Source organism: Burkholderia cepacia complex sp. TUM26381, assembly GCF_057439935.1.
In genome coordinates, this window is the sequence record NZ_CM172008.1 from 1,139,481 (window position 1) to 1,197,151 (window position 57,671).

46 protein-coding genes, 2 rRNA genes and 1 pseudogene (2 of these 49 cut by a window edge) are annotated in these 57,671 nt (G+C 64.8%); 23 read left to right on the forward strand and 26 right to left on the reverse strand.

Translation table 11 applies throughout. From position 1 onward, the window contains the following. The 9 genes in view from ACWMMN_RS36970 to ACWMMN_RS37010 are tightly spaced (at most 47 nt apart) and all read left to right on the forward strand, a layout consistent with a single transcriptional unit that may run on beyond the window. Positions 1–953, forward strand: the 3' portion of a protein-coding gene (locus ACWMMN_RS36970) for an ABC transporter substrate-binding protein (RefSeq protein WP_059241011.1). Its footprint begins 145 nt before the window's first position; 953 of the gene's 1,098 nt are visible here — the last part of the coding sequence; the start codon falls outside the window, past its left edge; it ends in the stop codon at positions 951–953. A 4-nt stretch (positions 954–957) separates the two neighbouring features. Next, entirely contained in the window at positions 958–1,884 is a 927-nt protein-coding gene (locus tag ACWMMN_RS36975; protein WP_059241012.1) for an ABC transporter permease, read from the forward strand. Next, the gene (locus tag ACWMMN_RS36980; RefSeq protein WP_059241013.1) at positions 1,881–2,723 is read left to right on the forward strand and encodes an ABC transporter permease; all 843 of its coding nucleotides are present in this window, start codon (positions 1,881–1,883) and stop codon (positions 2,721–2,723) included. The genes ACWMMN_RS36975 and ACWMMN_RS36980 overlap by 4 nt, the downstream gene beginning before the upstream one ends. 40 nt (positions 2,724–2,763) lie before the next feature. Continuing rightward, positions 2,764–3,837, forward strand: a complete 1,074-nt coding sequence (locus ACWMMN_RS36985; RefSeq protein ID WP_174993643.1) for an ABC transporter ATP-binding protein — start codon at positions 2,764–2,766, stop codon at positions 3,835–3,837. Positions 3,838–3,877: 40 nt separating this feature from the next. Beyond that, positions 3,878–4,696, forward strand: coding sequence for a transporter substrate-binding domain-containing protein (locus ACWMMN_RS36990; RefSeq protein ID WP_256087574.1), 819 nt, complete (start codon positions 3,878–3,880; stop codon positions 4,694–4,696). 43 nt (positions 4,697–4,739) lie between these two features. Continuing rightward, on the forward strand, positions 4,740–5,504 hold the full coding sequence (locus tag ACWMMN_RS36995) for an amino acid ABC transporter permease (RefSeq protein WP_486424269.1): 765 nt from the start codon (positions 4,740–4,742) through the stop codon (positions 5,502–5,504). Beyond that, positions 5,501–6,157, forward strand: a complete 657-nt coding sequence (locus ACWMMN_RS37000; protein WP_256087576.1) for an amino acid ABC transporter permease — start codon at positions 5,501–5,503, stop codon at positions 6,155–6,157. Before ACWMMN_RS36995 ends, ACWMMN_RS37000 begins: the two co-directional genes overlap by 4 nt. A gap of 41 nt (positions 6,158–6,198) precedes the next feature. Then, positions 6,199–6,924 (forward strand): amino acid ABC transporter ATP-binding protein, encoded by a 726-nt coding sequence (locus tag ACWMMN_RS37005; protein WP_174993640.1) that lies wholly within the window; start codon positions 6,199–6,201, stop codon positions 6,922–6,924. A 47-nt stretch (positions 6,925–6,971) separates the two neighbouring features. Next, entirely contained in the window at positions 6,972–7,844 is an 873-nt protein-coding gene (locus ACWMMN_RS37010) for a LysR substrate-binding domain-containing protein (protein WP_059241019.1), read from the forward strand. Positions 7,845–8,207: 363 nt separating this feature from the next. Here the strand turns inward: ACWMMN_RS37010 and ACWMMN_RS37015 are convergent, their stop codons facing one another. Next, positions 8,208–10,136, reverse strand: coding sequence for a collagenase (locus ACWMMN_RS37015; RefSeq protein ID WP_486424270.1), 1,929 nt, complete (start codon positions 10,134–10,136; stop codon positions 8,208–8,210). Between the two features lie 250 nt (positions 10,137–10,386). Between ACWMMN_RS37015 and ACWMMN_RS37020 the strand changes: the two are divergent. After that, positions 10,387–11,517: pseudogene (locus ACWMMN_RS37020) on the forward strand (IS3 family transposase). A 156-nt stretch (positions 11,518–11,673) separates the two neighbouring features. Here ACWMMN_RS37020 and ACWMMN_RS37025 read toward each other — a convergent pair. The 5 genes from ACWMMN_RS37025 to ACWMMN_RS37045 form a co-directional block, all read right to left on the reverse strand. Continuing rightward, positions 11,674–11,967 (reverse strand): toxin-antitoxin system YwqK family antitoxin, encoded by a 294-nt coding sequence (locus ACWMMN_RS37025; protein WP_081052145.1) that lies wholly within the window; start codon positions 11,965–11,967, stop codon positions 11,674–11,676. 937 nt (positions 11,968–12,904) lie between these two features. Then, positions 12,905–13,165, reverse strand: coding sequence for a PAAR domain-containing protein (locus ACWMMN_RS37030; protein WP_174993638.1), 261 nt, complete (start codon positions 13,163–13,165; stop codon positions 12,905–12,907). Positions 13,166–13,174: 9 nt separating this feature from the next. After that, positions 13,175–14,815, reverse strand: a complete 1,641-nt coding sequence (locus ACWMMN_RS37035) for a type VI lipase adapter Tla3 domain-containing protein (RefSeq protein ID WP_486424271.1) — start codon at positions 14,813–14,815, stop codon at positions 13,175–13,177. 6 nt (positions 14,816–14,821) lie between these two features. Next, the gene (locus tag ACWMMN_RS37040) at positions 14,822–17,215 is read right to left on the reverse strand and encodes a T6SS effector phospholipase Tle3 domain-containing protein (RefSeq protein WP_486424272.1); all 2,394 of its coding nucleotides are present in this window, start codon (positions 17,213–17,215) and stop codon (positions 14,822–14,824) included. A gap of 3 nt (positions 17,216–17,218) precedes the next feature. Beyond that, positions 17,219–20,008, reverse strand: coding sequence for a type VI secretion system Vgr family protein (locus tag ACWMMN_RS37045; protein WP_486424273.1), 2,790 nt, complete (start codon positions 20,006–20,008; stop codon positions 17,219–17,221). 92 nt (positions 20,009–20,100) lie between these two features. On the opposite strand from ACWMMN_RS37045, the gene ACWMMN_RS37050 reads away from it, so the two are divergent. Continuing rightward, positions 20,101–20,478 carry a hypothetical protein gene (locus ACWMMN_RS37050; RefSeq protein WP_486424274.1) on the forward strand — a complete coding sequence of 126 codons (378 nt, stop codon included), beginning with the start codon at positions 20,101–20,103 and terminating at the stop codon, positions 20,476–20,478. Between the two features lie 739 nt (positions 20,479–21,217). Here the strand turns inward: ACWMMN_RS37050 and ACWMMN_RS37055 are convergent. The 3 genes from ACWMMN_RS37055 to ACWMMN_RS37065 all read right to left on the reverse strand — a co-directional run bounded on the left by ACWMMN_RS37055 (position 21,218) and on the right by ACWMMN_RS37065 (position 22,711). Further along, positions 21,218–21,490, reverse strand: a complete 273-nt coding sequence (locus tag ACWMMN_RS37055; protein WP_342706047.1) for a hypothetical protein — start codon at positions 21,488–21,490, stop codon at positions 21,218–21,220. A 259-nt stretch (positions 21,491–21,749) separates the two neighbouring features. Then, positions 21,750–21,998: a hypothetical protein gene (locus ACWMMN_RS37060; protein ID WP_233464290.1), complete on the reverse strand. Its 249-nt coding sequence runs from the start codon at positions 21,996–21,998 to the stop codon at positions 21,750–21,752. A gap of 338 nt (positions 21,999–22,336) precedes the next feature. Further along, positions 22,337–22,711 carry a hypothetical protein gene (locus ACWMMN_RS37065; RefSeq protein WP_486424275.1) on the reverse strand — a complete coding sequence of 125 codons (375 nt, stop codon included), beginning with the start codon at positions 22,709–22,711 and terminating at the stop codon, positions 22,337–22,339. A gap of 701 nt (positions 22,712–23,412) precedes the next feature. Between ACWMMN_RS37065 and msrB the strand changes: the two genes are divergently transcribed. The 4 genes from msrB to ACWMMN_RS37085 all read left to right on the forward strand — a co-directional run bounded on the left by msrB (position 23,413) and on the right by ACWMMN_RS37085 (position 27,979). Next, positions 23,413–23,943 carry a peptide-methionine (R)-S-oxide reductase MsrB gene (gene msrB / locus ACWMMN_RS37070; protein ID WP_486424276.1) on the forward strand — a complete coding sequence of 177 codons (531 nt, stop codon included), beginning with the start codon at positions 23,413–23,415 and terminating at the stop codon, positions 23,941–23,943. A gap of 35 nt (positions 23,944–23,978) precedes the next feature. Next, on the forward strand, positions 23,979–25,838 hold the full coding sequence (locus tag ACWMMN_RS37075) for a cytochrome c biogenesis protein DipZ (RefSeq protein ID WP_486424277.1): 1,860 nt from the start codon (positions 23,979–23,981) through the stop codon (positions 25,836–25,838). Between the two features lie 57 nt (positions 25,839–25,895). Beyond that, positions 25,896–26,639 (forward strand): peptide-methionine (S)-S-oxide reductase MsrA, encoded by a 744-nt coding sequence (msrA, locus tag ACWMMN_RS37080; protein WP_059241031.1) that lies wholly within the window; start codon positions 25,896–25,898, stop codon positions 26,637–26,639. A gap of 224 nt (positions 26,640–26,863) precedes the next feature. Then, entirely contained in the window at positions 26,864–27,979 is a 1,116-nt protein-coding gene (locus ACWMMN_RS37085; RefSeq protein WP_059241032.1) for an aromatic ring-hydroxylating oxygenase subunit alpha, read from the forward strand. 28 nt (positions 27,980–28,007) lie between these two features. Here the strand turns inward: ACWMMN_RS37085 and ACWMMN_RS37090 are convergent, their stop codons facing one another. The 8 genes from ACWMMN_RS37090 to ACWMMN_RS37125 form a co-directional block, all read right to left on the reverse strand. Beyond that, entirely contained in the window at positions 28,008–28,397 is a 390-nt protein-coding gene (locus tag ACWMMN_RS37090) for a cytidine deaminase (protein WP_486424278.1), read from the reverse strand. Between the two features lie 25 nt (positions 28,398–28,422). Further along, positions 28,423–29,739, reverse strand: a complete 1,317-nt coding sequence (gene deoA / locus ACWMMN_RS37095; RefSeq protein WP_486424279.1) for a thymidine phosphorylase — start codon at positions 29,737–29,739, stop codon at positions 28,423–28,425. Between the two features lie 39 nt (positions 29,740–29,778). Next, positions 29,779–31,053, reverse strand: coding sequence for a NupC/NupG family nucleoside CNT transporter (locus ACWMMN_RS37100; protein WP_059241035.1), 1,275 nt, complete (start codon positions 31,051–31,053; stop codon positions 29,779–29,781). A gap of 255 nt (positions 31,054–31,308) precedes the next feature. Beyond that, positions 31,309–32,766 (reverse strand): dihydropyrimidinase, encoded by a 1,458-nt coding sequence (hydA, locus tag ACWMMN_RS37105; RefSeq protein WP_340626270.1) that lies wholly within the window; start codon positions 32,764–32,766, stop codon positions 31,309–31,311. A 63-nt stretch (positions 32,767–32,829) separates the two neighbouring features. Then, positions 32,830–34,338, reverse strand: coding sequence for an NCS1 family nucleobase:cation symporter-1 (locus ACWMMN_RS37110; RefSeq protein WP_486424280.1), 1,509 nt, complete (start codon positions 34,336–34,338; stop codon positions 32,830–32,832). Positions 34,339–34,440: 102 nt separating this feature from the next. Then, positions 34,441–35,754, reverse strand: coding sequence for an NAD-dependent dihydropyrimidine dehydrogenase subunit PreA (preA, locus tag ACWMMN_RS37115; RefSeq protein WP_256087590.1), 1,314 nt, complete (start codon positions 35,752–35,754; stop codon positions 34,441–34,443). 55 nt (positions 35,755–35,809) lie between these two features. Then, complete coding sequence (locus tag ACWMMN_RS37120) at positions 35,810–37,147, reverse strand: NAD(P)-dependent oxidoreductase (protein WP_486424281.1); 1,338 nt, start codon at positions 37,145–37,147, stop codon at positions 35,810–35,812. Between the two features lie 127 nt (positions 37,148–37,274). Next, positions 37,275–38,555, reverse strand: coding sequence for a Zn-dependent hydrolase (locus tag ACWMMN_RS37125; RefSeq protein ID WP_059241039.1), 1,281 nt, complete (start codon positions 38,553–38,555; stop codon positions 37,275–37,277). Between the two features lie 321 nt (positions 38,556–38,876). Between ACWMMN_RS37125 and ACWMMN_RS37130 the strand changes: the two genes are divergently transcribed. After that, positions 38,877–39,575 carry a TetR/AcrR family transcriptional regulator gene (locus ACWMMN_RS37130; protein ID WP_174993626.1) on the forward strand — a complete coding sequence of 233 codons (699 nt, stop codon included), beginning with the start codon at positions 38,877–38,879 and terminating at the stop codon, positions 39,573–39,575. 81 nt (positions 39,576–39,656) lie between these two features. Here the strand turns inward: ACWMMN_RS37130 and ACWMMN_RS37135 are convergent, their stop codons facing one another. Genes ACWMMN_RS37135 through ACWMMN_RS37145 form a run of 3 tightly spaced genes read right to left on the reverse strand, consistent with a single transcriptional unit; the run spans position 39,657 to position 43,314 of the window. Next, complete coding sequence (locus ACWMMN_RS37135; RefSeq protein WP_486424282.1) at positions 39,657–40,847, reverse strand: acetyl-CoA C-acyltransferase; 1,191 nt, start codon at positions 40,845–40,847, stop codon at positions 39,657–39,659. 18 nt (positions 40,848–40,865) lie between these two features. Further along, positions 40,866–41,633 carry a 3-hydroxyacyl-CoA dehydrogenase gene (locus ACWMMN_RS37140; RefSeq protein ID WP_059241042.1) on the reverse strand — a complete coding sequence of 256 codons (768 nt, stop codon included), beginning with the start codon at positions 41,631–41,633 and terminating at the stop codon, positions 40,866–40,868. Between the two features lie 13 nt (positions 41,634–41,646). Then, positions 41,647–43,314 carry an acyl-CoA synthetase gene (locus tag ACWMMN_RS37145; RefSeq protein WP_486424283.1) on the reverse strand — a complete coding sequence of 556 codons (1,668 nt, stop codon included), beginning with the start codon at positions 43,312–43,314 and terminating at the stop codon, positions 41,647–41,649. 144 nt (positions 43,315–43,458) lie between these two features. Here ACWMMN_RS37145 and ACWMMN_RS37150 point away from each other — a divergent pair, with 144 nt between their 5' ends. Further along, positions 43,459–44,463, forward strand: coding sequence for an AraC family transcriptional regulator (locus ACWMMN_RS37150; RefSeq protein ID WP_256087594.1), 1,005 nt, complete (start codon positions 43,459–43,461; stop codon positions 44,461–44,463). Between the two features lie 177 nt (positions 44,464–44,640). Here ACWMMN_RS37150 and ACWMMN_RS37155 read toward each other — a convergent pair whose 3' ends face one another. The 3 genes from ACWMMN_RS37155 to ACWMMN_RS37165 form a co-directional block, all read right to left on the reverse strand. Next, entirely contained in the window at positions 44,641–46,038 is a 1,398-nt protein-coding gene (locus tag ACWMMN_RS37155; RefSeq protein ID WP_342706140.1) for a purine-cytosine permease family protein, read from the reverse strand. A 233-nt stretch (positions 46,039–46,271) separates the two neighbouring features. Beyond that, positions 46,272–47,663: an aspartate aminotransferase family protein gene (locus tag ACWMMN_RS37160; RefSeq protein WP_486424284.1), complete on the reverse strand. Its 1,392-nt coding sequence runs from the start codon at positions 47,661–47,663 to the stop codon at positions 46,272–46,274. A gap of 81 nt (positions 47,664–47,744) precedes the next feature. Next, positions 47,745–49,250 (reverse strand): aldehyde dehydrogenase, encoded by a 1,506-nt coding sequence (locus ACWMMN_RS37165; protein ID WP_486424285.1) that lies wholly within the window; start codon positions 49,248–49,250, stop codon positions 47,745–47,747. Between the two features lie 383 nt (positions 49,251–49,633). On the opposite strand from ACWMMN_RS37165, the gene ACWMMN_RS37170 reads away from it, so the two are divergent. Both ACWMMN_RS37170 and ACWMMN_RS37175 read left to right on the forward strand, forming a co-directional pair. Continuing rightward, positions 49,634–50,233, forward strand: a complete 600-nt coding sequence (locus tag ACWMMN_RS37170) for a hypothetical protein (RefSeq protein ID WP_059241048.1) — start codon at positions 49,634–49,636, stop codon at positions 50,231–50,233. 62 nt (positions 50,234–50,295) lie between these two features. Beyond that, the gene (locus tag ACWMMN_RS37175; RefSeq protein ID WP_059241049.1) at positions 50,296–50,667 is read left to right on the forward strand and encodes a nuclear transport factor 2 family protein; all 372 of its coding nucleotides are present in this window, start codon (positions 50,296–50,298) and stop codon (positions 50,665–50,667) included. A 259-nt stretch (positions 50,668–50,926) separates the two neighbouring features. On the opposite strand, the gene ACWMMN_RS37180 is transcribed toward ACWMMN_RS37175, so the two are convergent. After that, positions 50,927–52,756, reverse strand: coding sequence for a methyl-accepting chemotaxis protein (locus ACWMMN_RS37180; RefSeq protein ID WP_174993617.1), 1,830 nt, complete (start codon positions 52,754–52,756; stop codon positions 50,927–50,929). A 273-nt stretch (positions 52,757–53,029) separates the two neighbouring features. On the opposite strand from ACWMMN_RS37180, the gene ACWMMN_RS37185 reads away from it, so the two are divergent. The 4 genes from ACWMMN_RS37185 (at position 53,030) to ACWMMN_RS37200 (ending at position 55,050) form a co-directional block, all read left to right on the forward strand. Next, positions 53,030–53,611, forward strand: coding sequence for an RNA polymerase sigma factor (locus tag ACWMMN_RS37185; RefSeq protein WP_196486675.1), 582 nt, complete (start codon positions 53,030–53,032; stop codon positions 53,609–53,611). Positions 53,612–53,623: 12 nt separating this feature from the next. Then, entirely contained in the window at positions 53,624–53,932 is a 309-nt protein-coding gene (locus ACWMMN_RS37190; protein ID WP_059241051.1) for a hypothetical protein, read from the forward strand. Between the two features lie 2 nt (positions 53,933–53,934). Next, a complete protein-coding gene (locus ACWMMN_RS37195) occupies positions 53,935–54,231 on the forward strand; it encodes a 4Fe-4S dicluster domain-containing protein (RefSeq protein ID WP_081052077.1) in 297 nt (98 codons plus the stop codon). A 102-nt stretch (positions 54,232–54,333) separates the two neighbouring features. Further along, positions 54,334–55,050, forward strand: coding sequence for an O-methyltransferase (locus tag ACWMMN_RS37200; protein WP_486424286.1), 717 nt, complete (start codon positions 54,334–54,336; stop codon positions 55,048–55,050). A 560-nt stretch (positions 55,051–55,610) separates the two neighbouring features. Here the strand turns inward: ACWMMN_RS37200 and rrf are convergent. Further along, positions 55,611–55,723: ribosomal RNA gene (gene rrf / locus ACWMMN_RS37205) — 5S ribosomal RNA — on the reverse strand. A 154-nt stretch (positions 55,724–55,877) separates the two neighbouring features. Then, positions 55,878–57,671: ribosomal RNA gene (locus ACWMMN_RS37210) — 23S ribosomal RNA — on the reverse strand (it continues 1,088 nt past the right edge of the window).

Sequence of the window (57,671 nt, forward strand, 5' to 3'; positions counted from 1 at the left end):
GGTCGGACGATACCGGCGCGGCCGCGCTGCGCAACATCGCGGAAACCTTCAGCAAGCAGACCGGCGCACGCGTGATCGCCGATCGTGCGGACGGCACGTCGGGCATGGTCGCGAAGGTCAAGGCCGCGGGTGAACGGCCGACCTACGATGTCATCACGCTCGCCGGCGTGGGCGCGGCGGGTCTCGCCGATGCGGGCCTGCTCGCAAAGCCGGACCTGAACCGGCTGCCGAACCTGAAGGACGTCGCGCCGCAATACCGCACCGGCGCGAACGGCTTCGGCATCGGCTACCTGCTGTGGTCGGACGGGCTGATCTACAACACGGCGACCGTGAAGAGCGCGCCGTCGAGCTACGAGGCACTGTGGGATCCGAAGTATGCGGGCCGCCTGTTCCTGCCGCCGCCCGAGTGGGCCGAAGCGGTCGACCTCGCGATCATCGCCGCGAAGCTGGCCGGTGGTTCGCAGCAGAACATCGATCCGGGATTCAGGAAGCTCGCGCAGTTGAAGGATCGCGTGATGACGCTCGGCGAAAACCCGAACCAGGTAGCCGACCTGTTCCGCACCGGCTCGCTCGACATCGGCGGCATCTATTCGCCCGCGTTCTTCCCGGACCAGATCCGCAAGCCCGACTACAAGATGGGCGTGACGTACGGGATGAAGGAAGGCTTCGCGACGCAACTGATGTTCACCGTGATCCCGAAGGCGCACCCGGGCGACCTCGACCTGATCCATGCGTTCATCAACCATTCGCTCGACGCGGGCGTGCAGGGCCGGATGGCGGCCGATGTGCTGAACGGCCCGGTGAACGGCAAGGCCGTGATTCCCGCGGAAAGCCGCGCGTTCGTGCCGTCGCCGCAGCAGATCGCGGAGAAGGCCTTGCTGCACGACGACAAGGCGCTCGCGGCCGTCCAGCCCGCGTGGATCAAGCGCTACACGGGCCTCTTCTCGGCATAACGACATGGCCTCCCTGCCCTCCCCCCGCGATGCAGGGTCGGCCGGCGCCGGAACGGCCGGTGCCGGCCCCGACACCGCCGCCGCGCTGGCCGGCATGCCGCCGTGGCTGCTGCTCGCACCGATCCTCGCGTTCCTCGCGGTGCTTGCCGCCGCGACGCTCACGGTGTTGCGAATGAGCGTCGGCGTATCCGGCGACGAATGGCGGACCTTCACGCTGCAGAACTACGCCGATCTCGCGGATCCGTACTTCACGACGTCGCTGTGGCTCACGCTGCGTCTCGCGTTCCAGAGCATGGTATGCGCGGTGCTGCTCGCGATCCCGGTTGCGCTCGCGATGGCGCGCACCGAATCGCGGCTCGCGCGCCGGCTGCTGCTCGCCGGCGTACTGCTGCCGCTGCTCGTGAACCTGCTGCTGCAAGGGTACGGCTGGCTCGTGATGCTCGGCCCGGCCGGGTTGCTCAACCGCGCGCTGCTCGCCACCGGCATGATCGGGCGGCCGCTGCAATTGCTGTACCGCGAGCACGGCGTGCTGCTCGGCCTGATCCAGACCGCGTTCCCGCTCGCGGTGCTGCCGCTGTCGAGCGCGCTGCGCGCGGTGTCCCGCGCGTACGACGAAGCCGCCGCGACGCTCGGCGCGAGCCGCTGGCAAACGCTGCGGCACGTGACGCTGCCGCTCGCGATGCCCGGCCTCGTCTCGGGTGCGCTGCTCGTGTTCGCGTACAACGCCAGCGCATTCGCGGTGCCGCTGCTGCTCGGTGGCCGGCGCGTGCCGATGCTCGCGGTGCTCGTGCACGACCAGGTCGCACCGTTGCTCAACTGGCCGGCCGCATCGGCATCGGGCATCGTGCTGATGGGCGCGACGCTCGTCGTCATGGCGGTTTCCCAGCGCCTCGTGCGCACCCTGCAACGTTCCGGCGAGGTGAACCGATGAACGCCCTGCTCCTGCGCACGCCCATGCCCGGCCGCCTCGGACGCGTAACGGGGGCACTCGCGACACTCGTGCTGTTCCTCGCCGCGCTGCCGATCCTGACGATGATCACGATGTCGTTCGGCGCGTCGGGCACGCTCGAATTCCCGCCGCGCGAATTCAGCCTGCACTGGTATCGCGCCGCATGGCAGACGTTCGTCTCGTCAGACGCGGGCAGCGCGCAGTCGATGGGCGCCGCGTTGACGACGAGCCTCGTCGTCGCGGTCGCGACGATGCTGATCGCGACCGCCGTGTCGGTACCTGCGGCGTACGCACTGTCGCGCTACCGCTTCCGCGGCAAGACGCTCGTCGAGCAGCTCGTCGCGCTGCCGATCGTCTATCCGCTCGTGATGCTCGGCCTCGCGCTGCTGATCGTGTTCAACGCGCTGCCGGTCGAACTCGGCATCGCGCGGCTCGTCGTCGCCCACGTGATCCTGACGCTGCCGTTCACCGTGAAGAACTGCGCGGCCTCGGTCGCATCGATCGGCCCCGACTTCGAGGAAGCCGCGTGCCTGATGGGCGCGAGCCCGCGCCGCGCGCTCGTCGACGTCGTGCTGCCGCTGATGCGGCCCGGCATTCTCGCCGGGATGCTGTTCGCGTTCATCGTGTCGTTCAACGAATTCACGGTGACGTTCTTCCTGTACAGCATCGACACGATGACCCTGCCCGTCTGGCTCTACAGCCGCACCGTGTCGTCGCTCGACCCGACCGTGTTCTGCTTCGCCGTGTTCACCGTCGCGATCGACTTCGCGCTGATCTGGATGCTCGAAAAACTCGTCGGCGACAAGGGCGTCGCGCTCTGACGCGCGCCCTGCCCCGCTCCCGCCCGCGCAAGGACCCCTCATGACCCAGCTCATCCTCCAGAACGTGACGAAGCGCTTCCATCAGGCGTATGCGGTCGATCACGTCGACCTGTCGGTGCCGGACGGCAAGCTTGTCTGCTTCCTCGGCCCGTCCGGCTGCGGCAAGACCACGCTGATGCGGATCATCGCCGGCCTGGAAACGCCGACCTCCGGCACCCTGACGTTCGCCGGCCACGACCTCACGAACGTGCCCGCCAACCGGCGCGACTTCGGCATGGTGTTTCAGTCGCTCGCGCTGTTTCCGCACATGACCGTCGCGCAGAACATCGCGTACCCGCTGCGGCTGCGCAAGACGGCCAAGGCCGCGCAGGCGCGGCGCGTCGCCGAGTTGCTGGAGTTGATCCAGCTTCCGCACATGGCCGACCGGCTCGTCACGCAACTCTCGGGCGGGCAGCGCCAGCGCGTCGCGATTGCACGCGCGATCGCGTCGTCGCCGCGCCTGCTGCTGCTCGACGAACCGTTGTCGGCGCTCGACGCGAAGCTGCGCGAGGCGATGCAGGTCGAGATCCGACTGCTCCAGCAACGGCTCGGCATCACGACGATCATGGTCACGCACGACCAGCGCGAAGCGATGACGATGGCCGACGAGATCGTCGTGATGGAGAAAGGCCGGATACAGCAGGTGGGCCGGCCGCTCGACATCTACCGCGATCCGGTCAACGAATTCGTCGCCGACTTCATCGGCCTCGGCAACATCCTACCGGTCGCGTGCGACGGAGACGACGCGATCGTGCTGCCGGGCGGACAACGGCTCGCGATCCGGCGCGCGCCCGACGCGCCGCGCGCGGACGACGCCGTGCGCCTGCTGATTCGCCCCGAGGACGTGTGCGTGCGCGCGGCCTCGGTCTCGCCGTCCGCGCCGAACACGCTCGCCGGCACAGTCACGTTCGTGCGCGACGTCGGCGCGTCGATCGAGGCGACGATCGATTGCCGCGGCTTCACGCTGACGGCCGCGACGACGCCGCGCGAAACGCCCGACCTGCACGTCGGCATGCCGGTCGCCGCCGAGCTACCCGCGCATGCATGCAAGCTGATCGCCGCACGCGGCGCCTGATTTCCTGTTCTTTCCCCAGCGCAGCAACAAGGACTCCATCATGAACGCATCGACCCAAGCCCACCGTCTCGTGCGACGCCTGCTCGCCCGCACCGCCCTCGTCTGCACCTGCGCGGCGGGTCTCGCCGCCGTCGCGCCGCTCGCACATGCCGACGCACTCGACACGATCGCGAAATCCGGCGTCGTGCGCATCGGCGTGTTCGAGGACTACCCGCCGTTCGGCTCGATCGGCCCCGACATGAAGCCGCAAGGTTACGACATCGACATGGCGACGCTGATCGGCAAGGCGCTCAACGCGAAGGTCGAGCTCGTGCAGGTCACCGGCGACAACCGGATGGCCTATCTCGCCGACCGCAAGACCGACATGCTGTTGTCGGTCGGACAGACGCCGGAACGCGCGAAGGTGATCGACTTCTCGAACGCCTACGCGCCGTACTACCTCGCGGTATTCGGCCCGAAGTCGCTCGCCGTGAAGGGCACCGCCGATCTCGCCGGCAAATCGGTCGCGGTCGCGCGCGGTACGCTCGAAGACCTGAGCGTCAGCAAGGTCGCGCCGCCGAGCGCGACGATCAAGCGCTTCGACGATCCGAACGGTGCGATCGCGGCGTTCCTGTCGGGACAGGCGCAGCTGCTGGTGGTCGGCAACGACGTCGGCGCAACGATCATCGCGCGTCATCCGTCGATCGATCCGGAACAGAAGTTCTCGCTGTTCAGCTCGCCCGATCACGTCGGCCTGAACAAGAACGAGCCGCGCCTGATGCAGAAGGTCAACGACGCGATCGCCGGCGCGAAGAAGAGCGGCACGCTGAACACGTTGTCGCAGAAGTGGCTGCACGCGGCGCTGCCGGCCGACCTGTGATGCGCGCCGCCCCCGCCCCGTATTCACGACGAAAGGCATCGCGATGATCTACGTGTTCGACTTCAGCGATTTCGGCCTCTACGCCGGCATGCTTGCGCGCGGAATCGGCGTGACGCTCGGCCTCACCGCGACCGCCACCGCGCTCGGCGGCCTGATCGGCACCGCCGGCGCATGGACCGCACTCGCCGGCCCGCGCTGGGCGCGTGCGCTCGTCTCGGCCTACGTCGAGCTGATCCGCAATACGCCGTTTCTGGTCCAGTTGTTCTTCATCTTCTTCGGGCTGCCAGCAATCGGCGTACACATCGACGAAGCGCAGGCGGCCGTGCTGGCCATGACGGTCAACCTGGGCGCGTATGCAGTCGAGATCCTGCGCGCAGGCATCGAATCGGTGCCGCACGGGCAAGTGCAGGCCGCGCGGGCGCTCGGGCTGCACGGCCGGCAGGTATTCGGTCACGTCGTGCTGCCGCAGGCGCTCGCGAATGTGTACCCCGCGCTGCTCGGGCAGGTACTGATCGTGATGCTCGGCTCGGCCGTCGTGTCGCAGATCTCGGTGCCCGACCTGACCTACGCGGCGAACTTCATCCAGTCGCGCAATTTCCGTGCGTTCGAGATCTACATCGTCGTGACCGCGATCTACCTGCTGCTGTCGATCGCGCTGCGCATGCTGCTCAATCGCATCGGTCGCCGGCTGTTCTCGGGTCGCACACAGCGCGGCGCGGCGGCCACGCCCCAGCGCGCTCGCGTGGCCCGCTTCACGTGGCGCGCCCGCTCTCCTGAAACCCGCCTTCCCACGGAGCGTGCACGATGATCGAATTCACCTTCCAGGATATTGCGTGGAACCTGCTGCTCGCCGCACGCTGGACCTTGCTGCTGTCGCTGATCACGTTCGTCGGCGGCAGCATTGGCGGCTTCGCGCTGCTCGCGATGCGCATTTCGCCGGCGCCGGCGCTGCGCCGCTTCGTGATCCTGTACGTCGAGGTATTCCAGGGCACGCCGTTGCTGATGCAACTGTTCCTAGGATTTTTTGGATTGCCGCTCATCGGCATCGACGTGACGCCATGGGTCGCCGCGTCGGTCGTGCTGACGCTGAACGCCAGCGCCTATCTGGCCGACATCTGGCGCGGCTGTGTCGACGCGGTACCGCGCGGCCAATGGAGTGCGGCGGCAAGCCTTGGCATGACGTGGACTCAGCAGCTGCGCTACGTGGTGTGGCCGCAGGCGTGGAAGATCGCGCTGCCGCCGACCGTCGGTTTCCTCGTGCAGGCGGTGAAGAGCACCGCACTCACGTCGATCATCGGGCTGACCGAACTGACCAAGACCGGCAACATCATCACCAACGCGGTATTCAAGCCGTTTCCGATCTATGCGATGGTCGCGCTGCTCTACTTCGCGATGTGCTTCCCGTTGACGTGGTACGCCCGCGTGCTCGAACGCCGCTACCGCGTCGCGAAGGCACGCTGAACCGGCGCCACGCGCGCCTCATTACGATGCAGGTATCCCCCATGATTTCCATCAGCAACGTTTCGAAGTGGTACGGCCAGTTTCAGGTCCTCACCGACTGCACGACCGAGGTCAACAAAGGTGAAGTGGTCGTCGTGTGCGGCCCGTCGGGCTCGGGCAAGTCGACGCTGATCAAGACCGTGAACGGCCTCGAGCCGTTCCAGCAGGGCGAGATCCTCGTGAACGGCCAGTCGGTCGGCAACAGGAAGACGAACCTGTCGAAGCTGCGCTCGAAGGTCGGGATGGTGTTCCAGCATTTCGAGCTGTTCCCGCACCTGTCGATCACCGAGAACCTGACGCTTGCGCAGGTCAAGGTGCTCGGCCGCGGCAAGGACGAGGCGAACGAGAAGGGCATGAAGCTGCTCGATCGCGTCGGCCTGAAGGCGCACGCGCACAAGTTTCCGGGCCAGTTGTCGGGCGGTCAGCAGCAGCGTGTCGCGATCGCGCGCGCGCTGTCGATGGACCCGATCGCGATGCTGTTCGACGAGCCGACGTCCGCGCTCGATCCCGAGATGATCAACGAAGTGCTCGACGTGATGGTCGAACTCGCGCAGGAAGGGATGACGATGATGGTCGTCACGCACGAGATGGGCTTCGCGAAGAAGGTCGCGCATCGCGTGATCTTCATGGACAAGGGCGCGATCGTCGAGGACGACCGCAAGGACGATTTCTTCTCGAATCCGAAATCGGAACGCGCGAAGGACTTCCTCGCGAAGATCCTGCACTGAGCCATGCCGCGGCGCATCCTGCCGTCCGTTCCACGCCAGCCCTTCCGATGAAACGACTTCCTTCCCTCAACGCGCTGCAGATCTTCGACATCGTCGCCCGCAACGGCAGCTTTACGCGCGCCGCCGAGCAGCTGTGCCTGACGCAGGGTGCCGTAAGCCGGCAGATCCTCGCGCTCGAGGGCTTCTACCAGTTCCCGCTGTTCAAGCGCACGCCGAAGGGCCTGACGCTGACGGTGGAAGGCGAACTGCTGCTGCCGACGGTGCGCGAAAGTTTCGCGCGCATCGAAGAGGTGTCGATGCGCCTGTCGCGCCGGCGCACCGAGCTCGCGCTGAAGGTGCCGACTTGCACGATGCAATGGATGCTGCCGCGCATCATGCGGTTCCAGGCCGAGCACCCCGAACTCCAGGTACAGATCACGACGACCTGGGACCATCACGTCGATTTCCGCATGGAACCGTTCGATGCCGCGGTGATCTACGCGGCCGGCGCCGGCCCCGACATGCATGCGATCCCGCTGTTCGACGAGCAGCTGACGCCCGTCTGCGCGCCGGGCCTGCTCGAGCGGCAGCCACTGGCCAGTCTCGACGACCTGGCCGGTCATACGCTGCTGCATCCGACCCGCGATCATCGGGACTGGAAACGGTGGCTCGACCATGCTGGCGCGCCTCACGTCGATTCGACGCGCGGGTTGAGCTTCGAAACGCTGGACCTTGCGACCCAAGCGTCGATCGACGGTTACGGCATCGCGATCGGCGACCGGACGCTGGTGGACGAAAACGTGGCGGCGCACCGGCTCGTGATGCCGTTCGACATCTCGCTCCCGACTGGGATGGGGTATTACTTCGTGTATCCGGGCGGGTCCGGGCAGCCACAGAAGATCCAGCTGTTCGGCGACTGGATCGCAGACGAGCGCGCGTGACGTCCCCTCAGGCAGACAGGTCCGCGAACGCAGCATTCTCGACCGCTTGGATGAACCGGGTCATTCAGTTCAGATCGAGTGCGCAGGTCTGCTCGGCATGAAGTCGACTGGGATGACGATGCGAGTCGGAACCTTGACCCTGCCTCGTTTCCACGTACAGCAACGTGTGCAGCGATCGAGCTGGCCTCGTAGTCGACCTGGCTACCTGCTCTTTATCTGACAAGACTCGACGAACACACCCACGCCAAGACCTACGCTCGCGCTTTCCGGATCGGTGGCGGTCGACCGAGAGTGGCGTTCGCCTCACTTGCGCCGGGCGCCACGGTGACCGGCATCCGATCACGCGGCGCCCGCCCGTGCCTGTCAGCGCTTCGCCGGCACCGGCGGCTCGCCCGCCGTCGTCGCGTTGCGCGCCCAGTCGGCGAACTCGGTGTCGTAGCGATTGCCGATGTACGCGACATAGTTTGCGTAGCCGTCGTAATCGCCCACCCGGAAGCGCGACACGATCGTGTCGACGTCCGCGCGATGGCGCTCGAACATGAAACGCGTCGCCATGTAGCCCCACCGGTACGCGCGCGCAATGTAGTCACTCGACGCGTAACGCGTGCCGAGCACGTCCGAGAACCGGTACGCGCCCGTGCGCACCGCGTCGATCGACTCCGGGTTGTCGTTCTTTCTCGACAGATACTCGGCCACGCCTTCGATCCACCACACGGTCGGCTTCGCGGTGCTCACCGAGAAGTCGCCCGCCATGTCGTAGCGGCCGTCGAGATAGTGCGTGAACTCGTGCTCGAGGTTCCACACCTTGAACTCGGGCCGCAGCCACGACGCCTCGTGCGCGATGAAGCGCGCCTGGTTGCCGGGCGCGGACGGATCGCCCTCGAGATACATGCCGCCGTTGTCGGTGCTGATGCCGTAGATCACCGACGCGTATTTTCGATAGTTCGCGTAGTCATCGAAAATGACGAGTTCGATCGTGTCGTTGCGATCGCCCGCGACCGGCTTGCGCCCGGTCTTCATCATCCGGTGGAAGTAGTCGTCCTGCTGCGCGACCGCCGTGCAGACGGACCGCAGCTGCGGCATCGTCATGTCCTGCGCGAGAATGCGCACGCCCGCGTTGCACGCGTAGCGATTCGAGAGCACCGCGTCGGCCAGCCGCTTCTTGTAGTCGCAGGTTCCGTAGTCCGCGCAGTGGCCCGGATCGCCGTAGTCGACCGCTTCCGCCGCCGCGAGCCAGAGATCGCTGTCCGCGCCCGTCATGCTCGTCGACGCGAGCATGTCCTGGATCATTTTCTTCACGCGCGGCTTCTGCGTCGGATAGCGGAGGAAGCGAAACGTTTCGCGCGCCGCGTCGGCCAGCTGATAGGCGGCGCTCGTGTTCGACAGGCTCGCGCGGTTCGCGGTGACGAAACGGTTGAGCGTCTCCGGGAGCGTCGCGTCGTTGTCGAGCATCGGCTGCGCGCCGCTGCGCTGGTGCGCGTAGAAGAACACCGTGAGCAAACCGGTGAAGCCGCCCGCCGCACTGCGCTGCAGCAGCGGCGCCGCAGCCTGCGGATTCGCCGCGCTCACGGTGTACGACGCGATGCGGTTCTTCAGCGTCGGCAGGTAGTACGCTTCATCCCGCATGTTCGTGATGAGCTTCATCAGCTCGTTCGCGGTGCTCGGCGCACGCGAATTGTCGCGATAGAGCGCATCGCCCTCCAGGCTTTGCTTGATATACGGGCGCAGCGACACCGCGAGATCCGGAATCGGGTTGGCAATGCCCGATACGTCATATTGGTAATAACCGGAGCGCAGGTAAATCAGCAAATTGACCAGGATCAAATTGCTCGCGTCGTATTTATAGATTTCCTGCACGAAACGACTCGCGACGGCGTGAACGTTTTCGGCATTGAAAATCTGCGTGGCCTGCGCTTTGTCGACCGAGAACAAGCCGTAATGGCATTCGTAATCGGGAAGATTCGCGATGTAATCGGCGAGCGCCGCGCCGCGATACTGGGTCATCACCGACATGTCGCGGCAATCGGCGCCCGACGCGCTGCGCTTGCTGCGCGTGGCCGGCTGCTTCAACTGCGACGGCTTGGTCAGCGCCGCGCGATCCTGCTGGCTGAGCGGCAGGTTGTACTGGGCCTGTTCGGGCGACACCGGCAGATTCTGCGGCACGCGAGGCATGCGCGCCTGCTTTGGTTGCGTCGTCGGAGACGGCTCGGTATTGGCCGACGCGGCGCCGGCCAGCCCCACGAATACCGACAACGCGACGATGGCCGACCAGCGATGATTATTTTGATGCACCTCGTTAATTGCCACTTTATCTTCTCTCGGTTGTTTTTGAGAAACCAAGATATAACATTACATATTGTAATGTCAATTTAATTGACGCGACGCAGATAAGCCTAGATTGTATTTATTATTCGCCAATAAAAATCTATTTCCGAAATAATTCAGCCGATCGCCCGGGCGTGACCCTAGCCCACAAAACTGTCCCATTTTGAAAGTGGAAAATTCCGGCATGACGTTGTCATCGAGACCAGGAGGTCATGCCGTGAAGAAGAGCAAGTTCACCGACGAGCAGATCACATACGCGTTGAAGCAGGCCGAGCTGGGCACGCAGGTCGCGAAGGTCTGCCGCAAGATGGGGATCAGCGACGCGACGCTTTACAACTGGCGGACGAAGTACGGCGGGCTTTCACCCTCGGAGCTGCGCCGGCTGAAGCGGCTTGAGGAAGAGAACGCGAAGCTCAAGCGGCTCGTGGCCGATCTGTCGCTGGACAAGGCCATGCTGCAGGACGTGCTGTCAAAAAAACTCTGAAGCCTTCTCGGCGCCGTGAGCTTGTCACGGACTTGATGCAACGTTTCGGCGCAAGCCAGCGGCAGACCTGCGCGTTGTTGCAGCTATCCCGCACGGTCTACCGTTACGAGTCGGTCGCGCGGGATCAGAGCGCGCTGGAGATGCGCATCAAGGAGATCACGGAAGTGCGGGTGCATTATGGTGCGCCCCGCGTGTACGTGATGCTTCGCCGGGAAGGCTGGCGGGACAACCATAAGAGAGTAGAACGCGTGTATCGCGAACTGAGCCTTTCGTTGCGCCACAAGCGACCCCGTCGAAACAAATCCGCTCGGCGCCGACGGCCGAAGCAGTCAGTGAACGCAATCAACGAAATCTGGAGTATGGATTTCGTCGCTGACGCGCTGTTTGACGGTCGACGCTTGCGCACCCTCACGATCGTGGACAACTACACGCGGGAATGCTTGGCGATTGAAGTCGATGGCTCGTTGCGTGGTGAGCACGTCGTCGCCGCGCTGACTCGGCTTGCACATCATCGTCCGCTTCCCCGCTATATCAAGGCAGACAATGGCAGCGAATTCATATCGAAGGCGCTCGACAAATGGGCGTACGAGAATGGAGTGGAGATTGACTTCTCGCGTCCTGGCAAGCCGACCGACAATGCGAAGAACGAATCCTTCAACGGACGCTTCCGGGAGGAATGCCTCAATGCGCATTGGTTCTTGTCGTTGGAGGATGCCAGACACAAAATCGAGGTCTGGCGCGAGTACTCTAACGAGGCGCGCCCTCACTCTGCGCTGCAGTGGATGACGCCGGCGGAATTCGCCCGCCAGTGCACCGATCGGTGCCGATTCGGCCCACCCCGAAGAGTCGGAATTTTCCAACTAAGACCGGGACGGAAATTGGGCTAGCCTCAAGCACGCAAACTACGGCAGCACCTGCATCCGTCACGCCAATGATGCAGCAGTACCTGCGCCTTATCTGACAAAGGTTAGCGTAGAAAGTTACGCTGAGACCTACGCTCGCCGCTGTCGAGATCGGTCGTCACTTTATCTCGCGTTGCCCTTCAGTGTCCCAATACGTCCAGTTCTCTGCTTCGGTTCCGTGATCGTAATCCCCAAGGGCGGCTAGTTGTCCGTTTGGATGGAAATCCTTCCAGACTCCGTGCTCAACGCCGTGTTCGTAGGTTCCTTCAGACGCGAGAGTGCCGTCCTCTCTGTATTCAACGAAGAGGCCGTGTCGAATCCATCGCCGCCCATCAGCGGCCAGGTATCTGCTATAGCGGTATCTAAGCGCACCGCTTGGATACAAAATTTCCGCGATGTTCAATTCCACCATTACGCCCTCCGCTTTGCACCTCTTCGTCAGCCAGCACATCATTCAAGACTGCGCCGTAATCGCGACATCATTATGTTGCCCATGTGAGACGAGCATTGCGCGAGCGACTTTGCCAGCTCCTGTTCATAAGGAATGTCAAGACTCTCGACCCCGTGAACAATGCTCCACAGCACTCCCGCCCCATCACTATCGGGGAATCGTTCAAAAAGGCCGAATAGAACACTGAACGACTTTTCCGACACCCCGACGCTCCAGAGATCTTCCAAAAGACGCTCGAGCGGTAACCAGTCCCCACCAGCCGGACTAAATTGGGCGATTTGAGAAAGAACCTCTTGCTCTGACCGAAACGGGCGAAGCTGACTGTCGACGCACATGATGGGTGGTAGATAGCTCGCAAGGGCTTTCGTGTTGACTTGACTGAGGAATTGTTGCCGATCCAGTCCTGGTTGTCGAACATGCACTGCGAGCCGCCCATCGTGATCGGTGACAATTGGCCGGATGGCGAACTTGGAGCGGTCCCGTTCAGGCCACTGGTAAACTCGGGCAGCCGACCGTAGCATCCGAGCCGCCATCGGCTATACACGCCTCCAGGCCGTAGCCCGGGCGCGGCGCCGCCACCGAACGATTCGCAAACCACAAATCGCATATAAATCATAGCTCTACGGTCGGGCGGGGGAGCGTACGATGCAAATTGACGACTTTGCTTCGGACATAGACGAAGTGACGACATTATTTCGGTGAGGTTGTCGATAAAACTGTCAACTCGGACCCCAAGAGCCACGTGCAACGGACACCTCGGATTGACATCTTTGCTTTGCTCTACGGCATGTGACTGGTCTACGGCTTCACGCTTCCCGTCTTGGCCCACCGGGCGATCCCCAGTTCGCACGCGCTCGTGAGCACGACGCCATTGGCCGTGCCATGATAAGTCACCCGATCAGCCGCCCGTGTTGGTTTGGCTTGCGATTAACTTCGCGCCACAAGCCAACTCGTCGCCATCACACGCGGCTGGCTGGCCGTCGAAACAGCCACGACCCGATACCTTCGCGATGGTCGTCGGACCGTGAATTTCGCAAATCGCAGGATCGTGTAAGCGCGCGATCGCTCGACCCTTGATCCGAGAGTGGGGCGCGCCCGACAGGACGCGCCCCCCATGACTATGGGTATCGCCCTCGAGGACGTAGGGTTTATCGCTCACGACTAGCCCCTAAAAATCCCAGCTGAACGTCTGTGGGTTTGCTTTGCGAGACGCTTCGTCCGGAGGTGTCAGCATCACGATCGTGCCGTGAAGCGGGTCGCGCAGGTTCACCAACGCGCTCGTTTTGCCGTCGCCGTAATCCAACATCAGTGCGAGCGCGAGTTGAACCCAAGTCGAGCTCGTCCCGGTGTCGCCTCCAATTCGACGTTGCATGTCGAATGCATCTTTCGGGTCATCCAGATCGATGTGCTGCGGATTGTCGTGGAGCGACTGCACCAGTAGCGCCAACTGGCTGTTCGACGCGCCAGTGTCGTAGAACATGCGGCCCGGCTGGCCGCCAGTCGGAAGTGTGTCCAGTGCCTGCTGCCAACCCGCACGTAGTTTCTCGATTTTTTCGCCCTTCTTCAGCGATTCGCCGTTGCCGTCGCTGAGATCCACCCGTACCGGCCGATGCAGATAGGCCAGCACCGGCCAGTCGTCGTACTCTTTCAACTGCCAGGTCGTCCATGGAATCGGCACCCACGGATTCGGTTTGAAACCTTCCGGCGCTTTCAGCGGCGTGGTCTTCCAAAATTCCGGCAACTTCGATTGCCAGTAGTCCCAGGGCATTTCTTTATGCGTTGATTCGCCGGCAGCGTCGCTTGCTGCCCAATAGGCTTTCTGTTCGGCCCAAAAGTAATTCCATAGCTTGATTACGTCGTACTGCGTCTTGGTGTTGTCGATCGCTTCCGGTGCGTCAACCGTGTATGGTCGGATCAGTTTGTCGACACGGTCCTTGCGTGTCACCAGCAACGCTACGAAGCTATCGGGGCGTTTCGGTACGAAATTGCCATTTTTACGCTGCTGCTCGACATCTACTTCGCCAGGAGTGCGTAGGTATGCCCGGGTATTCAACCCATCCTCGATCAGCAGCACGACTGCTGGCAGGTCTGGATGCTGATCGAAGAAGTTGAATACACGTGACATTACTTCGTCACCATGTTCGGTATGGATCTCATCGAGACGAATGTAGAGGGTGTTGCCAATGCCGGCACCGTTGTCGGCGCTGCTGATATGCGTTGCCATGCGATCCGCATCAATGTTGTTCTCATCTCTCGGCGGGCCAGCCACGATAACAGGTATTGGCCAGTAATCCGTCCAGTTGCGCAGCGTGTAGCCGAACACATTGTTTTCGCGTTGTCCCTCAGCGGACATCCGCGCCATGGCTTCCCACGGGTACTCTTTCGGATCCTGCAGCAGCAGTTTGCCATTCACACCGGCCTCATCGAGGCGCATCAGCAGCGCGCGCTGGCGGAAGCGATCGACCGTGACGCCGAAGCGGCGGATCTCCAGCGTGAAGCGCGGATCGCGAGCGGCGGCTGCAGCGATTGCATCGTCATGTGCAGCGGTGGCCTGCACTGCTGCTGGATCAAACGAGCGTGGCGTATGTTGGCGCGACCACAGACTGTGGCCGGCATACGCGATGCCGCCGATCAGTGCGATCGGAAGCAGCCAGAGCAGCACGCGTTGAGTCATTGGTATGGTTCCCCAGGATAGAGTGCTGCTCACGGTGAGCAGCTTCAATACGGCGGCCCAGAACAACGCCAGGACCATCATCAGAGCCCCGAACAGGGGACGTTTCGACGCGCGGGTAGAAGATGTGATTGTCATCGCGAATCAGAATTTGTTCCAGAGATCCTTGACGCCTTGTTTGGCATGCTCGAGCGCCCCGTCCAGCCCCTGCTTGGCGGCGTCGGCTTGCTCGCCAATGTATTGCTGGCCGCGCGCCATACCCTGTTGGACCTGGGATTTGACCTGTTCGGCCTGTGCCTTCAGACGCTGGTTGCGCTCGTCGATTCGCTTGCGTTCCTGTTCGGCTTCTTGTTTCTTTTTAAAATCCTGCTGTTGCTGGTAGATCTCGCTTACCACCTGCGGCGGCGGCGTCACCGGTACCAGGTGTGGGGCCGGGAACGTCCCGCTGTCGTAGTACTTACAGTTCGCTTCGACGATCTCGCGGGTCGTGGAATCGAGCTGGTTGTATTGTGATTCTGCAATGTTCTTTAGTTTTTTTAAGGATAGTCGCCAGTCCGCGATACCGCGGAGTAGGTTTGCCCAGTCCGGATCATCAATGGCTCGCCCCTGGCCGATGGCGACATCGAACGCGGTGGCGCAGCGGTGATTGCGGCGGCCACTCATAACGGCGGAGTGATAAGAGTCAGGGGAGCGGAAGGTGTTCATGATGCGCACCTTGGCTTCGTTGGGGGTTTCCTGCCGAACGATCTGCAGTTTGCCAGGCTGGAGGGGAAAGGAGGCGGTGACCTGTAGCACGCGGCATCGATCATCCGGATCGCCCTTGCCGGTATTCAGTCGGGTTTCGACTGCGCCACGATCGGGGATCTGACTGCCGATTCCGAAACCGGGCCAGTCGATGGTTTGAAGCGGGAGCTTCTGCAAGGTGCCGGGCCCGCCATCGGTGCTCAATACGGTCTCGGCTTCGAGCTGGTCTAGGGCCTGCTGACCCGGCTCCACTTCGCTCGCACTACCGTCCAGCGGGGTGCGTTGGGTGCCGTCAATGACATTGGCCTGCATTTCCGGCGGAAACGGCGGAGGCAAGGCTTCACCGTTGATGGTGCGGACCGTGCCGACTGGGATGTCGGCGCGTTTGCCGTGCGTTTCGATAACGCCTGAGGTTCCGTGTGCGCTTTCTCCCTTTTCCCGCAACGTGAAGGGGCCGGGGGCATTGCCGACGCGTACCGGTTGGCCGTTGCGCAAGCGGCGCGTGAACACGCGTTGACGGAAACTATCGGACAGCAGCCGGACGATTTCGGGTTTCGCACCGTCGCGCGAGGCCGTGACGCTGCGCGAATCGGATAGCCCGGACGCGCCCATGCCGTTGATACCGGTCATAGCGACGGTGGAATCTTCGGGGCAGAAGTACAGGTAGACCTTGCCGCGATTGTCGCGTTCGGCGAACGCTAACGTAGCATTGCCGACGACATCCTGGGGGCCGGTCAGGCGCGTGGCATGCTCGGGGCCCCATTTGGGGCCGGTGATGCCGAAATTGTCGCGCACGACCTTACCCTGACCGTCGGTGGCGGAGAGCTTGTCGAGTGTTGGTGTGCTGTGTTTCGCTTGTGCGACCAACTGCGTGAGATTAGCGAGGGTTTTCGTGCGCGCGTAAGTGGTTTGCTGTGCGTCGCCGGTCTGGCCAAAGCGCTCTGCGAATTCCTGTTCGAGGGTGAAAGGCGAGTCGATCAAGATCAGCGTGTCGGCGGGGCGATCGCCGACACTGCAGGCGTTCGGATTGAGGCCATTGATCAAGAAGGCTTGAGCGAGCAATGAGATCAGGGTGCCCTGACTGTGGGCAATGATATTCACGGTCTCGTCAGGGTTGATGATTCGGATCTGTCGGATGAGTGCAGCCAGTCGGACGGCAGCCAGCACCATGTAATGGCGGCTCGGGGCTTCAAGCAATGGATGGGTGGGGTCGCCCGAGGCATAGTTGAGTGTGGCGGTAAGTTTTCCGCCCATGAAGTGCGAGTTGAACATGCCAGGGATGTCGGTCGTGGCGTTGGCGAAAAAACCGCCGCCCTTGGCACGGTGCACATCCAGGCGGTTGCCGAACTTGTCGACATACTGGCCGTTGACGGTCTGCTTATTGGCATCTTTCGGCAGCTCGTCCTTGTTTGCGCGGACGCCCCAATAGAATGGGATAAGTGGGCTACGAGTATCGGCGGTTTCCTGACGACGATAAAGCACATCGTCAAGGTTTTTCATGAGGTCGGCGGCGGTGACGGGTTTTTTGTTCGGATCGTCATGGGCCATGCGGCCTTGCATATACTCGGCCCCCTTGAGATCGGGTCGCCCGAGCCGATCCTTGAGCCCTTCGCAGAGTCCGCCTTCAACGGTGCCGAAATCGGTGCCGAGATCGTTCACGCCGTGAATGAGAATCGTCGTGCACGGAAACCGGTGCTCGACGTCGACCGGCGTATGCGCGTCTTTCGGGAGATTGGATTGCGTAACAGCCTTCTTCTCGCCAACCACGCGCGGGGAATTTTGAGAGCTCGCCATGATTTATCCTTGCGCGTCGAAAACCTGAACATGTGCGATGTGCATCACGTCGCTCTCGGCGAGATTGGTCAACCCTTCGTGATCGGAAACACCCTGAATGACCTGGCCGTTATTCAGCGTGATCTTGTACGGTCGATTCGGGACCGAATGCGGAACCTCGCTCGTATCGGTACCGGGGTATCGCAGCCGGAATTTCTGGCTCGTCGGCGCCTGATTGAAGCCCGGTTGCGCGACGTGATCGGTATCAGGGCCGACGAAATCATGTCCGGCCGTGTGTGCGGTAAATGCACTATTTGAGCCGACCTGGACACCACCTCCGACTTTCACGTAGCTGCCGTCTGCCGCGACCAACCGCAGCGTCTTGCCGCTGATCACGACCTCCCCGTCGACCGCTGTGATCTGCACGCCCTTTTGGGCGACTGCCGACATCACATCCTTCTGTGCCTGCAGTGTCAGCGGCCCCTCGCCGGCAATTGCGCTCACGCCTTCGCCGCGTCCGAACACCTGCACGCCCTGCCCGCCCATGGCGTTTAGCCGCTGCCCGCTCACGAGCTGCATGTGCTGCTGCGCTATTTGATCAACGTTCTCGCCAGCATACGTCACATGGGTTTTCGGCGTTACGTTCACCGATCCACCCGGCGCTCCGAATGCCATCAATGCGGGTGTGCTGGCCGACGAACTGGCGCCGCTATTGGACGCGCCATCGCCTGCCGCCCAATCCTTGAAAGCCGTTGCGACTGCTTGCTGTCCCGCAACGTCGGTGGCCTGTCCGCCGTGCTGGCTGGCATAGTCGCCAAGGGATTTGAAGAGTTGAGCGCACTCGCCGAGGAGTTCGATCAATTCGTCACGATCAAGCTGGTCGCCGCTGGCGCGAGTACGGGCATAGGCGGTGAGCAGGATGCCTCGAGCAGCCCGCACAGCGGCGGCCGCGTCGGTGCGCAGCTCAGCGCCCTCGCCGCGCGCCTGTCCGGTGCCGTTCTCACGCGGATGCGTCAGATCCCCGAGGTTCAACTGAGTATGCGCATGCTCGCTCGCCAACTGTGCGCTGATTTCGTTTGGCGTGTCGTCGAGCCGCAACTGGTTATAGCGCTGCCCCTTGATTTCCTTCGTCTTGATACCCGACACATATCGGTTGCCAGGCAGCGAACCGGTGTGCGTGAACGCCGCCGGCGGATTCGATCCGTTGCCGAGGACAGCGATGATCACCAACCGGTCGGGATCGCCCCCGATCGCGCCGAGCAGGACCTCCATGCCGATGCGTGGAAGAAACGAGGCGCCGAACTGCGTGCCCGCAAGGCTCGAGGCCACCCGGATCGGCGCGCTGTCGCCGGCGTTATCGTTCGTGCCGGCCCCTTGCGCATGGGAATGATCGGCGGGATTCAGACCTTGAATCCGCACGTAGACCCGCCCGAGCTCGTCGGTCACTACCTCATCGCCGTCGCGCGTGACGATGACCCCGGTCAACAAATGGACGGGTGGCAGGTCAATTCTGGGATCGTATGCCGGCGTGATCGGGACGCCGCGGCGCACGCACGTGAAGGTGTTTTCGTAGCGCGTATCCGATTCGGCGGACGAACTGGCCAGCTGGGCCGGCGAAGGTGATACGAGGTTCTTGCTCGCAGCAAAGAGCTGCTGCACGCGTTCGGTCAGCCCCTTCGGCAGGTTGTTCGAGACGTCGTGGCGAATCGACGTGACGACGAACTGGCGCTTGTCGGCCGATTGCATGTCCAGGTCGGGGTCACCCGTCAACGTGATCCACGTGCCGACGGCGAGATCTCGGATCCCGCTCGCGCCGTCGTACTGTTCCGCTTCGAATTGGTGAGCCAGCATGCGTGAGCGAGTAAGGCGATCCTGATCGTTCCACGAGTCGCCCGCATGCGGGACATCGATCGCGACGTCGGTCAGGAGCTTTGCCAGATCGTTGCCGGAATCGCCTTGGTCGACGTCGCCGGCCACGATCGACTCATCGATACGCGCCTTCTTGTAGTCCCATGATGGTCGACTCGCTGCGCCCGGCACCAGGCGCGCGTGCAGCGCGAACAGCGTCACCGTATCGCGCTCTTCGGTGCCTGCGTCGCGCGGGTGAAGACGTACCGTTCCCGCCGGCCCTTCCTGCAACGCATCGGGATTGTCGCAGCAGACCAAGGTGTGCACCGGGGTATCGTCTTCGGAGGTAGAGCCGCCCTTGGCGGACCCTGCCTTGACGAAGATTGAAATCCCTTCGCGACGCAACAACCGCCGCACAAACGCCGCGTCCGACTCGTTCACCTGCCGCGTCAATTCTCGTGCGGGATACCGATCGCGATTCAGGAATGACAGGTCGAATTCGAAGGCGCGCGCGAGCGCCGGACTACGCTGCCGCCATTCGTTGAACATCACCGTGAGGACGTCGACGACACTCTGCTTGCGGAAGACGCGCGAGTTCGTGCGTTTGTCCATCAGAGACAAAGTATCGCAAACGGTCAGCTGGTATACGCACAGCTCGCCGTCGCTTTGCCCGATTTGCACGTTCTGAACGATTGCGTTGATCGTCTGCAGCTGGCCGCGGTCGGTCACCAGTCGCAATGAGACCGGCACGCCGATAAACAGTTTGGGCGGTAGGTCGTGTCGCGTCGATACGCACGTGAGATGCCCGTGGATGCCGGTCATCAGCCCTTCGTGAACGTTTGCGTGCTGAAGCGCAAGCAAGCGCCCCAGCGTCCCTTGCAGCCGCCCGAAATTCAAAGCGACCGGACGTCGGTTCCAGTCGACCGCGCCCGACGCGAAGCTACTAAGTGTGTCGCTGATGCTCACTTCGGCCCTCTCAGTTTTATGTTCATATCCGGCGAGCCACAACGTGGCCCACCGTCAATTTTCTATCAGACGGTCCCGTCTCGCGGCACGAAGTGCCCGCACCCGGTTTCCGGGTTGTACAACGCCAACTGCCCGGCATCGCCGGGAGGTACCGCGATCACATCGACAGCGTCGAGCGCCGCGACCGCCCGCCGGAGCGACGCCTCTTCAACGGCCGGCGACGCCAGCCATCGTCGCGCGATCTGCAACGTCTCTTGCCGGGCAAAGAGGCCTGCGGACTGGTGCAGTCGATCGAGCGTCGACCACGTCGCTGCTTCAATAGCTACCGCCGTTTGGTGCTGACGCCATCGTGCAGCCTGGTCTCGAGCAACCCTGAAGAGATGGCCATCGTGATGCACGACGAGCCGGTTCCCGTGGGCAAGCCACGCGAGATGCACGGTGAGCGGCCGCTGTCGAAACTGCCTGAATAGAGGACGCGCCGCGGCAGGTGACTCGACAGCAAGACGCCTTCGACTGCCTTTGCATCGTGTCGCAGCAGGAACACCATCTCCAATAGCGCGTCGAATGGCGACAGGAAACAGCGAACCGCTGGACCGAAATCCGACCGATCGCCCAACACGGACAAGACATCCTTCGGTGCCGGCGTCGTCAGGACATAAACCGGGTGCTCGGGACCCAGCGTCCTCATGGCGTCAATCGGAAGTTTCCCAGCGCTTCCCAAAACATTCGGAATTCGGCTATTAGACCATATGCCGATTTAGCAAAGTCATTCTAGACGGACTGCGCGAATCAGATCGTCAAGCTTTGTTACGCCCACCAGACGGGCGTCACGCATACGCGAAGCTTACAGTTGCCGTAATATTTGACGAGAAATTTCGATGTCGGCCCATTATGGCGGGCCGATTATTGCCGCGCATATATCTAATGGACAGATTGGATCGACCAATTGAATATATGAATATGGGGGTGGCGTCGAATTGCGTTATGGGAAATAACGTTTTGCGCGAGCCGGATCCAGAGAGTATGGTTCCGGCCGCTTGGCAACTTTAGGCGAACGCGCTCTATTTCTCGCCCGTGGACCGATTGCCGGCACCTGACGGCAGCGTGGCCGGGGTGGCGCTACCCGCGGCGCGTCGAACGGACGTCGCGATCGCGTCTACGCCGGAAAATTTACGCCGGCGGCCCGGCCGCACCGATCGCTTGACCTGGTCAGTTCGACAGCTCGTCCTGTCCTTCGAGATCAGGAAGGCTGCGTGGGTCGGATTCCGTCACCAACTCCCGATGGAGCCTGACGGCCGCAACCGGCGAGTCGACGACGCCATGGAGAGACGCTCCATCCCACAGCTCGACAGTCCACTTATCGCGCACCCGACAGACACCGATCGTCCAGCCGCTGCGGTGCGAATAACCGTAGTCGCTGACCACCGTGCACCCCAACGCGACCATCGTCTCGCGCTGCTCGAGCATCGGCGCGGTGCTCATGCTCGACTCCCGGGTGTATGTGCCAGGCGTGCGTGCCCGCCCGCGAGGTCGGGCACCAACTGCACGGAAGCTTCACGATTACGACCATCGACCGCTCGATTCGGGTTGTCCATCCTGGTCCCCGCCCGTTCGGCGGCCGAATGCCGCCGAGAACACTGTGTATATATCAGGGGGATGGTCATCAAGCAAAATCCTGCCGGTGGTCGGGTCGCCCACGCCAGCTTCCGATGCCACCACCGTGCGCCGGCAGGCAATGGTGCTAGCGCTTGTCGCGAATCCGTTCAAGCCGCTCGAGCGCCTCGGCGAACACGCCGAGCGGGGCCCCGCGCAGCTGATCGTCGTGCCATGCGATCAGCGCGGCGACGAGCTCGTCCGTCTGCGGATCCAGACACCATTCGCCGCTGTCCCCGCCGCGCTCGAGCGCGTCGTTGATGCCGCGTTCGCTGGCCACCAGGATCTCGGTGCGTAGTTCGCGTTTGCGGGCCTCGTCGATAAGGCGAGCGAGCACGACCATCTGGAGCAGAACAGCGAGTCCGCGCGCCGAACCGGGTGCATGCGCAACGCTTCGAACGCCGCGTGATACTCCAGCGAGAGCTTTTCGGCCTGCTGATGGGGCATCGGAAGCAATAGGGTCTTGGCAAGCTTCGCGTGCGCGGAAGACCTGTGTCGTTGTACTGAGGGTGTTCGTCGGGTGGGCATCGTCATTTCTCGCCTAGCCCTCAATGGGCCTTTGGCAACTTCCTGTAGGCGTGGAGGATCCACGCAAGCCGTCTTCCCCTACCCGGCAAATGTGTGATCTGCGCATTGACTGCTCGAGTCGGGATCTTTGTGTGGCGGAGAACGTGCTCACTGTTCCGCCAGATCCTCGAGATCGTCGCATTCATCGAAGAAGTCTCGCTGTCCGGGCAGCGGCGCCGGCGGCCGGCGCGCCGCGCGAGGCCGCGGATGGCCGGTGCGCTTCAGCGTTCGCGCGATCGCCTGCAGCTGCGCCCACATTTGATCCGCGTCAGCGGCCGACAACGTGTCGGCCGTTACCTCGAGTGCCCTGACGAGCGACTCAAGCTGCGCGGGCGCCGCGGTCAACACCGGGCGCGCATCTGCGCGCGCCTGGCTTTCCCGGTAGGCCGCAAGCCAGCGCAAGAGCGCCTTGCGCTCCTCTCGCGTCAACGCGTCGAGCAACCCAGGTAGTACTGGTTCGTCGGCGCGAAACGTGCCGAGCACGTGTTCGCGCCGACGGCCTCTACCCGGCTGCTGTGTGGGGGGTTCTACGCGTAGCACCTTGATCAGGTCACCCTGAGCGCCGTGCTCGGGCGCGTCACAACATTAGTTGCGTGAGCGGGACGCGCGCAGGGGCTTCGCAGGATGTCCCGAAATGAAGGGCAACATGGCCCTTACTATTTTCCCCTTCATTCCGCCGGATCCTACCTCGACATGGACCATTTCGGCGGAGCGCATCGTGCTCCTCTTTCACCGCACAACCGCGCGCGTCCTGACTCGCCCCTGAAGTTTCTACGTAAAAACTGTCAAACTTCCGCGTCCACACGCGCATCACACGTCGGTCACGCCAGCTTGCAAACTCATCCGTCTATCAATGCGCATCAGACGCTCGGTGTGATTCGCGACCGCAGTCAAACAACGCTTGCTTCCCAGCCCGATTTGATCGGCAAGCCAAAGTCCGGATTCGCCACGCAACTCGACGAACACTAAAACGACACTAAAAATCGCAGCGCGAACCGGTGCTCGGTGAACATCGGCGGCTCACCCGCTAGAAGGCCCTTGCCGGTTGGGGTACGGACGGATTTCACCGCCCCCCACGAAACACCCCAGACATCACAATTCATTTAACTTTCCGTGAGGACTTCGACACCGGCCGTTGCCTACGATGGGCGCATGTTTTCAGGACCTGCTTTCAGGAGCCCGCCATGCCTACCCGCAGACATTTGCTGTTCGCCGGCGCCACCGGCCTTGCCGCGCTCGCGGCGCTGTCCTCCGCCGGTCGCCGCACGCTGGTCGGCCGCGCGTTCGCCGCGCCGCCGGCCGGCGCACCGAAGGCCCCCCCTTTCGAGATCACGCTCAGCGACGCCGAATGGCATCGCCGGCTCACGCCCGCCCAGTACACGATCCTGCGCGAAGCCGGCACCGAGCGGCCATACAGCAGCCCGCTGAACGACGAGCACCGGGCCGGCACGTTCGCCTGTGCCGGCTGCGGCCTCTCCCTGTTCTCGTCCGCCACCAAGTTCGACAGCCATACGGGCTGGCCGAGCTTCTGGAAGCCGCTCGACCACGCGGTCGGCACCGACGCCGACACCACGTTCGGCATGGTCCGCACCGAAGTGCACTGCCGCCGCTGCGGCGGCCATCTCGGCCACGTGTTCGACGACGGCCCGCCGCCGACCGGCCTGCGCTACTGCATGAACGGCCTCGCGCTCGCCTTCCACCCGGCCGCCGCCTGATCCGGCCCCACTCCCGACCGACTGGAGAACGCACCATGCTGCTCATCGTCCTTGCCTATCTCGGCGGCGTGCTCACGATCCTGAGCCCGTGCATCCTGCCCGTGCTGCCGTTCGTGTTCGCGCGCGCCGACCAGCCGTTCGTGCGCACCGGCCTGCCGCTGCTCGCCGGCATGGCGCTCACGTTCGCCGTCGTCGCGACGCTTGCCGCCGTCGGCGGCGGCTGGGTCGCGCAAGCCAACCAGGCCGGCCGCTGGATCGCCATCGTGCTGCTCGCCGTGTTCGGGCTGACGCTGCTGATGCCGCGCTTCGCGGAACACCTGACGCGCCCGCTTGTCGCCGCCGGCAACCGGCTCACCGGGTTCGCGCAACGCGACGGCCGCCCGGCCGGCCCTGCGTCGTCGCTGCTGCTCGGCGTCGCGACGGGCCTGCTGTGGGCGCCGTGCGCAGGCCCGATCCTCGGGCTCGTGCTCACCGGCGCCGCGCTGCGCGGCGCGAGCGTCGGCACGACGCTGCTGCTCGTCGCGTATGCGGCCGGTGCGGCGACGTCGCTCGGCGTCGCGCTCGTGATCGGCGGCAAGGTGTTTGCCGCGATGAAGCGCTCGCTCGGCGCCGGCGAATGGATCCGGCGCGGGATCGGCGCGGCGCTCCTGGCGGGCGTCGGCGCGATCGCGCTCGGCCTCGATACGGGTGCGCTTGCCCAACTGTCGACCGTCACGACGGGCGGCCTCGAGACGAAGCTCGTCGATCGCCTCGGCGGACGCTCGAACCGCGCACCAGCCGCGCTGGACGCGACCGGCAACTCAACCGACAACACCGCCGGCAACGTAACCGGCGGCGCAATGATGACCGCGGCGGCCGATGGCGGTGCGATGGCCGGCAGCGCAATGATGCGCGCGGCTGTCACGACACCGGCCGCGCTGCCCGTCGAAGGCACGCTGCCGTCGCTCGACGGCGCCGTGCAATGGCTGAACTCGCCGCCGCTGACGGCCGCCGGCCTGCGCGGCAAGGTCGTGCTCGTCGATTTCTGGACGTACTCGTGCATCAATTGCCTGCGCACGCTGCCGTACACGAACGCGTGGGCGCACAAATACGCGCCGTACGGGCTCGTCGTGATCGGCGTACACGCGCCGGAGTTCGCGTTCGAACGCGACATCGGCAACGTGAAGAAGGCCGTGCACGACCTCGGCATCGACTACCCGGTCGCAATCGACAACGGTTATTCGATCTGGCGCGCATTCAACAACGAATACTGGCCGGCGCACTACTTCATCGACGCGCAAGGGCGCGTTCGTCATCACCACTTCGGCGAAGGCGAATACGCGCAGTCGGAACGCGCGATCCAGTCGCTGCTCGCGGAAGCCGGCCATCCGGAAGCGCTGAACGTGCCGCTCGGGCTGACCGGGGCACCCGCGAAAGGCGCACTCGCGGCGGCCGACAGCGCGGACGTCCGCTCGCCCGAAACCTATGTCGGCTATGCGCGCGCGGAGAGCTTCGCGTCGCCGGGCGGCGCGGTACGCGATGCAGCACACCGCTACGCCGCGCCGGCCCGGCTGGACCTCAACGACTGGGGCCTCGCGGGAACCTGGAGTGTCGGCGCCGAGCGTGCGTCGCTCGCCGCGCCCGACGGCCGGATCGTCTACCGGTTCCATGCACGCGACCTGCACCTCGTGCTAGGCCCGGGCGCAAACGGCCGGCCCGTGCGCTTTCGCGTGACGCTCGACGGCGCGGCGCCCGGTACCGCGCACGGCGCCGACGTCGACGCGCAGGGCTACGGCACGATCACCGGCCAGCGTCTGTACCAGCTCGTCCGGCAGCCGGGTGCGGTCGCCGACCGCACGTTCGCGATCGAGTTTCTCGATCCGGGTGTCGATGCGTACGCATTCACTTTCGGTTGATCGCATGCGCCGCCATCCGGCCGCCGCGCTCTCCGACCCATTCAAAAGGAGCAAACGATGATCCCGATCTCCACCCGCGATGCCGCAGCGCGACGCCGCGCGACTTTGCTGCGCCGCATCGGCGCCGTCGCCGTCGCGGCCGCCGCCGTGTTCGGCTACCAGCGCATCGTCAATTCCGCCGAGCCGATGCGCACGGTGCCCGCGCCGACGCTCGACGAAACGCCCGGCGCGGCGCACGAAGAAACGGCCGTGCTCGCTGGCGGCTGTTTCTGGGGCGTGCAGGGCGTGTTCGAGCACGTGAAGGGCGTGAAGCAGGTCACGGCGGGCTATGCCGGCGGCGCATCCGAAACCGCGCACTACGCACTCGTCGGCTCGGGGCTGACGGGGCACGCGGAATCGGTTCGCATCGTCTACGACCCGACGCAGATCACGTACGGCCGGCTGCTGCAGGTGTTCTTCTCGGTCGCGCACGATCCGACCGAACTCAACCGGCAGGGCCCCGACGAAGGGTCGCAGTACCGGTCCGCGATCTTCCCGACCACCGCACAGCAACGCGCGGTCGCGACCGCGTACATCGCGCAGCTCGGCACCGCGCACGTGTTCCCGGTGCCCGTCGTCACACGGGTCGAGGACTACAAGGGGTTCTATCCGGCCGAGGCCTATCACCAGAACTACCTCGAACTGCATCCCGACGCGCCGTATATCGCGTTCAACGACCTGCCGAAGGTCGCCGGGCTGAAGCAGCGCTTCCCGGCGCTGTACCGTTCCGACGCGGTGCTGTGGCGCGAGGCCCGTTCCTGACCGCCAACCGGCCGCGTGGCGGGAGACCGCCCGCCGCACGGCCGTACGTGACCGGTACGCGCCGCCTGCGAACCCGTTTGCGCCGCATCAACGAACCCCCGGCCGCCATGCCGGGGCAAACCCGCATCGCGTCCGCCGCGGCGGGCAACTTCGCGTAGACTTCTCCAGATCCCCGCCGCTTTTTGCGGCGCCCGGACCACCCGCCCAGCCAGGAGGCGTCACGCATGCTCGCAGTGCCCTTGCCTGACAGCAACACCGTTGGAGAATCGTCCTCCGGCGCGACCGTGCGCGACCTGCGCCGCGTGCCGATTCACCCCGATCACTGGTACCCGCTCGCGTGGTCGCGCGAGCTCAAGCGCGGCAAGACGCTCGGCGTGCATTTTGCCGGCGAGCCGATCGTGCTCGTGCGCACCGAGTCCGGCGCCGTGTACGCACTCGAAGATCGTTGCGCGCACCGCCAGGTTCCGCTGCACGCGGGCGTCGTCAGCGGCGAAACGCTGCGCTGCTGCTATCACGGCTGGACCTACGCGTGCGACAGCGGCCGCTGTGTCGACGTGCCCTACCTCGGCCGCGAACGCTTGCCCAACGGCGTACGTGCGTATCCGTGCCGCGAGGCACATGGGCTGATCTTCGTGTTCCCGGGCGACGCGACGCTCGCCGAAGAACGGCCGTTCCCCGCACTCGAATCGGCGGACGACCGTGCGTACAAGACGCGCCGCTTCGGCCGCGAGGTCAAGTGCCACTACTCGTTCATGCACGAGAACCTGATGGACATGAACCATCAGTTCCTGCACCGCAAGCAGATGGGACAGATGCGCGCGCGCTCGGTCGGCCGCCGCCGCGGCGACGACTGGGTCGAGGTCGACTACACGTTCGCGCGGATGGAAGGCAAGCAGCCGGTCGGCGAAGCGCTCGTGTTCGGCGCGAGCAAGAAGCCCGCTGACCAGTCCGACAAGAGCGTGATGACGGTACGCACCGGCTACCCGTACCAGACGCTGCAGATCCGGTCGAGCGAAGGCACGCTCGTGATGGATCTGTGGATCGTCTACGTTCCGCTCGACGCCGAGCAGCGTACCAACCGCACGTTCGGACTGCTGTCGATCCACAAACCCGGCATCCCGTTCGCACTCGATCTCGCGTGGCCACTGCTCGTGTGGTTCACCGAACGCATCTTCCGCGAGGATCGCTGGATCGTCGAGCGCGAGCAGGAAGCGCACGATCGTCAGGGCGCCGACTGGAACCACGAGGTGTTTCCGGTCATCAACGAGCTGCGCGACCTGCTGCGCCAGTGCGGCGCGCGCACCGTGATCCCGATCCGCGAGACGCGCGAAGGCGCGTGACGCATGCGGCGCGCCGCGATGCGCGCCGTTACAGGCTGAACGCCCCCGGCAGCAACGCGCGGGCCGTCGTGACTTCGACGGCCCCTTTCAGGTTGGCCAGGATCACTTCGATATCGGGCAAGCCGATCTCGATGATCACCTGACGGCATGCGCCGCACGGCGCGATCGGGCCGTCCGTGTCGCCGACGACCGCGAGCCGCGCGAAGTCGCCGGGACGATAGCCGGCGGCGATCGCCGAAAACATCGCCGTGCGTTCCGCGCAATTGCACAGTCCGTAGGACGCGTTCTCGACGTTGCAGCCGTGGAAAACCGTCCCGTCGCGCGCCTGCAGCGCCGCGCCGACCTTGAAACGCGAATACGGCGCATACGCGCGTTCGCGCGCCGCCTTGGCCTGCTCGAGCAGTTCGTCTCGTTCCATCGAAATGGTGCCTCCGGGAGTAGGGTCAGCCGATCTGCCGGTAAAGGGTCGGCGGCGCTTCGCCGGTCTCGCCGAGCACGTAGCTGCGCCGGACCGCGTCCACCGCATGCGCCGCCGACGCGTGATCGTGCGCGTGCACGTAGCCGAGCGGCTCGCCGGCCTCGACGCGCTGCCCGATCTCCGTCAGCGCCGTCAGGCCGACGCTGACGTCGATCGCGTCCTCCGCGCGCGTGCGGCCACCGCCGAGTGCGACGACCGCCAGTCCGAGCCCGCGACAATCGACCCGCTGCACCACGCCGGCCGCAGGCGACGCAACCGGCACGATCACCGCCGCCCGCGCCAGATGCCGGGCGGGCGCGTCGATCAGGTCCGCGGGGCCGCCGAGCGCCACGACCATTCTCGCGAAGCGTTCGGCCGCCGCGCCCGAATCGAGCGCCTGCCGCAGCTTCACGCGCGCGTGGGCGACATCGCGTGCCAGCCCGCCGGTGACGAGCAGCTCCGCCGACAGCGCCATCGTCACGTCATGCAGACGCGCCGGGCGCGACTTGCCCGTCAGGTAGTCGATCGCGCATGCCACCTCGAGCGCGTTGCCCGCGCACGGCGCGAGCGACTGGTTCATGTCGGTGAGGATCGCGGTCGTCTTCATGCCCGCACCGTTGCCGACGTCGACGATGCTGCGCGCCAGTTCCGCCGATTTCTCCGCGGTCGGCATGAACGCGCCGGAGCCGACCTTCACGTCCATCACGAGCCCGTCGAGCCCCGCGGCAAGCTTCTTCGACAGGATCGACGCGGTGATCATCGCGACCGACTCGACGGTCGCCGTCACGTCGCGAATCGCATAGATGCGCTTGTCGGCCGGCGCGAGCCGCTCGGTCTGGCCGATGATCGCGACGCCGACCTCGCGCACCGTGCGGCGAAATGCATCCGTCGCAGGCATCACGTCGTAGCCGGGAATCGCGCTGAGCTTGTCGAGCGTGCCGCCGGTGTGGCCGAGCCCGCGCCCCGAAATCATCGGTACGTAGCCGCCGCACGCAGCCACCATCGGCCCGAGCATCAACGACACGACATCGCCGACGCCGCCCGTCGAATGCTTGTCGATCACCGGCCCGTCGAGATCGAGCGCACGCCAGTCGAGCACGTCGCCGGAATCGCGCTGCGCGAGCGTCAGCGCGACGCGCTCGTCGGTGCTCAGGTCGTTGAAATACACGGCCATCGCGAACGCCGCCACCTGGCCCTCGGTCACGCTGCCGTCGGTCACGCCGCGCACGAACGCGGCGATCCCGTCGCGATCGAGCGGCTGCCCGTCGCGCTTCCTGCGAATGAATTCCTGCGGTAGAAACATCGTTGCCTCTCTTCGAACGGTCGGAGTCTACTGCACGGTTCAATGCAGCGAGAAGAACAGGCCGGCAATCGCCGCGCTCATCAGGTTCGACAGCGTTGCCGCCGTCAGCGCGCGCAAGCCGTGCCGTGCGACTTCCGAGCGGCGCTCGGGCGCGACCGCGCTGAAGCCGCCCGCGAGAATCGCGATCGACGAGAAGTTCGCGAAGCCGCACAGCGCGAACGACACGATCGCGAGCGTCTTCGGGTCGAGCACCTGCAAGCCGGCCGCCGCGACGTGCTCGCCGCCCTTCAGGTACGGCGACAAGTCGCCGTACGCAACGAATTCGTTGAAGATCAGTTTCTCGCCGATGAAGTTGCCGGCCAGCGTCGCATCGTGCCAAGGCACGCCGATGACCCACGCGAGCGGCGCGAACAGGTGGCCGATGAGCCCCACCAGCGTGACCTGCGGAAAGCCTGCGAACGCGGCCGCGCCGCCGACGATCAGGTTCATCAGCGCGATGAGTCCGACGAACGCGATCAGCATCGCGCCGACGTTGATCGCGATCCGCAGGCCGACCGACGCACCGGACGCCGCGGCCTCGATCACGTTGGCGGCCCGCTTGTCGTCGAAATCGAGACCGTCGACCACGATGCGGCTCGGTTCGACGGTCGGAAACAGCAGCTTGCCGAACAGCAGCCCGCCCGGCACTGCCATGAACGATGCGGCGAGCAGGTATTCCATCTTCACGCCGAGGCCGGCGTAGCCGACCAGCACCGAGCCGGCGACCGACGCCATGCCGCTCGCCATCACCGTGAAGATCTCGGCGCTCGTCATGTTCCGCACGAACGGCTTCACGAGCGCGGGCATCTCGCTTTGCCCGAGAAAGATCGTCGCAACGGCCGAACACGCTTCGATGCGGCTCACGCCGAGCACTTTCGCGAGCCCCGCGCCGAGGATCGCGACGATCCACTTCATCACGCCGATGTAGTACAGCACCGAGATCAGCGCGGTGACGAAGATGATCATCGGCAGCACGCGCAGGCCGAACACGAACCCGCCGTCGCCGAACAGCTGGAACATCCGGGCATCGACCAGCCCGCCGAACACGAACGCAATGCCGTGATTGCCCATGTCGAGCACGCGATTGACGCCGTTCGCGGCCCCCGCCAGCGCCGCGCGGCCCGACGGCACGAACAGCACCAGCGCGCCGATCGCGAACTGCGTGAGCAGCGCGGCGATCATGGTCCGGCCGCTTACCGCACGGCGATTGTTCGACAACAGATAGGCAACCAGCAACAGGAACAGCATACCGAGGAGACTGCGCAGAATATCCACCTTGTGCTCCTTTCTCACTATTTGAACTGTCCGGCGGGCGGCCCTGGCCCGCGGCCCCTGTGCGGGGTTGGTGGATGTTACTCGCTGGATATGCACGCCTGCAACGCCGACAAAAACGCTGTCGCCATTGCCGTCGATCGTTTCCCGTTTCGCATCCCGGCTATTTGATCAGTTATTCTATCTATTTTGCACAAAACGTATGCGGGGCGTGCCGTTCGCCGCCCGAACGGACACGCCCCGCATGACCCGCGCCGCTCAGCCCGCGCGTTCGACCGGATGCGGTTCGCGCAGCCGGTTCGCGATCCGCGCGGCCTCGTAGTAGCCGGCCGCAGGCGGGCGCTTCAGGTAGCGGCCCGCGCCGCGCACCGCGCGCAGCTCACCGTCGGCCCACGCGAGCGCGCCGCGCGTGAGCGTGTGCGTCGCGACGCCCTGCACCGTCATCCCCTCGAACACGTTGAAGTCGACCTGCTGGTGATGGGTCTTCACCGAGATCGTCTTCGTCGCGGCCGGATCCCACACGACGAGGTCGGCATCGGCGCCGACCTGCACGGCGCCCTTGCGCGGATACAGGTTGAAGATCTGCGCGGCGTTCGTCGACGTGATCCGCACGAACTCGTTCGGCGTGATGCGGCCGTGATTCACGCCGTGATGCCACAGCACCGACATGCGGTCCTCGACGCCGCCGCAGCCGTTCGGGATCTTCGTGAAATCGTCACGGCCCATCGCCTTCTGCGACGCGCAGAACACGCAGTGGTCGGTCGCCGTCGTATGCAGCTGCCCCGACTGCAGCCCGCGCCACAGCGCCTCGCGGTGCTCGGCCGAGCGAAACGGCGGGCTCATCACGTGCGCGGCCGCACGCGTCCAGTCCGGGTCGCGATAGACGGCCTCGTCGATCACGAGGTGGCCCGGCAGCACCTCGCCGAACACGCGCAGCCCTTCGCTGCGCGCGCGCGTGATCACGTCGACCGCATCCTTTGCCGACACGTGCACGATGTACACGGGCACGCCGAGCACCTGCGCGATGCGGATCGCGCGGTTCGCGGCCTCGCCCTCGACCTCCGGCGGCCGCGACAGCGGATGCGCCTCCGGCCCGGTCATCCCGCGCGCGAGCAGCGCCTTTTGCAACTGGAACACGAGCTCGCCGTTCTCCGCATGCACGGTCGGCAGCGCGCCGAGCTCGAGCGAACGCGTGAAGCTGTTCACGAGCACCTCGTCGTCGGCCATGATCGCGTTCTTGTACGCCATGAAGTGCTTGAAGCTCGACACGCCATGCTCGCGCACGAGCGTGCCCATGTCGCGGTGCACGCTCTCGTCCCACCACGTCACGGCCACGTGGAAGCCGTAATCGGAAGCCGCCTTCTCGGCCCAGCCGCGCCATTCGCGGAACGCGTCCATCAGCGGCTGCTTCGGGCTCGGGATCACGAAATCGATGATGCTCGTCGTGCCGCCCGCCAGCCCGGCGGCCGTGCCCGAGTAGAAATCGTCGCTTGCCCTCGTGCCCATGAACGGCAGTTCCATGTGCGTATGCGGATCGATGCCACCGGGCATCACGTACTGGTCGTGCGCGTCGACGACGGTTGCGCCGGCCGGCGCATCGATCGTCTCCGCAATCTGCAGGATCGTGCCGCCGTCCTCAGGGTCCGCACAGAGCACGTCCGCGCGATAGGAGCGGTCCGCATCGACCACCGTGCCGCCGCGAATCAGGATTGCCATTTCGTTGCCTCCTCGTTGACTGTCGGGTGCCGCATGCCGCGCTTGCATCGCATGCCGTGTGCGTCATGCGCTCGCGATCTGCGCGCGCTGTCCGGCGCGCCACTTCATCCAGGTGCCGTACACGCCGGACGCCAGCACGAGGCCGACGAACCACGCGTACGTATAAAGCGTGTTGAAGAACGCCGGCACGTTCGGGAACGACGCCGGGAATGCCGTGTGCAGGAAGCCGGGCAGGTTCGGCAGCACGCCGACCGCGAGCGCGGCCAGCGCGGCCGGGTTCCAGCCGTGCGCATAGCTGAAGCCGCCGCGCTCGTCGAACAGCGCGCGCGTGTCGAGCCGCGTGCCGCGAATCAGGAAGTAGTCGACCATCAGGATGCCCGCGACGGGCCCGAGCAGCGCCGAATAGCCGACGAGCCAGGTAAAGATATAGCCGTCCGTCGTCGCGAGGATCTTCCACGGCATCATCACGATCGCGATCGTCGCGGTAATCATCCCGCCGGTGCGGTACGAGATGGCCTTCGGCCACAGGCTCGAGAAATCGTAAGCGGGGCCCACGAGATTCGCGGCGAGGTTGCAGCACATCGTGTCGAGCGTGAGGATCACGAGCGCGATGCCCACGCCGATGCCCGTCATCCGGCTCGTCAGGTCGATCGGATCCCAGATCGCGTTGCCGTAGATCACGACGGTGGCCGACGTCACGACGACCGACACCACCGACAGCAGCGCCATCGGCAGCGGCAGCCCGATCGACTGCCCGATCATCTGGTCGCGCTGCGAATGCGCGAAGCGCGTGAAATCGGGGATGTTCAGCGCGAGCGTCGCCCAGAAGCCGACCATCGCGGTCAGGCCCGGCCAGAACGTCTCCCAGAACAAGCCGGCCTTCTTGCCGCCGGCCGCGAACTGCGACGGCGCCGACAGCATCGAGCCGAAGCCGCCCGCCTTCGACGTCGCCCACCAGACGAGCGCCACGCACATCACGACCTTGATCGGCGCGGACCAGCTTTCGAGCCAGCGGATCGAATCGGTGCCGTGCCAGATGAAGTAGATCTGCAGCGCCCAGAACACGAGGAAGCACGCGAGCTGCCCGACCGAGATGCCGACGAGCGGCAGCGCCGCGCCGTGCAACGCATTGCCGGTCAGGATGTTCAGCAGCGTGTAGATCGCGCTGCCGCCGAGCCAGGTCTGGATGCCGTACCAGCCGCATGCGACGATCGCCCGCAGCAGCGCCGGCAGCTTCGCGCCCTGCGTGCCGAACGACGCGCGCACGAGCACCGCGTACGGAATCCCGTGCTTCGCACCCGCATGGCCGATCAGCAGCATCGGCACGAGCACGATCAGGTTGCCGAGCAGCACCGTCGTCACCGCCTGCCACGGCGACATGCCCTCCTGAATCAACCCGGCCGCAAGCATGTACGACGCGATGTTCATCACCATCCCGACCCACAGCGCCGCGAAGTGATACCACTTCCACGTGCGCTGCGCCGGCGTCGTCGGCGCGAGGTCGTCGTTGTACAGGCTGCCGCCCGGCGCCGCGGCGCTGTCGGGATCGGCTGGATTCGCTGCGTGATTCATCGAACGCACTCCACGGAAAACGCCAGTGCCGGCATCATGCGATGCCGGCCCGGGTGGAACGAAAAGCGGCGGTGCGGGAAGTCCCGCGCCGCCGGACGCCGGTCAGGCAGCCTTCTTCGCGTGCTTCTCGGGCGCCGCCGCCGCACCTGCACTCGCATCCGCGCTCGCCGGATTGTTCGGATGCGTGGTCCAGTTCGCGTAGTCGCCCGTATCGACACGCTCCATCGTGATGCATTGCTCGACCGGACACACATGCATGCAAAGATTGCACCCGACGCACTCCGAATCGACCACTTCGAAGTGCCGCACGCCGTCCTTCGTCGCCGTGATGGCCTGGTGCGACGTATCCTCGCACGCGATATGGCACAGCCCGCACTGGATGCAGCGGTCCTGGTCGATGCGCGCCTTGATGTCGTACTTCAGGTTCAGGTATTTCCAGTCGGTCACGTTCGGCACCGCGCGGCCGCGGATGTCGTCGAGCGTCGCATAGCCTTTCTCGTCCATCCAGTTCGACAACCCGTCTGCGAGGTCCGACACGATCCGGAATCCGTAATGCATCGCCGCGGTGCACACCTGCACGCTGCCGGCACCGAGCACCATGAACTCCGCCGCGTCGCGCCATGACGAGATGCCCCCGATGCCCGAAATCGGCAGGTTCGGCGTTTCCGGGTCGCGTGCGATCTCGGCGACCATGTTCAGCGCGATCGGCTTGACCGCCGGGCCGCAATAGCCGCCGTGCGTGCCCTTGCCGTCGACGGTCGGCATCGGCGCCATGTGATCGAGATCGACCGCGACGATCGAGTTGATCGTGTTGATCAGCGACACGCCGTCCGCACCGCCCTTGTATGCGGCGCGCGACCCCATCCGGATATCGCTGATGTTCGGCGTGAGCTTCACGAGGCACGGCAGCTTCGTGCCTTCCTTCACCCAGCGCGTGACCATTTCGACATATTCGGGCACCTGCCCGACGGCCGCGCCCATCCCGCGCTCGCTCATGCCGTGCGGGCAGCCGAAGTTGAGTTCGACCGCATCGGCGCCGGTATCCTCGACAAGCGGCAGGATCCACTTCCAGTCGCGTTCGTTGCACGGCACCATCAGCGATACGATCAGCGCGCGGTCCGGCCAGTCGCGCTTCACCTGCGCGATCTCTCTCAGGTTCACGTCGAGCGGCCGGTCGGTGATCAGCTCGATGTTGTTCAGCCCCGCGATGCGCTGGCCGTTCCATTGCACGGCGCCGTAGCGCGAACTGACGTTGACGACGTGCGGATCGAGCCCGAGCGTCTTCCAGACGACGCCGCCCCAGCCCGCCTCGAAGGCGCGGTTGACGTTGTACGCCTTGTCGGTCGGCGGCGCGGACGCCAGCCAGAACGGATTCGGCGAAGTGATGCCTGCGATGGTGCAACGAAGGTCGGCCATGGTCGGCTCCGTGAGAATGGGGTCGTGTTCGATGTGCTTGCAGTGCGCCGCGCGTTCAGGCCGCCTTTGCGTCGCGCGCGGCGAGCGCCGCGTCGATCGACGCGGCCGCGCGCTTGCCGTCCTGCACGGCCTGCACCGTGAGGTCGATGCCGCCCGTCGCCGCACAGTCGCCGCCGGCCCATACGTCGGGCAGCGCCGTGCGCCCGTCGGCATCCACCGCGATGCGCGAACTGTCCGCCGTCAGCAACGCGGCGGCGACACCGTCCGGCACCAGCGTCTGGCCGATCGCCTTCAGCACCATGTCCGCATCGACGGTGAAGCGCTCGCCCGATGCGGCCTCGAATTCGACACCCGTCACCTGCCCGTTCGCGCCCGCCATGCGCACCGGCTTCGCATGCGTGACGAGCGTGACGCCGCACTTCTGCGCGAACTCGCGCTCGGCCCACGTCGCGCTCATTGCCTCCACGCCGCGCCGGTACACCATCGTCACGCGCTCGGCGCCGAGCTTGCGGCTCTGCACGGACGCATCGATGGCCGTATTGCCGCCGCCGATCACGACCACGCGCCGCCCGACCGGCACGTTCTCCAGCGTGTCGGCCTGCCGCACCTGCTCGATGAAATCGACCGCATTCATCACGCCGCCCAGCTGCTCGCCATCGATCGCGAGCGCCCGCACGCCGCCGAGCCCCATTGCGAGGAATACCGCGTCGTGCTGCTCACGCAGTGCGTCGAGCGTCACGTCTCGCCCGAGCGCAACCCCGGTTTCCAGCGTGATGCCGCCGACCGACAGCAGCCACTCGACTTCGCGCTGTGCGAAATCGTCGACGGTCTTGTACGCGGCGATCCCGTATTCGTTGAGGCCACCGGCCTTCGGGCGCGCGTCGAACAGCGTGACGCGATGCCCGGCAAGCGCGAGCCGGTGCGCACACGCGAGTCCGGCCGGCCCGGCGCCGACCACCGCGACATGACGGCCCGTATCGGGCGCGCGCCGGAACTGCACCGCACCGGTTTCCATCGCCCAGTCGGTCGCATGCCGCTGCAGCGCGCCGATCGCAACCGGCTGCGCATCCTGGTGGTTACGCACGCAGGCGCCTTCGCACAGGATCTCGGTCGGGCACACGCGCGCACACATCCCGCCGAGCGGATTCGCGGACAGGATGTCGGTCGCGGCGCCTTTCAGGTTGCCGTTGCCGATCTTGCGGATGAAGCTCGGGATGTCGATCTGCGTCGGGCACGCCTGCACGCATGGCGCGTCGTAGCAGTAGTGACAACGGCTCGCGGCGGCCGCCGCGGCAGTCGGATCGAGCAGCGGCGCGATATCGGCGAATTCGCACGAGAGTTGCGTGGACGACAGGCGATGCGCGGCGATATCGCCGGTTGGCTTGGTGGTCATACGCGTTCCTTCGACTGAGTGGAGACAAAGCCGTCCCCGCCGGCTGCAAACGCACAGTCGGGGCGGTCATGCTGAGGAATCCTGTGTTCAGGCGATACGCAGCCTCCCGGCTGCTATGACCGATCCATCATGAAGCCGGCTCGCATGCGCGCGACAGCATCGCGTGCAGCAGCACGTTCGCGCCGGCCTCGATCCATGCGGGCGTCGCGTCCTCGATCTCGTTGTGGCTGATGCCGTCGACACACGGCACGAACACCATCGACGTCGGCGCGACCTGCGCCAGATAACACGCATCGTGGCCCGCACCCGACACGATGTCGCGATGCGAATAGCCGAAGCGATCGGCCGCGCCGCGCACGGCTTCGACGCAGGCGGCATCGAACGCGACCGGCTTGTAGTAGAAAATCTGATCGAGTTCGGTCTCGAGCCCGATGTCGGCCGCAATGCGCGCGACGCCGTCGCGCAGCGCGGCGTCCATCTTCGCGAGCACGGCGTCGTCCGGATGACGGAAATCGACCGTGAAGAACACGCGCCCGGGAATCACGTTGCGCGAGTTCGGGTGAACCTGCATCATCCCGACCGTCGCACAGCCGAACGGCGCATGATCGAGGCCGATCCGGTTGACGAGATCGACCACACGCGACGCGCCGAGCAGCGCATCGCGGCGGCGCGGCATCGGCGTCGGCCCCGCGTGCGCTTCCTGCCCGGTGAACGTGATCTCGTACCAGCGCTGCCCCTGCGCGTCGGTCACGACGCCGATCGTCTTGCATTCCGCTTCGAGAATCGGCCCCTGCTCGATATGCAGCTCGAATGCCGCGTGCAGCTTGCGCCCGCCGCACGGCACGTCGCCCGCGTAGCCGATGCGCGCCAGTTCCTCGCCGATCGTCTTGCCGTCCACATCCTTGCGCGACAGCCCGTATTCGAGCGGGAACACGCCCGCGAACACTCCGGACGCGACCATCGCGGGCGCGAAGCGCGAACCTTCCTCGTTGGTCCAGATCACGACCTCGACCGGATGCTCGGTCTCGATCCCGTGATCGTTGAGACTGCGAATCACCTCGAGGCCGCCGAGCACGCCGTAGATGCCGTCGAAGCGGCCGCCGGTCGGCTGCGAATCGGCGTGCGAGCCCGTGACGACCGGCGCCGCGTCGGCCACGCGGCCCGCACGGCGCATGAATACGTTGCCCATCGTATCGACCGTCACGGTGCAGCCGGCGGCCTTCGCCCAGCCGACGATCAGGTCGCGGCCGGCCTTGTCGAGATCGGTCAGCGCGAGGCGGCACACGCCGCCCTTCGGCGTCGCGCCGATCTTCGCGACTTCCATCAGGCTGTCCCACAACCGCTTGCCGTCGACCTTGATCGACGTGTCGAAAGCTGCCCGCTTCACTGTTTCCGATACCGCGTTCATTCGTATCGCTCCTGTGGGGTCGGTAATGTTTTCAGCCCGGTCTGTGCCGGTGCGTGCGATGCCTGTTCCGGGGCATGTCCGCCCAAGTGCGGTGCATGTTCCCGTCGTTCGCGAAACGCATCAGATCCTGTCCGATTGGACAGGTTTTAGACGATCAAAATGGCCAGCGCAACGTCTTTCTTGCATGACGCGACAGAGCGAGAAACGTGCCATCGCAATGCAGCATCGCCACGCACGCGCGGCATCCGCACGCGTGCGCTCGACGCGGATCAGCGGCTAGAATGAAGCCCAACGCGGCATGCCCGCCGCGCGAGGGTAACGATGAGACATGACGAGGCGGCAACCGAAGCCACCGACCGAGACGAAACGTCCGCGCCTTTGCGGCGACGCAAGGCGCACATCCGCGAGTCCAACGAAGCGCATCTGCTCGCCTGCGCGGAGGCCGTATTCGCGGAACGCGGGCTCAACGGCGCGAGCACCGCGATGATCGCGGAGCGTGCCGGTTTGCCGAAAGCCAACCTGCATTACTACTTCCCGACGAAGCTCGCGCTGTACCGTCGCGTGCTCGACGACCTGTTCGAGGACTGGCATCGCGCGGCCGGCTCGTTCGAGGCCGATGACGATCCGGTGGAGGCGATCGCCGGCTACGTGCGCGCAAAGATGGCGCTGTCGCAACGGCGACCGCTCGGCTCCAAGGTGTGGGCCAACGAGATCATCCACGGCGCGGAGCACATGCAGGACATCCTGTCGGAACGCGTGAGGCCGTGGTTCGACACGCGCGTGAGCGTGATCGACGGCTGGATCGCGCGCGGGCTGCTCGCGCCGATCGATGCGCATGCGCTGATGTACCTGATCTGGGCGACCACGCAGCACTACGCGGATTTCGATGCGCAGATCCGCGCGCTGAGCGGCAAGCGCACCTTCACGAAGAAGGCGTTCGACGAGAAGACCGAACAGGTTGTGCAGCTCGTGATCCGCGCATGCGGCGCGGTATCGCCGAAGGCAAGTTCTCCGGAATAAAAAACGGGCGACGGGTATCGCGCAAGTCCGCCTTGCGCGATACCCGTCGCCCGCGTTGCAGCGTGCGTAATCGGCGATACGTTACGCGATGCGCTCGATCGCGATGGCCGTCGCCTCACCGCCGCCGATGCACAGCGATGCGACGCCGCGCTTCCGGCCATACGTTTCGAGCGCGGCCAGCAGCGTCACCATCACGCGCGCACCCGATGCGCCGATCGGATGCCCGAGCGCGCACGCGCCGCCGTGTACGTTGACCTTCTCGTGCGGCAGGTCGAGGTCGCGCATCGCGGCCATCGGCACGACCGCGAACGCTTCGTTGATCTCGAACAGGTCGACGTCGCGCAGGTTCCAGCCGGTTTTCTCGGACAGCTTGCGCAGCGCGCCGATCGGCGCGGTCGCGAACAGGCCCGGCTTGTCCGCAAACGTCGAATGCCCGACGATCACGGCCTTCGGTGCGAGGCCGAGGCGCTCGGCTTCGGAGCGGCGCATCATCACGAGCGCAGCCGCGCCGTCCGAGATCGACGACGCGTTCGCGGCCGTCACCGTGCCGCCGTCGCGGAACGCCGGCTTCAGCGTCGGGATCTTGTCGAGCTTCGCATTGCCCGGTTGCTCGTCGATCGACACGACGCTTTCGGTCTTGCCGGCCTTCACGGTCACCGGCGCGATCTCCGACACGAAATGCCCTTCGGCGATCGCGCGCTGCGCGCGCGTGAGCGATGCGATCGCGAACGCATCCTGCGCCTCGCGTGTGAACTGGTACGCCTGTGCGCAATCCTCGGCGAAGGTGCCCATCAAACGGCCCTTTTCGTACGCATCTTCGAGCCCGTCGAGGAACATGTGGTCGAGCACCTGCCCGTGACCCATGCGCATCCCCGCCCGCGCCTTCGGCAGCAGATACGGCGCATTCGACATGCTCTCCATCCCGCCCGCGACGGCCACCGCCGCCGAACCGGCCAGCAGCAGGTCATGCGCGAACATCGCCGCCTTCATCCCCGAACCGCACATCTTGTTGACCGTGGTCGCACCCGCGCCGAGCGGCAGCCCGGCCTTCAGCGCGGCCTGCCGCGCCGGCGCCTGGCCCTGGCCGGCCGGCAGCACGCAGCCGAACACGATTTCGTCGATACGCTCGGCCGGCACGTTCGCGCGCTCCAGCGCCGCGCGAATGGCGACCGCGCCAAGGTCGCTCGCGCTGGCCGCCGCCAGGTCGCCCTGAAAACCACCCATCGGCGTACGCGCCGTGCCAACGATTACGATCGGATCCTGAGTCGTCATGATTCGCTTCCTCCAGTGTCAGCGCGGTGCCATGCGCAACGCGCCATCGAGACGGATGACTTCGCCGTTCAGCATCGTGTTTTCGGCGATGTGGCGCACCAGCGCCGCAAATTCTTCCGGGCGGCCGAGCCGCGGCGGGAACGGCACGCTCTTGCCGAGCGCGTCCTGCACGTCCTGCGGCATGCCGGCCATCATCGGCGTCGCGAAGATGCCCGGCGCGACCGTCACGACGCGAATGCCGAAGCGCGCGAGTTCGCGCGCGACCGGCAGCGTCATGCCCACCACGCCGCTCTTCGATGCAGCATACGCCGCCTGCCCGATCTGCCCGTCGAACGCGGCGACCGATGCGGTGTTGACGATCACGCCGCGCTCGCCTTCCGCGTCGGCGTCCTGCTTCGACATCGCTTCGGCGGCCAGCCGGATCATGTTGAACGTGCCGACCAGATTGATCGATACCGCACGTGCGAAACGCTCGAGCGAGTGCGGGCCGTCGCGGCCAACCACCTTCTCGCCCGGCGCGACGCCCGCGCAATTGACGAGCGCGTCGATACGGCCGAATGCATCGCGCGCGGCGGCGACGGCCGCCTGGCCATCGGCTTCGCTCGTCACGTCGGTCTTCACGAAACGCGCGGCCGCACCGAGTTCGTTCGCGAGGCTCGCGCCCGCATCGTCATTGACGTCCAGCAGCACGGACTTGCCGCCTTGCTCGACGACCATGCGCGCCACCGCGGCGCCAAGGCCCGAACCGGCGCCCGTAATCATAAAAACGCGATCCTTGATATTCATTCGCAGTCCATATTCAGGGTTGAGCGACCTTCTCGGCTTCCATCTTGCGCAGCACGAAGCGCTGGATCTTGCCGCTCGGGGTTTTCGGCAGCGCGTCGACGAAGTCGATCGCGCGTGGATAGGCGTGAGCGGACAGCCGCCGCTTCACATGCAGGCTCAGTTCCTCGGCCAGTTCAGGCGTACCGTCGAAGCCTTTCGACAGTACGACGAACGCCTTCACGATTTCCGTGCGCTCCGGATCGGGCACGCCGATCACGGCCGCTTCGCTGACGGCCGGATGCTCGATCAGCGCGCTTTCCACGTCGAACGGGCCGATCCGGTAGCCGGACGACGTGATCACGTCGTCCGCGCGGCCGATGAAGCTCACGGTGCCGTCCGGCTCCAGTTCGACGTTGTCGCCCGTCCGGTAATAGCCACCCGCGATCGCCGGCGTGTCCTGCTGCCAGTAGCCGCGGAACCACAGCAGCGGCGAGCGCGCGATGTCGATCGCGAGGTTGCCGGGCTCGCCGGGGCCGAGCTCGCGGCCCGCTTCGTCGAGCACCGCGACCCGGTAGCCCGGCATCGCGAAGCCGGCGGAACCGACATGCACCACGTGTGCGAGACCGTGATGGTTGTTCACGACCATCCCGAGCTCGGTCTGGCCGTAGTGATCGTAAATCGGCGCACCGAGCGCCGCGTCGAACCAGCGCACGACCTCCGGATTCAGCGGTTCGCCCGCGCTGCTCACCACGCGCAGCTTGCCCTTCACGCGCGCCGCCGCTTCCGGTCCGGCGGCCATCAGCATCCGGTACGCGGTCGGCGAGCCGGCCAGGCTCGTGATGCCGAGCCGTTCGATCACGTCGTACGTGCTGTCGACCGTGAAGCTGCCTTCGTAGAGCGTCGTCGCATGGCCGAGCACCAGCGGGCCCGTGATCGCGTAGTAGAGGCCGTACGCCCAGCCCGGATCGGCGATGTTCCAGAACCGGTCGCCCGCGCGCAGGTCGACCGCGTCGCGCGTGTACGCACCGAACGCGAGCAGCGCGTACAGCGGCACCGGCACGCCCTTCGGCAAACCCGTCGTGCCCGACGTCGACATCATCATGAACAGGTCGGACCCCTTGCGCAGCACCGGTTCGAACGTGTCGGACTGCGCGTCGAGCGCCGCGCGGAAATCGATGTCGCGCTCCGGCAGCGTGTCGCCCGGTTCGCGCACCGTCGCGACCGGCGGGCAATCGGCGATCTCGTCGAGCTTCGCGCGATTCGCGACATTGGTCACGACGAGGCGCGCATCGCTCATGCGCAACCGGTGCTCGATCGCCTTCGGGCCGAACGCGGTGAACAGCGGCTGGTAGACGGCGCCCGCGCGCCACGTGCCGAGGATCGTCGCGACAAGCTCCGGCGTGCGCGGCAGCAGGCCGGCCACCACGTCGCCCGGCTTCACGCCCTGCGCGACGAGCAGGTTCGCCACGCGGGCCGACAACGCCTGCATCTGCGCGAACGTGAAGCGGTGGTGCTGCCCGCCGATATCGATCCAGTCCAGCGCGACCGCGCCCGCCGTCGCGTGCCGGTCGCAGCATTCGACGCACGCGTTCAGGCCGCGCTCCAGGTCGCCGTGCAGTTGCGCGGCGGCGGTCTCGATACTGAACCGGGCCACGGCGTCGGCGTAGGCCGGCACCGCCCGGGCGGTAGCTCCATCAGGCATGCGTGTCTCCTGTGCGTTATGACCGCCGGCGAGCCAGGGGCGCGACGGGGATACATCGATAGTAGACAGCCCGTACATTGCAATCAATGACAAACAGAATCTAGAATCGTGATCGCTTTTGCCATGTCGGGAGGATGCAGGAAAATGGGGCCGCAGATGATTTCGCCGGATTTCGTCGACGATGCGCTCGCGAGCCTGCGCCGGCGGCACATCGCGACGGCGCCTGTGCTGCGCGCCGCCGGCCTGCCGGCCGCCGTGCGCGAGCCCGTCACGCCGCTGCAGTACGGCCGGCTGTGGCTGGCGATCGCCGGCGTGCTCGACGACGAATTCTTCGGGCTCGCCGCGCGCCCGATGCGGCGCGGCAGCTTCACGCTGCTGTGCCACGCGGTGCTGCACGCCGGTACGCTCGAGCAGGCGCTGCGGCGCGCGCTGCAGTTCCTGCGCGTGGTGCTCGACGAGCCGCACGGCGCGCTCGTCGTGGCCGACGGGCAGGCGCAGATCGTGCTGACGCAATCGGGCGCGCCATATCCGGCGTTCGCGTACCGGACCTTCTGGCTGATCCTGCTCGGTGTCGCGTGCTGGCTGACCGGCCGGCGCATCCCGCTGCAGCGCATCGATTTCGCTTGCCCGAGCCCCGATCAGCGCAGCGACTATCACCAGTTCTTCGGCGTGCCCGTGCATTTCGACCGGCCCGACAGCCGGCTCGCGTTCAATGCCGCGTATCTCGCGCTGCCGACGATCCGTTCCGAGCAGGCGCTGAAAACGTTCCTGCGCGGCGCGCCCGGCAACCTGCTGGTCCGCTACCGGCACGATACGGGCTGGGTCGCGAAGACACGCGCGCACCTGAAGGCCTTGCCGGCCGCCGAGTGGCCCGACTTCGACACGCTGGCCGTGCGCCTCGGCACGACGCCCGCGACATTGCGGCGACGCTTGCGCAGCGAAGGGCAAAGCTTCGCGGCGATCAAGGACGAGTTGCGCGGCGCGCTGGCCCAGTCGCTGCTGCGCGGGCACGCGCTCAGCGTCGCGGAGATCGCGGTCGAACTCGGCTTCACCGAGCCGAGCGCGTTTCATCGCGCGTTCCGCAAGTGGACGGGCACGAGCCCCGGCGCATTCCGGCGTGACGTGCATGCGGCTGAGGTGGAGCCTTGAAGCGCGTGCGGTTGAACCGGGACGCGTGCGAAAGTCGCGGGGCGCCCGTCCCGCGACGCCGATACGCCGCGAACATCTGCGAGTTTCGCACCGGCAAGCTCGGCCATGACCTCCGGCGTGAAGCGCCTGCGGACGTTCGTGCCGTAACGTCACGCGGGCGCCGACACCACGAAGCGCTCAGTCGACGCTCGCCGCGACACCCTGCAACGGCCGCGAGAACAGCTTGCAACCCGCGTAGTAGACGAGCGATGTCAGCGACAGGCCGACGATCCACGATACGTCCGCACCGCCAAGCCGGCTCGCCAGTTCGCCCGTATAGAGGTCGGTCGCCATGAACGGCGCCTGCGCGACGATGCCGATGAAATACGACCCGACGGCGATCGTGTTGAAGCGTCCGTAGATCCCGCCGTCCTGCCGGAAGAACGAATCGACGTCGTACTCGCCGTGACACACGAGGTAGTAATCGACGAGGTTGATCGCGGTCCACGGCACGAGCACGTACAGCAGCAGCAGGATGAAGTTCGTGTAGCCGGCGAGGAAATTGTCCTGTCCGAACAGCGCGATCGCGAGCGCGATGCCGCACAGGACGATCGCGGTGATCGCGCGCGCCCGCGCCTTGCCCGACCACGACGGGAAGAGCGTCTGCAGCACGGTGATGGCCGACAGCGCGCCGCAATACAGCTCCATCGCATTGCTGGCCGCGATGCCGAACGACAGCACGACGATCACGAGCACGCTGATGCCTTGCGTGAGGCCCGTGAGGCCGCTCACGACGTTGCCGTCGGGCGTCGCGAGGCCGACCAGGCAGCCGAGCAGCATCGGGAAGAACGAGCCGAGCACGCAGCCCCAGTAGCTCGACCAGAACGCGCTGCGCGGCCCCGTGTCGGGCGGCAGGTAGCGCGAATAGTCCGACACGTAGGGCGCATACGCGATCTGCCACAGCGCGGCGACCGACATCGCACCGAGAAAACCGGACAGGTTCAGCGAATGCTTCGAGAACGTATCGCCCGGCAATCCGTGCACGAAGATGATCCACACGAATGCGAGCACGAGCACGCTGCCCGAGCACCAGCTCAGCAGTCGCGCATACGCGTGGATCAGCTTGTAGCCGTAGATCGACCCGAGCAGGCTGATCAGCCCGATCACGACGACGCCCGCATCGAGCGGAATAGCCGGGCTCAGGCTGTGCAGCGCCTGCCCGCCGAACACGCAGTTCGACGCGAAGAAGCCGACATACATCACGACGACCAGCGCGACCACCAGCAGAGCGCCAAACGACCCGAACTGCCCCCGTGTCTGAATCATCTGCGGCACGCCAAGCTGCGGCCCCTGCGCGGAATGCAGCGCCATGAACACTGCGCCGATCAGGCTGCCGGTGAGTGTGGCCAGCGCGGCCCACCAGAACGGCTGCTTGAACACCGTCGTCGCGAGCGATCCGGTGACGATCGTCAGCATCATGATGTTCGACCCGAACCAGATCGTGAACAGGTCCTTCGCGCTGCCGTGCCGCTCGGTCAGCGGAATCGGCTGGATGGTGCTTTCCTCGAGATGAGCAATGGACTCGCCCTGACTCATTTCGTCTCCTTGTCTATGTCGTGATGTGTGTCGGCTCGCGGGCGGCGATGTTTTCTGAATTCCTCATTAATTGAAACAAGATGAAACGGCATCTCACCGAATCACCGCCCTTGATACCCGAACTTCCGTGCCCCTGACTGCCGCTCCGAATACCGCACGAAGTCGACCAATCTCGGTCGCGATACGCGCTCCCGTCCGTCAATCACCGGAACGAAAGCGCGCCGCTCAACCCGTCAGCAGCCGATCCCCAGCACTTCGCGCGCGGTTGCATCCACCGCCTTGCGCATCGTGCCGACCAGTTCGTCGATCTGCGCGTGATCGATCACCAGCGGTGGCGCGACGATCAGGCGCCCGTTCGTCGAACGCACGATCGCACCGAGTTCGAAGCCGACGGTCCGGCTGTGCCAGGTCAGGTCCGCTTCGTTCGCGAAGCGCTCGCGCGTCGCCTTGTTCTTCGCGAACTGGATCGCGCCGACCGCCCCCGCGCCCTGGATCTCGCCGACGAGCGGATGACCATCGAACGCGTCGCGCAGCGCCTTCTGCAGATACGGGCCCGTAGCGGTCTTCGTCCGCTCGACGAGCCCGTCGCGCTCGAGCACGTCGAGGTTCGCCAATGCGACCGCAGCCGCGACCGGGTGCCCCGAATAGGTCAGCCCGTGCGCATAGACGCCCCCCTTGTCGACCAGCGCATCGCCGACGCGCCGACTCATGATCAGGCCGCCCATCGGCACATAGCCCGACGTCAGCCCCTTGGCCATGCAGATCAGGTCAGGCTCGAAGCCGAAGTGACGATGCGCGAACCACTCGCCGGTGCGGCCGAAGCCGCCGATCACTTCGTCCGCGCAGAGCAGCACGTCGTACTGGCGGCAGATGCGCTCGATCTCCTGCCAGTAGCCGTCCGGCGGAAAAATCATCCCGCCGGCGCCCTGGAATGGCTCCGCGACAAACGCGGCGACGCGGTCCGCGCCTATCTCGAGAATCTTGCGCTCGAGCGACAGCGCCGCCTGCTTGCCGAACGCCTCGGGGCTCAGGTCGCCGCCGTTCGCGTACCAGTAAGGTTCGTCGACGTGCGTGACGTTCGGAATCGGCAGGTCGCCCATTTCATGCATGAACGCCATGCCGCCCAGCGATGCGCTGCCGACCGTCGACCCGTGATAACCGTTCACGCGCCCGATCAGCACCTTCTTTTCGGGCTTGCCCATCACGTCCCAGAAGCGCCGCACCGTGCGGATCAGCACTTCATTCGATTCGGAACCCGAATTGGTATACACGACGTGGCTGAAGCGATTGCCGAGCAGCGCGAACAGCCGCTCCGACAGCTCGATCACCGACGGGTGCGTCGTATGAAAGAACATGTTGTAGTAGGACAGTTCCCTCATCTGCCGCGCGGCGGCATCGATCAACTCCGGACGGCCATAGCCGACGTTGGTGCACCACAGCCCGGACATGCCGTCCAGATAGCGGTTGCCGTCGTTATCCCATAGATATACACCTTCGCCGCGTACCATCACGCGCGCGCCCTCTTCGTTCAGCGCCTTCTGGTCGACGAATGCATGCAGGTGATGCGCGGCGTCGCTGCGTTGATAGTCCTGCGTCGTACGATGCGGAAAGTTGGGCGCATTCATGAGCGAGTCTCCGGTTCGTTGTATGGATGAAAATCGTTGACGTGCGGCGCGGTGCGGCCGCCAGCGGCCCACCGCATCGAATCAGTAGCTGATCCAGGTCGTCTTGAGTCCCGTGTACTTGTCGATCGCGTGCAGCGACAGGTCGCGGCCGAAGCCCGACTGGCGGAACCCGCCGAACGGCGTTTGCGCGCTCAGCGCATCGACCGTGTTGACGGACACCGTGCCGGCGCGCAGCCGGCCCGCTACGCGATGCGCACGCGACAGGCTGCCGGTCCACACCGACGCGGCAAGGCCGTAGATCGAGTCGTTCGCGAGCCGCACAGCCTCGTCCTCGGTATCGAACGCCATCACCGACAGCACGGGCCCGAAGATCTCCTCGCGTGCGATCGCGTCGCCAGGCGTCACGTCGATGAAGATCGTCGGCTCGATGAAGTAGCCCTTGCCGTCGACACGCGGTGCGCCGCCGCCGATCGCGAGTGTCGCGCTGTCGCGGCCGCGCGCGATCCACTCACGCACGCGCCGGTGCTGCTGCTCGTCGACGATCGCGCCCATCCCGCTCGCCGGGTCGAGCGGATCGCCCGGCATGAACGCGGCCGCATGCGAGATCAGCCGGTCGACGAACGCGTCGTGGATCGAGCGCTGGACCAGCAGCCGCGAGTTCGCGGAACACACTTCGCCCTGGTTGAAGAAGATGCCGAAGCACGCCTTGCGGGCGGCGAGGTCGAGATCGTCCGTATCGTCGAACACGAGGTTCGGGCTCTTGCCGCCGCATTCGAGCCACACCTGCTTCATGTTCGACTGCGCGGCGTATTCGAGGAATTTCTTGCCGACGGCCGTCGATCCCGTGAACGCGAGAACGTCGACGTCGGGATGCAGCCCGAGCGCGCGCCCTGCGGTCTCGCCGTAGCCCGGCACGACATTCAGCACGCCGGGCGGCAGGCCGGCCTCGAGCGCCAGTTCCGCGAGACGCAGCGCGGACAGCGGCGATTGCTCCGCCGGCTTCAGCACGATGCTGTTGCCGGCCGCGAGCGCCGGCGCCACCTTCCACGCGACCATGTCGAGCGGAAAATTCCACGGCACGACCGCGCCGACCACACCGAGCGGTTCGCGCGTGACGACCGCGAGGTTGCCGGGGTCGGTCGACGCGACTTCACCATGCAGTTTGTCGACCGCTTCCCCGTACCAGCTGAACAGGCCGCCGGCGGCCGGCACGTCGATGCTGAACGCGTCTGCGACGCGCTTGCCCATGTTGAGCGAGTCGAGCAGCGCGAGTTCCTCTCCATGCGCGGCGATGAGCTCACCGAGGCGGCACAGCACGCGCTTGCGCTCGGCCGGTGCGCAGCGCGACCAGACACCGGACTCGAACGCGTTGCGTGCGGCGCGCACCGCGTCATCGACATCCGGCGCGTCGCACGATGCGACCTCCGCGATGACGGCCTCGGTCGCCGGATTGATCGCGGCGAACGTCCGGCCGCTGCGCGCCGCCACGCTGTGGCCGCCGATATGGGCGAGCGTTCCCGGGACGACCTGCGCCGCGAGACGTCTCCAGTCCGCGTGCTGATGGTGTTCTGCTGAAGTTGGGTTCATTCAAGACTCCGTTGTGACGACCAGGCGCGTGTGCATTGTTGTCCGCCTGGGTTCGACCCGGCGACAGTGCCGGCGGGCACGGCCGACTTTCATGTCAGCCGTGATGCGCAGCCGTCGTCCGGTTGGCAAACTGTCGGTCAACAAAAAGAGATTTGAAAGAACAGTTTTTCTTCTCACTGAAGAGGTTATTTCTATTCATTTGACTGTCGTGCAGTGGGTTTTCCTGTCGCCGCGCCGTCCCGGTGCCGTTTGTTGGTGTCCGCGCGCATCGGCTTTCCGCCGCGATTCAACGTCCTGCGCGCGGCGATGCGCGATGCGCACGACGTTGCGCCCCGATCCGTCAGACCACATACTGGTCGGTCAGTCCGAACGAGGTTACGTCGATGGTGGGTGTCGATCAGGGTGCCGCTTCGGTCTTTGGCGTGATCGGAACGGCCGTGTCCTTGCTGGCGGCGATTCCGTACGCGCTCGCGATCTACCGGCGCACCGTTCGCCCGCATCTGTTCACGTGGCTCGTGTGGTCGGTCGTCACGGCGATCGCGGCTGTCGGCCAGTTCGTGGCCGGCGCGGGACCGTCCGCATGGTGCACGGCGGCGATTGCCGTCACGTGTTTCCTGACGCTGGTCGCCAGCCTGTTTCGCGGCGAACGCGGCTGGACGGCCGTCGACTGGTTGTTTCTGTGCGCGGCGCTGTCGGCCATTCCGCTGTGGGTGCTGACCGACGATCCGACGGTCTCGATCTGTCTGGTCACGCTGATCGAGCTTGCGGGTCTCGGCCCGACCGTGCGCAAGACGATTCGCGATCCGTGGAGCGAGAGCCTCGCCTATTTCGCGCTGTGCGTGCTCAAGTACGCGCTGGCGTTGCTGGCACTGAGTACGTGGAGTGTGGCGGTCGCGTTCTATCCGGCCGTCAACCTCCTCGCGTCGATCGGCATCTGCATGGTGATGCTGGTGCGGCGTCAAACGTTGTCGAACGCGCGCTAGACACGATCCGTCACCACGGTGTGCCCAACCGCGACTCTTCCGGAATGATGCGAGGCCCTGACATGGATGCAATCCGTACAGTCGTCGAACCTTTTGAAGCCGCGCTGCGCGCGGCGATGCTGGCCAACGATGTCGAAACGCTCGACGCATTGCTCGACGACGCGCTGGTATTCACCGTTCCGACCGGGCAGGTCATCTCGAAGGCGGACGATCTGGCCGCGCATCGCGCGAAGCTGCTGCGTCTGGAGAAACTCGACGTCCACGACATGCGCGCATGCGCGATCGACGAGATGATCCTGACCACGACGAGGGCGACCCTCGCCGGCCATTTCGACGGCGCGGCGTTCGACGGCACGTTTGCCTATACGCGCCTCTGGCGCCGCGCGGGCACCGGCTGGCGCGTCGTTGCCGGGCATGCATCGCAGGTCATGTAGATTGCGCCGGATTCCGTCTGTCCGGACAGCCGCGTGCGCGTGACTTTCCCATTCAGCGCGCACCACCGGGAACAGGCGCCGGCCGCTCTCGATATCGCTGCGTCGCGGGATCGATGGACGGCTACCCGTCGCGGGTCACGTCCATTTCGGCCTGTCGATGGAGGCGGTGCCGCCTCTGCGTGCGCCAGCCGCGCCGGCACGCGTGAGGGATGCCACGCCCGCCCATCCAGCAGACGAGCGTGGCCGGTGTCGCGCGTCGTCAAACAGGCTGCATCGTCGATGCGCGCCTGTCCTCGAGCTTGAACTCGCCGACCGTCTGCGCGAGTTTGGCGGCCTGCTCGCGCAGCAACGTCGCCGCGGCCGCCGACTGCTCGACGAGCGCCGCATTCTGCTGGGTCGCATTGTCGAGATGCGACACGGCCTGATTCACCTGCTCGAGCCCGGTGCTCTGCTCCTTCGCTGCGACGGTCATTTCGGCGATCACGCCCGTGATGCCGCGCACGCCCTCGACGATTTCATCCATCGTCGCGCCGGCCGTCTGGACGAGTCCGGAGCCCCCCTCGATCTTCTCGACCGACGAGTGGATCAACTGCTTGATCTCCTTGGCGGCCTGCGCGCTGCGCTGCGCGAGTGCACGCACCTCGCCCGCGACGACCGCAAAGCCGCGGCCATGCTCGTTCGCACGTGCTGCCTCGACGGCGGCATTCAACGCGAGAATGTTGGTCTGGAACGCGATGCCGTCGATCACGCCGACGATGTTGGCGATCTCGCCGGACGCCTGCGTAATGTCGTTCATCGTCGAGACGACCTCGCTCACGACCGAGCCGCCGCGCAGCGCGACATTCGACGCGGATTCCGCCAGACGGCTCACCTGGCTTGCGGCATCGGCCGAATTGCGGGCCGTGCCGGCGATTTCCTCGAGTGCAGCGGCCGTTTCCTGCAGGCTCGACGCCGCATGTTCGGTCCGGCTCGACAGATCCTGGTTGCCCTGGGCGATCTCGGCGCTCGCAAGGTTGACCGATGCGCTGAATTCGCGAATCTGCAGCAGGATCGTGCTGATCTTTTCGGCGAACAGGTTGAACGCATGCGCGATCTGCGCGGCTTCGTCCGTGCCGTCGGCAGGCAGGCGTTTCGTCAGGTCGCCGCTGCCGCTCGAGACGTCCGTGAGCGCATCGCGAACCAGCAGAATGCGTTTGAAGGCCGCGTTCGTCATCGCGCCGACGAGCGCCGCGGCGATGACGGCGACGATCAGGATCGCCGCCAGCGTCGTCGTCGCGACCGCACGCATACCGGCCGTCACGTCAGCCTTGTCGAGCGCGAGCACCAGCGACCAGTCCGTGCCGGCGATCGGTTGTGCGCGCATCAGCTTGGTGGCCCCGTCGATGTCGACCGCGACGGGGGCGGACGCCGTTTGCAGCGCGCCGAGGTGATCGGCGTCGAGCGCAGGCGACAAGCCGGTCGCAGGCCTCATGATCAGGTCGGTCTTGGCCGACGCGATCACGCGCCCGCTCTTGTCCACCAGGAACGCGAAGCTCGCCGGTGTCGGGTGAACGGAGGTGACAATCGCGCTTACGCTCTCCATGAACAGGCTGGCGGCGAGCACGCCCTTCACGGTGCCGTCTCGCACCACGGGCACCGCGAACGCAACAGCCGGCTTGCCGGTCGTCGCATCACGGTAGAGCGCCGTCACGACCAGCTGGCCCGCGCTGACGGCTTGCTTGTACCAGGGCCGTGCGGTCGGGTCGTAGCCGGGCGCGAGCGGAACATTCGAGAAGGCGGTCTTGTCCGGCAGTCCAAGCGTCAGCACCTCGAAGCCGCCCGACTTGCCGAGCAGCTTCAACGCCGGCAGCGGGTCGCCCTCGCCGATGGCGATCGTATCGGCCAGTGCCTGGGTTTCCCGTCCCCTGCTGGCCACCCATTCGTTGATCGCCAGCGCGTGACCGGCGAGGATCGACTTGTGATTCTGGTCGATGGTCTCGTCGTTGTGGTTTTTGACGACGCAATAGACCAGCCCCCCCGTCACAGCCAGCGCCGTGACCACGATGGCGACGCAGGTCGCGAGTATCCGAGCACGAATCGAGGACAGCATGATGACTTCGATCTCCGTTACTACGTTATTTGAATGGGATCGCCGAAGGCCGGCAACGTCCTGTTTAACGACAGCGCCTGCGGGAACTTAAGGCCTGACTGGCCAGACCAGTTCACGCAAGAGATCGGCGGGGGGCGAAAACGGAAGGTGACGGCTTGATTCGGCAGGGCCGGACGACCGTGCCGACTGCCCGTGGCGCATAGCGGGAATGCGTGCTGCAGCAGATTTTCACAGGCGCCACAATATTCGGGCGCCTGAAACGTCTTCAGAGGCATGGAATCGCCACCCACTTCGCACATGATGACCGACCCAGACCGCGACATCACAGCGACAGTGATGCGTGAACGAACGAGGCTCGTGAATTTCATCCGGCGTCGAATACGCGACCCGGACGACGCCGAGGACATCCTGCAGGATGTGTTTCACGAGTTCGTGCAAGCGTATCGACTGCCTGCGCCAATCGAACAGGCAAGCGCGTGGCTTTTCCGTACCGCGCGCAATCGCATCATCGATCGCTTTCGCAAGAAGAAGGAGCAGCCGCTGACCGACCTGCTCGAGGCCGAGGACGAAGCGGGCAGCGAGTATCGCCTGGACCTCGCGCTACCGGCACACGATGCCGGCCCCGAAGCGCTTTACGCTCGCACGCTCGTGCTCAAGGCCTTGCAGGATGCGCTCGACGAGTTGCCATCGAATCAGCGTGAGGTTTTCATCGCGCATGAACTCGAGGGGCAGTCCTTCAAGGAAATGGCCGCGCAAAGCGGCATCACGCTCAATACCCTGCTCGCGCGCAAACGCTATGCGGTCTTGCATCTTCGTGCGCGGTTGCAGCCCATTTATGACGAACTGGATCTCTAAAGGAGTCGGCGAATGAATTTTCGAATCAGATGTGCGGGCAAAGCAGTGCTCGTGGTGATCGCCATAGGCGTGCTCGGATGGGTCGTCATGATGCTGTGGAACTGGGTGATTCCGGCGCTATTCGTCGGTGCCCGTACGATCGACTTCGCCCGTGCGCTGGGCCTGCTCGTGTTGAGCCGCATTCTGTTCGGCGGATTCCGCGGACACCGCGGCTGGCACGGCCGGCGCCACTGGCGCAAATGGGAATCCATGACCCCGGAAGAACGCGAGCGTTTTCGGGCCGCATGGCGATCGGGCAGCAACCCGCGCACAGGAGAGTGAACATGCGCGAGAAATCAACGGGCGACTGCAAACAGAAGCCGGGGGTGATCGCGCCGGTCGTCGATCTGAAACGTTGCGAAGGAAAGGGGGATTGCGTCACCGTCTGCCCTGAGAACGTGTTCGAGATCCGGCGCATCGATCAGGCCGATTACCTCGGCCTCGGTCTGATGCATCGCCTGAAACAGCGCGTGCATGGCATGAAAGTCGCCTACACGCCGAATGCGCACGCCTGCCGGTCATGCGGGCTTTGTGTGACGGCGTGTCCTGAACGCGCCATCACGCTCGCCCGAAGGACCTAGCATCGCCCGGGTTCGTCGATGACGGAACCGCAGCGCAGGAAGCCTGACGGAGAGGCAGCCGCCGGATATGTCGTCGACTTCAATAATCTATTAGGAATGCAAATGGCTTCATCCACCATCGATCTGCTGCAACGGCTTCATGAAGAGAGCCGAGCCGAAATCATCGCCCGCGCACGCGCGCAGTTCCAGGGATCGAACGAAGCGTTCCTGACGCTCGGCGACGAATACGAGGCGCTGGCCCCCCGGCTGCGGGGACGATTTCTCGACATGATCGGGCTGTCCAGCGAAGACTTCGGGTCCCCGGAAGGCAGCCCGCTGTCGTTAGCCGTGTCGGCGGAAACGGGAAGATTCCTGCACAACATGGTGCTCTCGCAACGGCCGGCCAGAATCCTCGAGCTCGGCAGTTCCCGCGGCGTGTCCACGCTGTATTTCGCCGAGGCACTGCGCACGTTGGGTCGGGGCGTGGTCGTCGCGACCGAACGCGATGCGCTCAAGTGCGTACATCTGCGCGCTCACGTCGAAACAGCGGGCCTGGACGCCTATGTCGATATGCGGGAGGGCGATGTATTCGAGACCGTTGCCGCACTGGACGGCATTTTCGACTTGGTATTCATCGACGTGTGGGCCGACGCCTATCTCGCCGTATTCAAGCAGATCGAGCGTCTGCTACGCCCGGGATCGGTCGTACTTGCCGACAACATGTACACGGCCGAGGACGCCGTTCGACCGTACAAGCGCTATCTCGACGACGATCCGCGGTTTTCGACCACGACACTGGAGTTTGAATCGGGAGTTGAATTTACGGTCGTCGTTTCTTGAGCCGGGATGTCGTCGAGGGATTGGTTTTGCGGGAATGCCATTTACCGCAGCCAAGCCTGGGCATCAGCTCGACGCGGCGCGCCGAAAGGCAGATGGATGATGCAGGGAGTTTTTCGGCAGAAATCGGGATTTGTCGATCATCGTCGGCAAACGTCGCTCATTATTGGCCATCACGTGATCGCTGCTGAGTGCGTCGACCTTGGCAGGACGTCGGCTAACGGTGCGCTGGTGCAGCCCATCGACGAACGTACCGGGGATTTCAGAGGTGCTGGCGGTGGATCGCGAAGACAGCAGATACCTGAGTAGAAGGACACCAGCTTCGATAGTACCGACGCAAGTGAACGGGCAACCTGGGCAGGCGGAACATCTTTATATGCCAAGATCGTGGAAGCGGGATGGAAGGTGGCGAATCTGGCGGGTGGCGTGGATGCGACCTCGGTCCGAATCGACGCCCGTCGGCGCCGCAGCGCCGGGCGCATTTCGCGTGGCCGGCATCGCACATTTCTGTCGCTCAAATGCAAAAACCCCCGCCTTTCGGGCGGGGGTTTCTGGCTTAGGGAGCCTGACGATTACCTACTTTCACACGGGAATCCGCACTATCATCGGCGTAGAGTCGTTTCACGGTCCTGTTCGGGATGGGAAGGGGTGGGACCGACTCGCTATGGTCATCAGGCAAAGAGGGTTGTTGCGCTGGCTTCGCAGCGCAACCAATCTTGGAAGAAGCAGTAATTTTGAGTTGTGTGTATCACACACGAGAATCCAACTTGTCGCTTTGGATCGCAGCCAGTGCTTTCACACGGCGCCGATCTACAAGGCAGACTTGTTATAGGATCAAGCCTTACGGGCAATTAGTATCAGTTAGCTGAACGCATTACTGCGCTTACACACCTGACCTATCAACGTCCTGGTCTCGAACGACCCTTCAAGGGGATCTAGTCCCCAGGGATATCTCATCTTAAGGCGAGTTTCCCGCTTAGATGCTTTCAGCGGTTATCTCTTCCGAACATAGCTACCCGGCGATGCCACTGGCGTGACAACCGGTACACCAGAGGTTCGTCCACTCCGGTCCTCTCGTACTAGGAGCAGCCCCCTTCAAATATCCAACGCCCACGGCAGATAGGGACCAAACTGTCTCACGACGTTTTAAACCCAGCTCACGTACCTCTTTAAATGGCGAACAGCCATACCCTTGGGACCGGCTACAGCCCCAGGATGAGATGAGCCGACATCGAGGTGCCAAACACCGCCGTCGATATGAACTCTTGGGCGGTATCAGCCTGTTATCCCCAGAGTACCTTTTATCCGTTGAGCGATGGCCCTTCCATACAGAACCACCGGATCACTATGACCTGCTTTCGCACCTGCTCGACTTGTCGGTCTCGCAGTTAAGCACGCTTATGCCATTGCACTATCAGCACGATTTCCGACCGTACCTAGCGTACCTTCGTACTCCTCCGTTACGCTTTGGGAGGAGACCGCCCCAGTCAAACTGCCTACCATGCACTGTCCCCGACCCGGATCACGGGCCAAGGTTAGAACCTCAAACAAACCAGGGTGGTATTTCAAGGACGGCTCCACCGAAACTAGCGTTCCGGTTTCATAGCCTCCCACCTATCCTACACAGATCGGTTCAAAGTCCAATGCAAAGCTACAGTAAAGGTTCATGGGGTCTTTCCGTCTAGCCGCGGGTAGATTGCATCATCACAAACACTTCAACTTCGCTGAGTCTCGGGAGGAGACAGTGTGGCCATCGTTACGCCATTCGTGCAGGTCGGAACTTACCCGACAAGGAATTTCGCTACCTTAGGACCGTTATAGTTACGGCCGCCGTTTACCGGGACTTCAATCAAGAGCTTGCACCCCATCATTTAATCTTCCGGCACCGGGCAGGCGTCACACCCTATACGTCCACTTTCGTGTTTGCAGAGTGCTGTGTTTTTATTAAACAGTCGCAGCCACCAGTTTATTGCAACCCCTTCACCCTCTGCCCGCAGGGGCATCAAGCTACAAGGGCGTACCTTATCCCGAAGTTACGGTACCAATTTGCCGAGTTCCTTCTCCCGAGTTCTCTCAAGCGCCTTAGAATACTCATCTCGCCCACCTGTGTCGGTTTGCGGTACGGTCATCGTTAGACTGAAGCTTAGAGGCTTTTCTTGGAACCACTTCCAATTGCTTCGCTCCCTAAGGAGCTCGCGCCACACCCTTGAATTCCGCGCCCGGATTTGCCTAAGCGCCTTCTCCAATGCAGCGACCGGGACTTCCAACACCCGGACAACCTTCCGCGATCCGTCCCCCCATCGCATCTAACAATGGTGCAGGAATATTGACCTGCTTCCCATCAGCTACGCATTTCTGCCTCGCCTTAGGGGCCGACTCACCCTACGCCGATGAACGTTGCGTAGGAAACCTTGGGCTTACGGCGAGGGGGCCTTTCACCCCCTTTATCGCTACTCATGTCAGCATTCGCACTTCCGATACCTCCAGCACGCTTTTCAACGCACCTTCGCAGGCTTACGGAACGCTCTCCTACCATGCGTGCAAAGCACGCATCCGCAGCTTCGGTATATAGCTTAGCCCCGTTACATCTTCCGCGCAGGACGACTCGATCAGTGAGCTATTAC

What these genes read in the sequence shown, in the direction of transcription:
- ACWMMN_RS36975 (WP_059241012.1), top strand. Translation starts at nt 958, where the DNA reads ATGGCCTCCCTGCCCTCCCCCCGCGATGCAGGGTCGGCCGGCGCCGGA.
- ACWMMN_RS36980 (WP_059241013.1), top strand. Translation starts at nt 1,881, where the DNA reads ATGAACGCCCTGCTCCTGCGCACGCCCATGCCCGGCCGCCTCGGACGC.
- ACWMMN_RS36985 (WP_174993643.1), top strand. Translation starts at nt 2,764, where the DNA reads ATGACCCAGCTCATCCTCCAGAACGTGACGAAGCGCTTCCATCAGGCG.
- ACWMMN_RS36990 (WP_256087574.1), top strand. Translation starts at nt 3,878, where the DNA reads ATGAACGCATCGACCCAAGCCCACCGTCTCGTGCGACGCCTGCTCGCC.
- ACWMMN_RS36995 (WP_486424269.1), top strand. Translation starts at nt 4,740, where the DNA reads ATGATCTACGTGTTCGACTTCAGCGATTTCGGCCTCTACGCCGGCATG.
- ACWMMN_RS37000 (WP_256087576.1), top strand. Translation starts at nt 5,501, where the DNA reads ATGATCGAATTCACCTTCCAGGATATTGCGTGGAACCTGCTGCTCGCC.
- ACWMMN_RS37005 (WP_174993640.1), top strand. Translation starts at nt 6,199, where the DNA reads ATGATTTCCATCAGCAACGTTTCGAAGTGGTACGGCCAGTTTCAGGTC.
- ACWMMN_RS37010 (WP_059241019.1), top strand. Translation starts at nt 6,972, where the DNA reads ATGAAACGACTTCCTTCCCTCAACGCGCTGCAGATCTTCGACATCGTC.
- ACWMMN_RS37025 (WP_081052145.1), bottom strand. Translation starts at nt 11,967, where the DNA reads ATGGTGGAATTGAACATCGCGGAAATTTTGTATCCAAGCGGTGCGCTT.
- ACWMMN_RS37035 (WP_486424271.1), bottom strand. Translation starts at nt 14,815, where the DNA reads ATGACAATCACATCTTCTACCCGCGCGTCGAAACGTCCCCTGTTCGGG.
- ACWMMN_RS37040 (WP_486424272.1), bottom strand. Translation starts at nt 17,215, where the DNA reads ATGGCGAGCTCTCAAAATTCCCCGCGCGTGGTTGGCGAGAAGAAGGCT.
- ACWMMN_RS37055 (WP_342706047.1), bottom strand. Translation starts at nt 21,490, where the DNA reads ATGAGCACCGCGCCGATGCTCGAGCAGCGCGAGACGATGGTCGCGTTG.
- msrB (WP_486424276.1), top strand. Translation starts at nt 23,413, where the DNA reads ATGCCTACCCGCAGACATTTGCTGTTCGCCGGCGCCACCGGCCTTGCC.
- ACWMMN_RS37075 (WP_486424277.1), top strand. Translation starts at nt 23,979, where the DNA reads ATGCTGCTCATCGTCCTTGCCTATCTCGGCGGCGTGCTCACGATCCTG.
- msrA (WP_059241031.1), top strand. Translation starts at nt 25,896, where the DNA reads ATGATCCCGATCTCCACCCGCGATGCCGCAGCGCGACGCCGCGCGACT.
- ACWMMN_RS37085 (WP_059241032.1), top strand. Translation starts at nt 26,864, where the DNA reads ATGCTCGCAGTGCCCTTGCCTGACAGCAACACCGTTGGAGAATCGTCC.
- ACWMMN_RS37090 (WP_486424278.1), bottom strand. Translation starts at nt 28,397, where the DNA reads ATGGAACGAGACGAACTGCTCGAGCAGGCCAAGGCGGCGCGCGAACGC.
- deoA (WP_486424279.1), bottom strand. Translation starts at nt 29,739, where the DNA reads ATGTTTCTACCGCAGGAATTCATTCGCAGGAAGCGCGACGGGCAGCCG.
- hydA (WP_340626270.1), bottom strand. Translation starts at nt 32,766, where the DNA reads ATGGCAATCCTGATTCGCGGCGGCACGGTGGTCGATGCGGACCGCTCC.
- ACWMMN_RS37110 (WP_486424280.1), bottom strand. Translation starts at nt 34,338, where the DNA reads ATGAATCACGCAGCGAATCCAGCCGATCCCGACAGCGCCGCGGCGCCG.
- preA (WP_256087590.1), bottom strand. Translation starts at nt 35,754, where the DNA reads ATGGCCGACCTTCGTTGCACCATCGCAGGCATCACTTCGCCGAATCCG.
- ACWMMN_RS37120 (WP_486424281.1), bottom strand. Translation starts at nt 37,147, where the DNA reads ATGACCACCAAGCCAACCGGCGATATCGCCGCGCATCGCCTGTCGTCC.
- ACWMMN_RS37125 (WP_059241039.1), bottom strand. Translation starts at nt 38,555, where the DNA reads ATGAACGCGGTATCGGAAACAGTGAAGCGGGCAGCTTTCGACACGTCG.
- ACWMMN_RS37130 (WP_174993626.1), top strand. Translation starts at nt 38,877, where the DNA reads ATGAGACATGACGAGGCGGCAACCGAAGCCACCGACCGAGACGAAACG.
- ACWMMN_RS37135 (WP_486424282.1), bottom strand. Translation starts at nt 40,847, where the DNA reads ATGACGACTCAGGATCCGATCGTAATCGTTGGCACGGCGCGTACGCCG.
- ACWMMN_RS37140 (WP_059241042.1), bottom strand. Translation starts at nt 41,633, where the DNA reads ATGAATATCAAGGATCGCGTTTTTATGATTACGGGCGCCGGTTCGGGC.
- ACWMMN_RS37145 (WP_486424283.1), bottom strand. Translation starts at nt 43,314, where the DNA reads ATGCCTGATGGAGCTACCGCCCGGGCGGTGCCGGCCTACGCCGACGCC.
- ACWMMN_RS37150 (WP_256087594.1), top strand. Translation starts at nt 43,459, where the DNA reads ATGGGGCCGCAGATGATTTCGCCGGATTTCGTCGACGATGCGCTCGCG.
- ACWMMN_RS37155 (WP_342706140.1), bottom strand. Translation starts at nt 46,038, where the DNA reads ATGAGTCAGGGCGAGTCCATTGCTCATCTCGAGGAAAGCACCATCCAG.
- ACWMMN_RS37160 (WP_486424284.1), bottom strand. Translation starts at nt 47,663, where the DNA reads ATGAATGCGCCCAACTTTCCGCATCGTACGACGCAGGACTATCAACGC.
- ACWMMN_RS37165 (WP_486424285.1), bottom strand. Translation starts at nt 49,250, where the DNA reads ATGAACCCAACTTCAGCAGAACACCATCAGCACGCGGACTGGAGACGT.
- ACWMMN_RS37170 (WP_059241048.1), top strand. Translation starts at nt 49,634, where the DNA reads ATGGTGGGTGTCGATCAGGGTGCCGCTTCGGTCTTTGGCGTGATCGGA.
- ACWMMN_RS37175 (WP_059241049.1), top strand. Translation starts at nt 50,296, where the DNA reads ATGGATGCAATCCGTACAGTCGTCGAACCTTTTGAAGCCGCGCTGCGC.
- ACWMMN_RS37180 (WP_174993617.1), bottom strand. Translation starts at nt 52,756, where the DNA reads ATGCTGTCCTCGATTCGTGCTCGGATACTCGCGACCTGCGTCGCCATC.
- ACWMMN_RS37185 (WP_196486675.1), top strand. Translation starts at nt 53,030, where the DNA reads ATGGAATCGCCACCCACTTCGCACATGATGACCGACCCAGACCGCGAC.
- ACWMMN_RS37190 (WP_059241051.1), top strand. Translation starts at nt 53,624, where the DNA reads ATGAATTTTCGAATCAGATGTGCGGGCAAAGCAGTGCTCGTGGTGATC.
- ACWMMN_RS37195 (WP_081052077.1), top strand. Translation starts at nt 53,935, where the DNA reads ATGCGCGAGAAATCAACGGGCGACTGCAAACAGAAGCCGGGGGTGATC.
- ACWMMN_RS37200 (WP_486424286.1), top strand. Translation starts at nt 54,334, where the DNA reads ATGGCTTCATCCACCATCGATCTGCTGCAACGGCTTCATGAAGAGAGC.